The 57,671-nt window shown below is 70.2% G+C and carries 40 protein-coding genes (1 of these 40 running past the window's edge); 26 read left to right on the top strand and 14 right to left on the bottom strand.

Translation table 11 applies throughout. From position 1 onward, the window contains the following. The 8 genes from ACFXJL_RS33450 to ACFXJL_RS33415 form a co-directional block, all read left to right on the top strand. On the top strand, window positions 1–3,910 hold the 3' portion of the coding sequence (locus ACFXJL_RS33450; RefSeq protein WP_384698948.1) for an amino acid adenylation domain-containing protein. The gene continues 1,451 nt to the left of window position 1, outside the view; 3,910 of the gene's 5,361 nt are visible here — the last part of the coding sequence; its start codon lies beyond the left edge, outside the window; its stop codon occupies window positions 3,908–3,910. 20 nt (window positions 3,911–3,930) lie between these two features. Next, window positions 3,931–11,112 carry an amino acid adenylation domain-containing protein gene (locus tag ACFXJL_RS33445; RefSeq protein WP_384698953.1) on the top strand — a complete coding sequence of 2,394 codons (7,182 nt, stop codon included), beginning with the start codon at window positions 3,931–3,933 and terminating at the stop codon, window positions 11,110–11,112. Window positions 11,113–11,621: 509 nt separating this feature from the next. Further along, window positions 11,622–12,443: a 2,3-dihydro-2,3-dihydroxybenzoate dehydrogenase gene (locus tag ACFXJL_RS33440; RefSeq protein WP_384643624.1), complete on the top strand. Its 822-nt coding sequence runs from the start codon at window positions 11,622–11,624 to the stop codon at window positions 12,441–12,443. A 196-nt stretch (window positions 12,444–12,639) separates the two neighbouring features. Then, a complete protein-coding gene (locus tag ACFXJL_RS33435; protein ID WP_384698945.1) occupies window positions 12,640–13,845 on the top strand; it encodes an isochorismate synthase in 1,206 nt (401 codons plus the stop codon). A gap of 23 nt (window positions 13,846–13,868) precedes the next feature. Then, window positions 13,869–15,530: a (2,3-dihydroxybenzoyl)adenylate synthase gene (locus ACFXJL_RS33430; RefSeq protein WP_384698950.1), complete on the top strand. Its 1,662-nt coding sequence runs from the start codon at window positions 13,869–13,871 to the stop codon at window positions 15,528–15,530. Between the two features lie 149 nt (window positions 15,531–15,679). Continuing rightward, a complete protein-coding gene (locus ACFXJL_RS33425) occupies window positions 15,680–16,303 on the top strand; it encodes an isochorismatase family protein (protein ID WP_384698942.1) in 624 nt (207 codons plus the stop codon). A 169-nt stretch (window positions 16,304–16,472) separates the two neighbouring features. Continuing rightward, entirely contained in the window at window positions 16,473–19,736 is a 3,264-nt protein-coding gene (locus tag ACFXJL_RS33420; RefSeq protein WP_384698939.1) for an AAA family ATPase, read from the top strand. A 212-nt stretch (window positions 19,737–19,948) separates the two neighbouring features. After that, a complete protein-coding gene (locus ACFXJL_RS33415; RefSeq protein ID WP_384698935.1) occupies window positions 19,949–21,574 on the top strand; it encodes a carboxylesterase/lipase family protein in 1,626 nt (541 codons plus the stop codon). Window positions 21,575–21,619: 45 nt separating this feature from the next. On the opposite strand, the gene ACFXJL_RS33410 is transcribed toward ACFXJL_RS33415, so the two are convergent. After that, a complete protein-coding gene (locus tag ACFXJL_RS33410; protein WP_383542094.1) occupies window positions 21,620–22,285 on the bottom strand; it encodes a hypothetical protein in 666 nt (221 codons plus the stop codon). A 659-nt stretch (window positions 22,286–22,944) separates the two neighbouring features. Here ACFXJL_RS33410 and ACFXJL_RS33405 point away from each other — a divergent pair. Then, window positions 22,945–23,676 (top strand): class I SAM-dependent methyltransferase, encoded by a 732-nt coding sequence (locus ACFXJL_RS33405; protein ID WP_384698931.1) that lies wholly within the window; start codon window positions 22,945–22,947, stop codon window positions 23,674–23,676. An 81-nt stretch (window positions 23,677–23,757) separates the two neighbouring features. Here ACFXJL_RS33405 and ACFXJL_RS33400 read toward each other — a convergent pair whose 3' ends face one another. From ACFXJL_RS33400 to ACFXJL_RS33385, 4 genes are read right to left on the bottom strand one after another with little or no spacing between them, the layout of a single operon-like run. Then, window positions 23,758–24,954 (bottom strand): XdhC family protein, encoded by a 1,197-nt coding sequence (locus ACFXJL_RS33400; protein WP_384698928.1) that lies wholly within the window; start codon window positions 24,952–24,954, stop codon window positions 23,758–23,760. Between the two features lie 49 nt (window positions 24,955–25,003). Continuing rightward, window positions 25,004–27,397: a xanthine dehydrogenase subunit D gene (gene pucD, locus ACFXJL_RS33395; RefSeq protein WP_384698925.1), complete on the bottom strand. Its 2,394-nt coding sequence runs from the start codon at window positions 27,395–27,397 to the stop codon at window positions 25,004–25,006. Window positions 27,398–27,402: 5 nt separating this feature from the next. Next, complete coding sequence (locus ACFXJL_RS33390; RefSeq protein ID WP_384698922.1) at window positions 27,403–27,966, bottom strand: (2Fe-2S)-binding protein; 564 nt, start codon at window positions 27,964–27,966, stop codon at window positions 27,403–27,405. Beyond that, the gene (locus ACFXJL_RS33385) at window positions 27,957–28,844 is read right to left on the bottom strand and encodes an FAD binding domain-containing protein (RefSeq protein ID WP_384698919.1); all 888 of its coding nucleotides are present in this window, start codon (window positions 28,842–28,844) and stop codon (window positions 27,957–27,959) included. The genes ACFXJL_RS33390 and ACFXJL_RS33385 overlap by 10 nt, the downstream gene beginning before the upstream one ends. A gap of 359 nt (window positions 28,845–29,203) precedes the next feature. On the opposite strand from ACFXJL_RS33385, the gene ACFXJL_RS33380 reads away from it, so the two are divergent. Both ACFXJL_RS33380 and ACFXJL_RS33375 read left to right on the top strand, forming a co-directional pair. Further along, a complete protein-coding gene (locus ACFXJL_RS33380) occupies window positions 29,204–30,886 on the top strand; it encodes a PucR family transcriptional regulator (RefSeq protein ID WP_384698916.1) in 1,683 nt (560 codons plus the stop codon). Between the two features lie 914 nt (window positions 30,887–31,800). Further along, a complete protein-coding gene (locus ACFXJL_RS33375; protein ID WP_384698913.1) occupies window positions 31,801–32,733 on the top strand; it encodes a hypothetical protein in 933 nt (310 codons plus the stop codon). 40 nt (window positions 32,734–32,773) lie between these two features. On the opposite strand, the gene ACFXJL_RS33370 is transcribed toward ACFXJL_RS33375, so the two are convergent. Then, on the bottom strand, window positions 32,774–33,352 hold the full coding sequence (locus ACFXJL_RS33370) for a flavoprotein (RefSeq protein WP_384698910.1): 579 nt from the start codon (window positions 33,350–33,352) through the stop codon (window positions 32,774–32,776). A gap of 42 nt (window positions 33,353–33,394) precedes the next feature. Further along, window positions 33,395–34,342, bottom strand: a complete 948-nt coding sequence (locus ACFXJL_RS33365; protein ID WP_384698907.1) for a GntR family transcriptional regulator — start codon at window positions 34,340–34,342, stop codon at window positions 33,395–33,397. 150 nt (window positions 34,343–34,492) lie between these two features. Between ACFXJL_RS33365 and ACFXJL_RS33360 the strand changes: the two genes are divergently transcribed. Then, entirely contained in the window at window positions 34,493–35,338 is an 846-nt protein-coding gene (locus tag ACFXJL_RS33360; RefSeq protein WP_358878441.1) for a (2Fe-2S)-binding protein, read from the top strand. Window positions 35,339–35,582: 244 nt separating this feature from the next. Beyond that, window positions 35,583–36,659, top strand: a complete 1,077-nt coding sequence (locus ACFXJL_RS33355; protein ID WP_329024563.1) for a DUF2637 domain-containing protein — start codon at window positions 35,583–35,585, stop codon at window positions 36,657–36,659. A 54-nt stretch (window positions 36,660–36,713) separates the two neighbouring features. On the opposite strand, the gene ACFXJL_RS33350 is transcribed toward ACFXJL_RS33355, so the two are convergent. The 3 genes from ACFXJL_RS33350 to ACFXJL_RS33340 all read right to left on the bottom strand — a co-directional run bounded on the left by ACFXJL_RS33350 (window position 36,714) and on the right by ACFXJL_RS33340 (window position 40,751). Continuing rightward, a complete protein-coding gene (locus ACFXJL_RS33350) occupies window positions 36,714–37,340 on the bottom strand; it encodes an ATP-binding protein (protein WP_384643658.1) in 627 nt (208 codons plus the stop codon). 411 nt (window positions 37,341–37,751) lie between these two features. Further along, window positions 37,752–39,494 carry a pyruvate dehydrogenase gene (locus ACFXJL_RS33345; protein ID WP_384643661.1) on the bottom strand — a complete coding sequence of 581 codons (1,743 nt, stop codon included), beginning with the start codon at window positions 39,492–39,494 and terminating at the stop codon, window positions 37,752–37,754. 108 nt (window positions 39,495–39,602) lie between these two features. Further along, entirely contained in the window at window positions 39,603–40,751 is a 1,149-nt protein-coding gene (locus tag ACFXJL_RS33340; RefSeq protein ID WP_384698901.1) for a protein phosphatase 2C domain-containing protein, read from the bottom strand. 1,074 nt (window positions 40,752–41,825) lie between these two features. Between ACFXJL_RS33340 and ACFXJL_RS33335 the strand changes: the two genes are divergently transcribed. Further along, the gene (locus ACFXJL_RS33335; RefSeq protein WP_384698898.1) at window positions 41,826–43,052 is read left to right on the top strand and encodes a helix-turn-helix domain-containing protein; all 1,227 of its coding nucleotides are present in this window, start codon (window positions 41,826–41,828) and stop codon (window positions 43,050–43,052) included. Between the two features lie 113 nt (window positions 43,053–43,165). Continuing rightward, window positions 43,166–43,648, top strand: a complete 483-nt coding sequence (locus ACFXJL_RS33330; RefSeq protein WP_358878437.1) for a DUF456 domain-containing protein — start codon at window positions 43,166–43,168, stop codon at window positions 43,646–43,648. A 143-nt stretch (window positions 43,649–43,791) separates the two neighbouring features. Here ACFXJL_RS33330 and rsgA read toward each other — a convergent pair whose 3' ends face one another. Together rsgA and ACFXJL_RS33320 are read right to left on the bottom strand one after the other, a co-directional pair. Further along, on the bottom strand, window positions 43,792–44,895 hold the full coding sequence (gene rsgA, locus ACFXJL_RS33325; RefSeq protein ID WP_384698894.1) for a ribosome small subunit-dependent GTPase A: 1,104 nt from the start codon (window positions 44,893–44,895) through the stop codon (window positions 43,792–43,794). A gap of 377 nt (window positions 44,896–45,272) precedes the next feature. Next, window positions 45,273–45,560 carry a DUF6479 family protein gene (locus ACFXJL_RS33320; RefSeq protein ID WP_358878435.1) on the bottom strand — a complete coding sequence of 96 codons (288 nt, stop codon included), beginning with the start codon at window positions 45,558–45,560 and terminating at the stop codon, window positions 45,273–45,275. A 185-nt stretch (window positions 45,561–45,745) separates the two neighbouring features. Here ACFXJL_RS33320 and ACFXJL_RS33315 point away from each other — a divergent pair, with 185 nt between their 5' ends. After that, window positions 45,746–46,708, top strand: coding sequence for a D-2-hydroxyacid dehydrogenase family protein (locus ACFXJL_RS33315; RefSeq protein WP_384698890.1), 963 nt, complete (start codon window positions 45,746–45,748; stop codon window positions 46,706–46,708). Window positions 46,709–46,814: 106 nt separating this feature from the next. Here the strand turns inward: ACFXJL_RS33315 and ACFXJL_RS33310 are convergent, their stop codons facing one another. Beyond that, a complete protein-coding gene (locus ACFXJL_RS33310) occupies window positions 46,815–47,231 on the bottom strand; it encodes a hypothetical protein (RefSeq protein WP_358878433.1) in 417 nt (138 codons plus the stop codon). Between the two features lie 223 nt (window positions 47,232–47,454). Between ACFXJL_RS33310 and ACFXJL_RS33305 the strand changes: the two genes are divergently transcribed. Continuing rightward, complete coding sequence (locus ACFXJL_RS33305; protein ID WP_384643681.1) at window positions 47,455–47,934, top strand: Lrp/AsnC family transcriptional regulator; 480 nt, start codon at window positions 47,455–47,457, stop codon at window positions 47,932–47,934. Between the two features lie 115 nt (window positions 47,935–48,049). Here the strand turns inward: ACFXJL_RS33305 and ACFXJL_RS33300 are convergent, their stop codons facing one another. After that, entirely contained in the window at window positions 48,050–48,535 is a 486-nt protein-coding gene (locus tag ACFXJL_RS33300) for an Lrp/AsnC family transcriptional regulator (protein ID WP_358878431.1), read from the bottom strand. Window positions 48,536–48,805: 270 nt separating this feature from the next. Here ACFXJL_RS33300 and ACFXJL_RS33295 point away from each other — a divergent pair, with 270 nt between their 5' ends. The 9 genes from ACFXJL_RS33295 (at window position 48,806) to ACFXJL_RS33255 (ending at window position 57,587) form a co-directional block, all read left to right on the top strand. Beyond that, window positions 48,806–49,735, top strand: a complete 930-nt coding sequence (locus ACFXJL_RS33295) for an ABC transporter permease (protein ID WP_384698885.1) — start codon at window positions 48,806–48,808, stop codon at window positions 49,733–49,735. Beyond that, the gene (locus ACFXJL_RS33290; RefSeq protein WP_358932677.1) at window positions 49,732–50,529 is read left to right on the top strand and encodes an ABC transporter permease; all 798 of its coding nucleotides are present in this window, start codon (window positions 49,732–49,734) and stop codon (window positions 50,527–50,529) included. The genes ACFXJL_RS33295 and ACFXJL_RS33290 overlap by 4 nt, the downstream gene beginning before the upstream one ends. 56 nt (window positions 50,530–50,585) lie before the next feature. Next, window positions 50,586–51,662, top strand: coding sequence for a spermidine/putrescine ABC transporter substrate-binding protein (locus ACFXJL_RS33285; RefSeq protein WP_358878428.1), 1,077 nt, complete (start codon window positions 50,586–50,588; stop codon window positions 51,660–51,662). 1 nt (window position 51,663) lies between these two features. Then, on the top strand, window positions 51,664–52,779 hold the full coding sequence (locus tag ACFXJL_RS33280) for an ABC transporter ATP-binding protein (RefSeq protein ID WP_358878427.1): 1,116 nt from the start codon (window positions 51,664–51,666) through the stop codon (window positions 52,777–52,779). A 118-nt stretch (window positions 52,780–52,897) separates the two neighbouring features. Continuing rightward, window positions 52,898–53,689, top strand: a complete 792-nt coding sequence (locus ACFXJL_RS33275) for a carbon-nitrogen hydrolase family protein (RefSeq protein ID WP_358878426.1) — start codon at window positions 52,898–52,900, stop codon at window positions 53,687–53,689. A gap of 7 nt (window positions 53,690–53,696) precedes the next feature. Then, complete coding sequence (locus ACFXJL_RS33270) at window positions 53,697–54,380, top strand: RraA family protein (RefSeq protein ID WP_358878425.1); 684 nt, start codon at window positions 53,697–53,699, stop codon at window positions 54,378–54,380. 41 nt (window positions 54,381–54,421) lie between these two features. Beyond that, complete coding sequence (locus ACFXJL_RS33265; RefSeq protein ID WP_358878424.1) at window positions 54,422–55,144, top strand: 3-keto-5-aminohexanoate cleavage protein; 723 nt, start codon at window positions 54,422–54,424, stop codon at window positions 55,142–55,144. A gap of 365 nt (window positions 55,145–55,509) precedes the next feature. Next, window positions 55,510–56,535 carry a nitrous oxide reductase family maturation protein NosD gene (locus tag ACFXJL_RS33260; RefSeq protein ID WP_384643696.1) on the top strand — a complete coding sequence of 342 codons (1,026 nt, stop codon included), beginning with the start codon at window positions 55,510–55,512 and terminating at the stop codon, window positions 56,533–56,535. Beyond that, a complete protein-coding gene (locus ACFXJL_RS33255; RefSeq protein ID WP_358878422.1) occupies window positions 56,535–57,587 on the top strand; it encodes a methyltransferase in 1,053 nt (350 codons plus the stop codon). Before ACFXJL_RS33260 ends, ACFXJL_RS33255 begins: the two co-directional genes overlap by 1 nt. Window positions 57,588–57,671: the final 84 nt, after the last annotated feature.

Raw genomic sequence — 57,671 nt, 5'->3', positions numbered from 1 at the left:
CATCCCCCTCGGCAGCCCGGTAGCCGGCCGGAGCGACGAGTCGCTGGACGGGCTCATCGGCTTCTTCCTCAACACGCTGGTGGTACGGGCGGACGTATCGGGCGCACCCACCTTCACGGAACTGGTGGAACGGGTGAGGAACGCGGGCCTGAGCGCGTTCGCCCACGCGGATCTGCCGTTGGAAGCGGTGGTGGAGGCGGTGGACCCTGAGCGGTCACGGTCGCGCAATCCGCTGTTCCAGACCATGGTGACGTACTACGCCGCGGCATCCGACGTGGACGAGTTCCTCGGGTTGCCCGCGGAGGAAGTGCCACTGGAGATCGGTGGGTCGAAGGTGGACCTGGAGGTGGCGTTCGCCGCCAGCGACGGTGGCAGGGAGCTGTCGGGCGGTATCCGGTACGCGACCGACCTGTTCGACCGTTCCAGTGCCGAAGCCCTCGTCGGACGGCTGCTGCGCCTCCTGGATGCGGTGGCCGCTGACCCGACCGTGCGGGTCGGTGAGATCGAGGTGCTGGAGCCGGTGGAGCACCGGCGCGTGCTCTCGGAGTGGAACGACACCCGAAGGGTCCTGAGCGGGCCCGACACCCTGGCGGCGCTGGTGTCGGCCGGTGCCACCGCGGCCTCTTCCCGGCCCGCTCTGGTCCATGAGGGCGTCGAGCTCTCCCGTGGCGAGTTCGACGCCCGGGTGAACCGGCTCGCCCGCTTGTTGATCGGTCGGGGAGTCGGTCCGGAGTCGGTGGTCGGTGTCGCCCTGCCGCGGTCCTTCGAGCTGCTCGTGGCCGTGCATGCGGTGGTCCGTGCCGGTGGCGCCTACCTCCCGTTGGACCTGTCGCTGCCCGGCGACCGGTTGGAGTACATGGTGGACACCGCGGACCCGGTCTGCGTGATCACCGAACGCACCGCGCTCGCCGTGCTGCCTGCGGGTGTGGAGCCGATCGTCCTGGACGCGCCGGGAATCGGCGCGGAGCTCGCGTCCCTGCCGGGCGACGACCTGGACGCCAGGGAACGGGTCGCGCCGCTGCTGCCGCACCACCCCGCGTACGTGATCTTCACTTCGGGGTCCACCGGCCGCCCCAAGGGAGTCCTGGTGACCCAGGGCGCGATCGTGAACCGGCTGCGTTGGATGCAGGGCGCCTACGGGCTGACCGCCCATGACCGGGTGCTCCACAAGACACCGGCGAGCTTCGACGTGTCGGTGTGGGAGTTGTTCTGGCCGCTCGCCGAGGGCACCCCGCTGGTGATCGCGCGGCCCGACGGCCACAGGGACCCGGAGTACCTGGCCGCCCTGATCCGGGAGCAGCACATCAGTGTGCTGCACTTCGTACCGTCGATGTTGCAGGCGTTCCTCGGTGAGGTGGAGGTGTCGTCCTGCCCGTCGCTGCGGCTGGTGGTGTGCAGCGGCGAGGCGCTTCCGGGCGATCTGGTGGCCAGGTTCCACGCGTCGTCGGGCGGGGGTGCGCCGATCGCGTTGGAGAACCTCTATGGGCCGACGGAGGCGGCGGTGGACGTCACCGCGTTCTCCTGCTCTCCCGGCTCGTCGGTCGCGGAAGCTGCCTCGGTCCCGATCGGGGCACCCGTGTGGAACACCCGGGTGTACGTGCTCGATGCGGGTCTGCGACCGGTGCCGCCCGGTGTCGGGGGCGAGTTGTATCTGGCGGGCGAACAGCTCGCACGCGGCTACGTGGCACGGTCCGCGTTGACGGCGGAGCGGTTCGTCGCCGATCCGTTCGGTGTGCCGGGCGGTCGGATGTACCGCACGGGCGATCTGGCCCGCTGGCGGCACGACGGGCAGTTGGAGTACCTCGGCCGTGCGGACGATCAGGTGAAGCTGCGTGGCTTCCGGATCGAGTTGGGCGAGATCGAAGCCGTGCTGTCGGATGCGCCCGGGGTGGCGCACGCGGTGGTCGTGGTCCGGGAGGACGTGCCGGGGGTGCGTCAGCTCGTGGCGTACGCGGTGCCGGCCGCCGGCGCGCCTTGGGACGTCGACGCGCTGCGCAGGAGGGCGGCCGAGCGGTTGCCCGAGTACATGGTCCCGTCGGTGTTCCTGTCCCTCGACACCCTTCCGACCACGGTGAACGGCAAGTTGGACCGTCGTGCACTGCCGGCCCCGGCACCGGTGGCGCCCGCGTCGACCGCGCCGCCGCGGGAGGGGGAGGGCCCGTTGGGCGTCCTCACCCGGTTGATGGGAGAGGTGCTCGGCAGGGCGGCCGTCGGGCCGGACGACAACTTCTTCGAACTCGGCGGCGACAGCATCGTGTCGATCCGATGGGTGAGCCTGGCGCGCAAGGCCGGGGTGACGATCACGGCCCGGCAGGTCTTCCAGCATCCGACGCCCGCGCAGTTGGTCTCCGTCGCCAAGGTGGCGGACGGTGCGCCTCCTGCCGCCCGACCGGTGGACGACGGTGTGGGAGCACTGCCTTTGCCGCCGATCGCGCAGTGGTTCGCCTCGCGCGGTGGCCCGTTCGAGCGCTTCAGCCAGGCCCGGTTGCTGGTGCTGCCGGCCGGTGTGCGGGAGGAGCAGTTGGTGTCTGCGCTCCAAACCGTGCTGGACCATCACGACGGGCTGCGGCAGGTGCTGTCCGTGCCGCGGCCGGGTGTCTGGGCTGCGGAGGTACGCCCCCGTGGCTCGGTGGACGCCGGGGCCTGCCTCAGCACCGTGTCGGCGCTCGGAGCGGACGGGGTGCCCCTCACCGGGGAGGACCTGCGTCGGCTGATCGCCGATGCATCGGTGCGGGCCGGTGCCGATCTCGATCCCGTCGCCGGCCGGATGGTGCGGGCCGTCCGGTTCGACCGCGGCCCGGGCGAATCCGGCAGATTGCTCATGATCGCCCACCATCTGGTGATCGACGAGGTGTCGTGGCAGATCCTGCTGCCCGATCTGCGGGCCGCCCACGAGGCCGTGGCTGCCGGGCGGACTCCTGTCCTGGATCCGGTGGGCACATCGCTGCGCGCCTGGAACACCCATCTGCTGGCCGAGGCGCACCATCCGCGGCGCCTCGCCGAGGTGGAGCGCTGGTTGGACGCGGATGTGTGCGAACGGCTGTTGACGGATCGGCCGCTGAGCGGTGACCGGGACACCGTCGCCACTGCGCGCGAGTTGACGGTGGAGCTGTCGGCGGGGCGTACGGCGCCGCTGTTGGAGGCGGTGCCCTCCGCGTTCCACGGGACGGTCAATGACACCCTCCTGACCGCGTTGGCACTGGCCGTGGGCGACTGGGCGGCGCGGGCCGGACGCTCGACCGGTGGTAACGGGGTCGGCGTGGAGTTGGAGGGCCACGGCCGGGAGCAGGAGTTGCTGCCGGGTGCGGATCTGACCCGTACGGTCGGCTGGTTCACCAGTCTCTACCCCTTGCGGCTGGGTGCCGGTGCCTATGACCCGGTGGCGGTGCTCGCGGGGCAGGAGGATGCCGGGGCCGCTTTGAAGGAGGTCAAGGAGCTGTTGCGGGCCGTGCCCGACGGAGGTGTGGGGGCCGGGTTGCTGCGGTATGCCAACGCATCCACGGCACGACTCTTCGATGCGGGCGCGCGCCCCGAACTGTTGTGGAACTACCTCGGTCGGCAGACGGCCGAAACCGCCGCGTCCGCGTGGGGCCCGGCCGATGAGTCGGACGCCATCGCGGTGCGACCCGATCCCGAGACTCCGCTCTCCCATGCGCTGGAGATCAACGCGGAGATCGCCGCCGGCCCGGACGGGCCCCGGTTGACCGCTTCCTTCATCTGGGCGGGCGAGACCCTGCCGCAGACGACGGTCAGTGCGATCGCCGACGGTTGGCTGACCGCCCTGGACACCCTGGCCGCCTGGGCGGACGGGGACACCACCGGGGGACACACCCCGTCGGACCTCGACCTGGTCGACCTCGACCAGGACCAGATCACCATGCTCGAAGCAATGTGGAGGGACCAGCAGTGACGCAGGCTCGGATCGAGGACATGCTTCCGCTGTCCCCCTTGCAGCAGGGCATGTTGTTCCATTCGGTGTACGGCGGACCGGATGCGGACGGCGCCGATGTCTACACCGTCCAAGTGACGGTCGCACTGGCGGGGACGGTGGACGCCGAGCGGATGGATCGCGCGGCAGCGGCCCTGCTGCGGCGGCATCCCAATCTGCGCGCGGGCTTCTGGCACGAGGGTGTGCCCCAGCCGGTGCAGTTCATTCCGTCGGCGCTGAAGATATCCCTCACCAGGGCGGATCTGTCGGGTGGCGCGACGGACGCGGAGCCTGCGGCGGCGCTGCGGCGGCTGGAGCGGGAGGAGTTGGCGCAGCGTTTCGCGCTGCACCGTCCACCGCTGCTGCGGCTGGTGCTGGCCCGCACCGGCGCCGACGATCACCGGCTGATCATCACGGTGCACCACATCCTGGTCGACGGCTGGTCGATGCCCCTGCTGGTGGGCGATCTGCTGGCCCTGTACGAGAGCGACGGCGACACCTCGTCCCTCGCCGCGGTGCGTCCCTATCGCGACTACCTCCAGTGGTTGAAGCGGCAGGACCAGCCGGCCGCGGAGTCCGCCTGGCGTACGGCGTTGGAGTCCTTCGACGAGCCCGCGTTGGTCGCACCCGTCGACCCCTCACGGTCCTCGGTCCGCCCGGGCACGGTGGGAGTGGAGCTGACGCGGGACGCCACCGCGCGGCTGACGGCGGCGGCTCGGCGGCTCGGGACCACCCCGAGCACCCTGATCCAGGCCGCCTGGGGGCTGGTGCTCGGTGGGCTGACCGGCCGGGACGACGTGGTGTTCGGGCTGACGGTCTCCGGGCGGCCGGATGAGATTCCGGGTGTGGAATCGATGGTCGGCCTGTTCATCACCACGGTTCCGGTGCGGGTGTCGTTGCGGCCCGCCGAGAGCGTCGCGGGGCTGGTGCGGCGGTTCCGTGACGAGCAGAACGCCCTGCTCGCCCATCACCATCTGGGGCTGCGCCTGATCCAGAAGCATTCGGGCGTGTCGGAGTTGTTCGACACCTTGGTGGTCATCGAGAACTATCCGGTGGATCCGGATGCCCGTCCCGCGCTGTCGGACGGGTTGCGCGTCACCGATGTGCAGGCGCGCGACGCCACCCACTATCCGTTGACGTTGGCCGTGTCCCTGGAGGACCGGGCGCACCTCCAGTTGGAGTACCGGCCCGATCTCTTCGACGAGCGCCGGGCGACGGTGATCGCGGATCGGCTGGCCCGGGTGCTGGACCAGCTCGGTTCGGCTCCGGACACACCGGTGGGTGTGTTGGACCTGTTGACGGTCGCCGAGTCGGAGCAGTTGCGCGAGGGGTGGAGCGGACCGGTGCGGGCCGTGCCCACGGGCACGGTGGCGGACCGGTTCACCGAGCGGGCGGCTCTGGCGCCGGATGCGCTCGCGGTGGTCTCCGGCGCGACCGCCTGGACGTTCGCCGAGGTGGAGGAGCGCGTGGCGCGCCTGGCGGGGCTGCTCGCGGCGCGCGGGGTGGGACCGGAGTCGGTCGTGGCCCTCGCGGTGCCGCGTTCGGCGGATTCCGTGGTGGCGATCCTCGCAGTGTTGCGGGCGGGCGGTGCCTATCTACCGCTCGACCTGGACTATCCGGCGGACCGGTTGGCGTACATGATCGAGGACGCGGCGCCGGTGTGCGTGCTGACGACGACGGCGGCGCTCGGGCTGCTGCCCACCGACGTTGTGCCGGAGCGGATCGTTCTGGACAGTGCGTGGACGACGGCGGAGTTGGCCGCGATCGGCTCCGGCTTCACGCCTTCGCCGGTGGACCCGCAGAGTCCTGCGTACGTGATCTACACCTCGGGTTCCACCGGTCTCCCCAAGGGGGTGGTGCTCACGCACGGGGGACTGGCGAATCTCTATGCCAACCATGTGGATGCGGTGTTCGCTCCGGTGGTGGCGGCCGTCTCGGGGCGGAGGATGCGGGCCCTGCACACCGCGTCGTTCAGTTTCGACACCTCGTGGGAGCAGTTGTTCTGGCTGGTCGCCGGGCATGAGGTGCATGTGCTCGACGAGGTCGAGCGGCGTGATCCGGAGTTCGTGGTCCGCTATGTGCGCGAGCGGCGGATCGACGCCATGGACGTCACCCCGACCTATGCGCAGCAGTTGTTGGAGTGGGGATTGTTGGCGGCGGAGGCGCACCGGCCGGCGTTGCTGCTGCTGGGCGGGGAGGCGGTGCCGGACGGGCTGTGGTCGCAGGTGCGCGCGGCCAGCGGAGTGATGTCGGTGAATCTGTACGGGCCGACCGAGTACACCGTGGATGCGCTGGCGGCGGATCTCGCCGACGGTGTCTCCCCGGTGGTGGGCCGACCCATCGGGAACACATCGGCGTATGTGTTGGATGCGGCGCTGCGTCCCGCGCCGATGGGTACGGTCGGTGAGCTGTACTTGGCGGGTGCGGGGATGGCGCGCGGCTATCTCGGCCGGCACGCGCTCACGGCGGAGCGCTTCCTCGCCGACCCGTACGGCCCGGCCGGTGGCCGGATGTACCGTACCGGCGATCTCGTACGCCTGGGGGGCAACGGCGCGTTGGAGTTCCTGGGCCGCGCCGATGACCAGGTGAAGATCCGGGGGTTCCGGATCGAGCTCGGTGAGGTGGAGGCGGCACTCGCCGCCGTGGACGGGGTGCTGTCGGCCGCCGTGGTGGTGCGTGAGGACACACCCGGGGTGAAGCGGCTGGTGGGCTATGTGACCGGGGACCTCGATCCGTCGGCGGTGCGGGCGGTGTTGGCCGGCTCGCACCCGGAGTACATGGTGCCGGCGGCGGTCGTGGTGGTGGCGGAACTGCCGACGAATGTGAACGGCAAGCTGGACCGGGCCCGGTTGCCGGCCCCGGAGCTGACCGGTTCACAGGGCTCGCGGGCACCCGCGGATGAGCGTGAGGAGGTGCTGTGCCGGGTGTTCGCCGAGGTGCTGGGGCTGAAGTCGGCGGGCGTCGACGACGACTTCTTCGCACTGGGCGGTGACAGCATCGTCTCGATCCAGTTGGTCACCCGTCTGCGCAAGGAAGGGCTGGTGCTCACCCCGCGCGATGTGTTCGAGCGTCGTACGGTGGCGGGGCTGGCCCGGGTCGCGTCCACCTCGTCGCAGCCGGAGAGGGCTTCGGTCTCGGGCCCGCTGGTGGTCCTGGACGAGACGCAGCGCGCCGTGGTCGAGTCGGCCTTCACGGACGCCGAGGAGGTCCTGCCGCTCTCCCCCCTCCAGGAGGGGTTGTACTTCCACGCCGTCTACGACGACAAGGCGCTGGACGTCTATCTGATGCAGAACTTCGTGGAGTTGCTGCACACCGTGGACACGACCGCCCTTCGGTCGTCGTTCGACGCCCTACTGCGTCGACACCCCAATCTGCGGTCGGGCTTCTGGCACGACCGGTTGGACGGTCCGGTGCAGGTGGTGCCGGCCCGTTGGGAGGTGCCGTGGCGCGAGTTGGACTTCACCGGGCTGGACCGGGCCGCCCAGGACGAGGCTTTGCAGGAGTTCTCGTTGGCGGATGCGGCCACCCGGTTCGATCTGGCGGACCCGCCGCTGCTGCGGGTGACGTTGATCAAGTTCGCCGAGGACCGTTGGATGCTGTGTCTGACGCAACATCACATCCTGACGGACGGCTGGTCCGAGTCGTTGTTCTTCGAGGAGTTGTTCGCGCTGTACGCGCGGGGCGGCGACAGCGAAGGGCTGGCTCCCGTCACTCCGTACCGCGACTATCTGCGCTGGCTCGCCGGCACGGATGACGAGGCAGCGGCGACGGCATGGCGCGAGCACCTCGCGGGGCTGGACCAGGCGACGCTGGTGGCACCGGTCGATCCCACCCGGGAGCCGGTGACGGCCGATGTGGTGGAGGTCGTCCTGGACGAGGCGACCAGCGACCGGTTGCGGAGCTTCGCGCGCGGCAGCGGGGTCACCCTCAACACGGTGCTGTCCACGGCGTGGGCGCTGGCCCTGTCGGGGATGACGGGCCGCGACGACGTGGTGTTCGGTGCGACGGTCTCGGGGCGTCCGGCGGAGATCGCCGGAGTGGACCAGATGATCGGCATGTTCATGAACACGCTGCCGTTCCGGGTGTCGTTGCGCCCTGCCGAGTCGCTGCGCGATCTGCTGGTGCGCGTTCAGCAGGAGCACGCTGACCTGCTGCCGCACCACTATCTGGGGCTCGGTCGCATCCAGCAGCTCAGCGGCGTCGGCCAGCTCTTCGACACGCTGTACGTGTTCCGGAACACGCCGTTGGACGACGCGGCCCGGCTGGAGGCCGTGGAGCGCCACCAGATCGGTTGGACGCACAGTGTGGACGGCACCCACTACCCGCTCACGCTGGCGGTCACCCCGGAACGGGCGCTGGAGTTGAGCCTCGCCTACCGACCGGACCTCTACGAGCGGGCGGAAGCGGAGCGCCTCGCCGGTCGGCTGACGCTGCTGGTGGAGCAGTTGGCGGACGGCGGGGCCGCGCCGGTCGGGCGGTTGGCGACGTTGGTCGAGGATGAGCGGGAGTCCCTGCTCGCCCTGGGCAGTGATCTGGGGCATGAGGTCCCGGACATCTCGGTGGTGGACCTCTTCGGCGCTCAGGCCCTGGCCACTCCGCAGGCGACGGCCCTGGTGTTCGATGCGGAACGGCTCACCTACGCCGAGTTGGACGAGCGGGCGAACCGGCTGGCGCGGGCCCTGGTGGCCCGGGGCGCCGGGCCGGAGCGGGTGGTGGCCCTGGGGCTGCCGCGGTCGGCGGACTTCGTGGTGGCACTCTTCGCGGTGCTCAAGACGGGCGCCGCGTATCTGCCGCTGGATCTGGACCATCCCGTGGAGCGGCTGGCGGCCATGGTGGCGGACGCCCGTCCGCTGGTTCTGGTCACCAACGCGCGTGGCCCGGCCCTGTCCGACGTTCCCGTACTGGACCTGGACGGTGCGCCAACGGTGTCCGAGTTGGCGGCGCTGTCGGGAGCGCCGTTGGCACAGGCGGAGTTGACCGGGCCGCGCGACGGCGCCCATCCCGCCTATCTGATCTACACCTCGGGTTCCACCGGGCGGCCCAAGGGCGTGGTGGTGCCGTACTCGGGCCTGACGAACATGCTGCTCAACCATCGTGAGCGGATCTTCGCCCCGGCGATCGAGCGGGCCGGTGCACGGGGCGCCGATCGGCCGCTGCGGGTCGCCCACACCGTGTCCTTCGCCTTCGACATGTCGTGGGAGGAGTTCTTCTGGCTGATCGACGGGCATGAGGTGCACGTCATCGGCGAGGAACTCCGGCTCGACCCGACGGCCCTGACCGCCCACTACGACCGGGTCGGCATCGACGTGGTCAATGTGACCCCGTCGTACGGACAGCAGCTCATCGACGCGGGCCTGTTGGACAAGGACCGGCACCGGCCGCTGCTAGTGCTGCTGGGCGGCGAGGCCGTACCGGACGCGCTGTGGTCGCTGTTGGCGGACTCCGACGGCACGATGGGCTACAACCTGTACGGGCCCACCGAGTACACGATCAATGCGCTGGGCGCCGATGTGGCGGACAGCTCACGCTCGTGCGTGGGCCGGCCCATCTACAACACCCGGGCGTATGTGCTGGACAGTGCGCTGCGACCGGTGCCGTCGGGGGTGCCGGGTGAGTTGTACCTCGCGGGTGCCGGGCTGGCGCGCGGGTACTTCGAACGACCCGCGTTGACGTCCGAACGGTTCGTCGCCGACCCGTTCGGCGCGCCGGGCACGGTGATGTACCGCACGGGCGACCTGGTGCGGTGGCGGACCGACGGTGCGATCGACTACCTGGGGCGCACGGACCACCAGGTGAAGATCCGCGGCTATCGCATCGAACTGGGCGAGATCGAGTCCGCGGTGGCCGACGCACCGGGGGTGGCCGCGGCCGCCGTGGTGGTGCACACCAGCGCCGCGGGGGTCAAGCGGCTGGTCGCGTACACCGTGGCCGCGCACCAGGCCGATCCGCGCGACATCGAGCCGGCACGGCTGCGGGAGAGGCTCGCCGCGGCGCTGCCCGAGTACATGGTGCCCTCCGCGTTCGTCACCGTGGAGGCGATGCCGCTGACGGTCAACGGCAAGGTGAATCACGCCGCGCTGCCGCTACCGGACTTCGGTGACGGAGGAGGCGGCCGAGGAGCCAAGGACGCCCGGGAGGAGGTGCTGTGCCGGGTCTTCGCCGAGGTGTTGGGCCTGGAGCGGGTCGGGGTGGAGGACAACTTCTTCGAGTTGGGTGGTCATTCGCTCCTCGCGATGCGCCTGGTCGGCCGGATCAGGGCAGAACTGGGTGTGCCGGTGCAGGTCGCGACGGTGATGTCCGCGCCGACGGTCGCCGACATCGCGGTGCGGATCGGCTCCGACGCCCGGCGCGATGCCCTACGGGTGGTGATGCCCCTGCGGGAGCGCGGCGCACGGGAGCCGTTGTTCTGCTTCCATCCGGCGTCCGGATTCAGCTGGCAGTACACGGGGCTGCTGCGCCATCTCGACCCGGGCCGTCCGGTGTACGGGGTGCAGTCGCCGGGTCTCACCGGCGCCCTGCCCGACGTGGATGACGTCGCCGCTCTGGCCGAGCTCTATCTGAAGGAGATCCGGGCGGTGCAGCCCGAGGGCCCGTACCACTTCGTGGGGTACTCCTTCGGCGGGACGGTGGCGCACACCCTGGCGGCGCTGCTCCAGGAGCGCGGTGAGGAGGTGGCGTTCCTCGGGCTGCTGGACGCCTATCCGCCGGAGACGGAGGACTGGGCGTTCGTGGACGCCCCCGAGTGGCGTGAGCAGTTGGAGCAGGAGGAGAGCGGGTTCCTGTTGTCGGTGGCCGGACTGGGCACCGACGGGGCATCGGACGGCGAGCCCGCTGCCGGAGCGGTCAGCACCGAGGAGGCCATGGCCGCCATCCGGGACAGCCAGGGACTGCTGGCCGGGTTCGACGACGAACTGCTCGGCGCCATCGTGGACACCAATGTGCACTGTGTCCGGTTGCTCTCGCGCAGTTCGTCCCGCCACTACACGGGCGATGTGGTGTTCTTCACGGCCGCCCGTACAACGGAGGAGGAGGACGCGCCCCAGCGGGTGTGGCCGACATATCTGACCGGCACGCTCACGGAACACGTTCTGGACTGCTCGCACGACGAGTTGATGGACCCGGAGCAGTTGGCGGTGATCGGGCCGGTGTTGGACGCGGCGCTGACCGCCGTCCGGACGGGCTGAGGTCCGGTCCGTCCCGGGGCGCCTGTCCCGGGACGGACTCCGGTCCCACCGATCGGCAGCCACTCACCGCTATAGAGCGTTCCGGGCGGCCGGTGGGGACATCGACGCCAGAAGGCGCCCCACGGCCCTTACACAAGGGCGGTGGGCCCACCGGACGTACAGCGGGTCCGGCATCCCTCGGGGTCCGGACCCGCTGCCGTGCGATGCACGGGGCCTCCTCGCCCCCGCGGGGTGGCAACCGAGTGCGCGGGCCGCTTCGCACCTCCGCGCTCCTGCTCGGCCCGGCTTCCGAGCACTTGGGATCCGATCGGCCGACGAGCACCCGGGATGCGGCCGGCTGGCGAAATCTTCCCCCGTGCCCGGGGTGCGCCATTCCGTGCCGGAGGCGTGAAAGTCCTTGGGGGGCACGGCCAGTTGCCCGTCCGCATCCCGCTTCAGCCGTGACGGAGACCAGGGTGGGCCAATGGCTGAACTTAGGTTAGGCTCACCTAAGAACGAGGAGGATGCTCATGCCTGACCACAGAGCGTTCGGCGGAGAGTTCGCCGACCGTGTGGCACTCGTCACCGGTGCCGGACAGGGCATCGGCGCAGCCGTGACGTGTGCGCTGACCGCTCTCGGTGCAACGGTCGCCGCGACCGACCGGACCGCCGACACCGTCTTCGCCCTGGCCTCGACACTCACCGACGAGTTCAAGGACAACCCGTCGGCCGGCACCGTAACCCCCTTCCCGCTGGACGTCACCGACGTGCACGCGGTCGAGGACACGGTGGACCGGGTGGAGCGCGAACTCGGCGCGGTGGACATCCTGGTGAACGTCGCGGGCATCCTGCGCACCGCGCCGGCCATCGAGTTGACCGACACGGACTGGGCGGAGACCTTCGCCGTCAACACCACGGGAGTCTTCCATCTGTCACGGGCGGTGGTGCGCCGCATGGCCCCCCGTCGCCGCGGCTGCGTCGTGACCGTCGCGTCCAACGCGGCGGGCATCCCCCGCCCGCAGATGGCCGCCTACGCCGCGTCCAAAGCCGCTGCCGTCATGTTCACCAAGTGTCTGGGCCTGGAGATGGCCCGCACGGGCATCCGCTGCAACGTGGTGGCCCCCGGCTCCACGGACACCCCGATGCAACGCGCGCTGTGGACCGACGCATCGGGCCCCGCCACGGTCATCGACGGCGACCCACACCCCGACGCCTACCGCACCGGAATCCCCCTGGGCCGGATCGCGCTCCCCGAGGACATCGCGGACGCCGTGGTCTTCCTCGCCTCCGACCGGGCCCGGCAGATCACCATGCACGACCTCTACGTCGACGGTGGCGCCACCCTGCGCTGATCCCACCGTGCCGAACGGACCGTGGGACCGGCCCCGTGCCGAGCCGCGCACGAGCGGCCCGCGCCCCCGCTCCACCAGAACGCTTCGCTTCCAGAGCGCCACCAGCAACGCACCCTCCCCGCACGTCCCCGCCCCCATCACATCGAGTACGTCGCATACACCGAACACATCGAACACATCGAACAGAGGAGTCACCGTGTCGACGGCTGCCCACGAAGTCGCCACGCACAGAACGTCGGCCGCCCCGGCACACCCCTCCGTGGGAGCGGCCACCTCTCTTCTCGACGCCTACCGCCCGGGGGACCGGTTCCTCGCCACCCCCACCCGCACCCTGCTGGCACGAGGAGTGCACCAACGCGTCCCCGAAGGAAGCCAACCGCTCGCGCACCGGGTGGCGACCGCCCTGGATGACGCCCGCTCCTCACAGTCGGCTCCCCTCGTCATGGGCGCCATCCCGTTCGACCAGTCGGCACCCTCCGCCCTCGTCATCCCGAAGACCGTGCGCTCCGGGCCCGCACTGGCAGCCGACCCCCTCATCGCCCTCCCCGCCGAAAGCGCTCCCGCCGTCGACTGGGAGATACGCACCGAGCCCGAGCCCGAGGCGTACGCCAAGGGCGTGGCCGCAGCCGTGGACCGCATGTGGCGCGGCGAGTTCAGCAAGGTGGTCCTGGCCCGCACGCTCACCCTGTCCAGCGGGAACCCCCTCGATCTCCCGCCAATGGTGCAGCGCCTGGCTCGTCGCGACCCCTCGGGCTACACGTTCGCCCTGCCCACATCGCCCGGTCGCACCCTGCTCGGGGCCAGCCCTGAACTGCTCGTCTCCCGACGTGGTGAACTCCTCGTCGCCAATCCGCTCGCCGGCTCCGTGCCGCGCAGCCCCGATCTCGCCGAAGACGTACGGCGCGCCGCTGGACTCCTCCAGTCCGCGAAGGACCTCCATGAACACGCGGTCGTCGTCGACGCCGTCCACCAGGGCATGGGCCGGTTCTGTCACAGGATCGATGTGCCCGCGCGGCCCACTCTGATCAGGACCGCCACCATGTGGCACCTCTCGACCACCGTCACCGGCGTACTCGCCACGCCCGAGGCATCCGCCCTGGAGATCGCCTGTGCACTGCACCCCACCCCGGCGGTGTGCGGAACCCCCACCGCGCTCGCCCGTGAGGTGATCGGCGAGACGGAGACCTTCGACCGGGGCTTCTTCACCGGCATCGTCGGCTGGGGCACCCCGGAGGGCGACGGCGAATGGGTCGTCACCATCCGCTGCGCCGAGGCGACCGAACGCTCCATGCGGCTCTACGCCGGCGCCGGTGTGGTCGCCGCGTCCGAGCCCGAGGCCGAGACGGCGGAGACCGCCGCCAAGTTCCATACCTTCCTCAACGCAGTGGGAGCCCAGCTGTGACCGCCTATCCCGCAGAAGCCCTGCTGGCACCCGCCGAAGAGGTCCTCGGATACGAGACCCCCACCTGGCCGACGGAGTTCGCCGACCGCTACCGTGCCGCCGGCTGGTGGCGGGGCGAAACCTTCGGCAGGATGTTGCGCGAGCGGGCCGCTGAGCACCCGGAACGGATCGCCATCGTCGATCCGACGGGCGGCCCGGACGGCGGTCGACGCACCTGGACCTACGGCGAACTGGATCTGCGCGCCGACCGGCTGGCGGCGGGATTCATCGCCCGCGGCATCAGCAAGGGCGACCGGGTCGTCGTACAGCTCCCGAACGTGGCCGAGTTCTTCGAGGTCGTCTTCGCACTGTTCCGGATCGGCGCCCTGCCCGTCTTCGCGCTGCCGGCCCACCGCAAGAGCGAGATCGTCTACTTCTGCACCTTCACCGAGGCCGTCGCCTACGTCATTCCGTCCGAGCACGACGGCTTCGACTACCGGACGCTGGCCGCCGTCGCCTGCGCCGAGGCCCCCTCGCTCAAGCATGTGTTCGTCACCGGTGGTGACGCGGGCTACTTCGAGGACCTGGCGGACGTACCGGCCGCGCCGATCGGACTCGGCGGGCCCGCGCCCCACGAACTCGCCTTCCTCCAGCTGTCCGGGGGCAGCACCGGTGTACCCAAGTTGATCCCCCGGACCCACGACGACTACATCTACTCGCTGCGCGGCTCCAACGACATCTGTGCCGTCGACGAGGACAGCGTGTACCTCTGTGTGCTGCCCGCTGCACACAACTTCCCGCTCTCCTCGCCCGGTTCACTGGGCACGCTGTACGCCGGCGGTCGAGTGGTGCTGTGCCCCCAGCCGGTGCCCGATGTGGCCTTCCGGCTGATCGAGAGCGAGGGTGTCACCATCACCGGGCTGGTGCCGCCGCTGGCCATCGTGTGGACCGAGGCGGCCCCCCGCAGCGCCTACGACCTGAGCAGCCTCGACGTACTGCTCGTCGGCGGTGCCAAGTTCAGCGAGGAGGCCGCCCGCCGGGTGCGCCCGGCGCTGGGATGCACCCTGCAACAGGTGTTCGGCATGGCGGAGGGACTGGTCAACTACACCCGGCTCGACGACCCGCTGGAGACGGTCATCACCACCCAGGGCAGGCCGATCTCCCCCGACGACGAGATCCGGATCGTCGACGACGAGGACAACGACGTGCCGCCCGGTGCCACCGGCCATCTGCTGACCCGCGGCCCGTACACGATCCGCGGCTACTGGAACGCGCCGGAGCACAACGCCCGCTCCTTCACCGAGGACGGCTTCTACCGCACCGGCGACATCGTCCGGCAGACCGCGAGCGGCCACCTCGTGGTGGAGGGGCGCGCCAAGGACCAGATCAACCGCGGCGGGGAGAAGATCGCCGCCGAGGAGGTGGAGAACCACATCCTCGCCCACCCGGCCGTGCACGACGCCAATGTGGTGGCCGAACCCGACCCCTATCTCGGCGAGCGGACCTGCGCCTACGTCATCGTGCGCTCCGGCGCCGCACCACTGCGCGCCCTGGACGTCAAGAAGTTCGTGCGCGAACGGGGGCTGGCCGCCTACAAGGTGCCGGACCGGGTGGTGTTCGTCGACACCTTCCCCAAGACGGGTGTGGGCAAGGTGTCGAAGAAGGACCTCCGCGCGGTGACTCCGGCCCCCGACCCGGCCGGATAGCCCCTCAGCAGGCCATGGCCGTCCGACCCGTCAGGCCCCAGGGTCGGACGGCCGTGGTCCCCCCTTTCCTCCACCTCCCGGCCCATGCTCAACCGCCGGCTGTCCACTCAGCACTCGACCACCACCCGACACCGAAAAGGACCACTTCCATGGCACTGCCCGCCATCGCGCCCTATCCGATGCCCCCATCGGACGGGCTCCCCACCAATCGGGTGGAGTGGACGGTGGACCCGGATCGGGCAGTGCTGCTCGTCCACGACCTCCAGAACTACTTCCTCTCCGCGTACGACACCCGGGCCGAGCCGGTGACCACCCTGCTGCACCACGTGGCCCAGCTACGCAAGGACGCGTCCCGGCTCGGCGTCCCGGTCATCTACACCGCGCAACCGGGCGGCCAGACACCCGAGGAGCGCGGTCTCCAGCAGGACTTCTGGGGACCGGGCCTACCCGCGGACGCGAACGCAGCCGCCATCGCCGAAGCCGTCGCCCCCGCGGCCGGCGACACCGTGCTGACCAAGTGGAAGTACAGCGCTTTCGTCCGTACCGAACTGCGCGAACTGCTGCGCGAGCAGGGCCGCGACCAGCTGATCATCACCGGTGTCTACGCCCACATCGGAGTCCTGACGACGGCCTGCGACGCCTGGATGCAGGACATCCAGGCATTCCTGGTCGCCGACGCCGTGGCGGACTTCTCGGAGCGCGAGCACCGGATGGCCCTGGAATGGGCGGCGGGACGCTGTGCCCATGTGACCACCTCCGACCGGGTCTTCTGAAGGACTCCCCCGCCCCGAAGGCTCATCCCCCGCAGCGGTGAACGGCCCTCCGCCCGGGCCGCAGGGGGCCGAGCACGCGCTCACCCCAACAGGTGACCCGGGCGGACATCGCCCGCCTCCCGACCGCGTGACGGCTATGAAGGCAGTGGCCGCCGCCCGGGAGGATCCCATGCCACCGTCGCTCATCGAACGAGAGACCCCACTCGACCGGTTGCGGACCCTGGTGGAGCGGGCCACCGTGAGCCACGGGGGTCTCGTCCTGGTCACCGGAGACGCCGGGATCGGCAAGACGACCCTGGTACGCCGGGCCGCTGACGATGCCGTGTGCGCCGGTGCGCTGGTCCTGCGGGGCGCCTGTTGGGACGCGGACAGCTCACCGGGCTACTGGCCCTGGACCCAGACCGTGCGCAGTCTGCGACGCAGTGCGCGCGACGACGAGTGGTCACGTGCGAGCGAAGCCGCCGCAGGACTGCTGCCCGTCCTGCTGGGCGAGGCCACCACCGACGAGGACGTGGAACGGTTCCGGCTGTTCGACGCGGTGACCAGCCTGTTGATCGTCACCTCGCAGTCCCGTCCCGTCCTGATGGTCATCGAAGACCTGAACCGCGCGGACGCCGCTTCGCTGAGCCTGCTGGAATTCGCGGCCCAACACGCCTGGTACGAGCGGCTCCTCCTGATCGGCACCTATCGCGACACCGAGGTGGAGCGGCCCGACCACCCGTTGCGCCCCCTGCTCGGCCCGCTGACCGCGAAGGCCACGACGATCCAGCTCAGCGGGCTGACACCGCCCGGCGTGGCCGAGCTGATCACCCGTACCGCGGGGAGAAGGCCGACGCCTGAGCTCGTCGAAGCGGTGCACCGGCGCACCGGGGGCAACCCCTTCTTCGTCGAGGAGAGCGCCCGGCTGTGGTCCGCCGGGCAGCCCCTCACCGCCGTATCGCCCGGGGTGCACGACGCCCTGCGCCATCGACTCGACCTGATCAGCGAGCCGGTCGTCGAACTGCTCCGGGCAGCGGCCGTTCTCGGCGGGCGCTTCGATCCCGGTGTCCTCGCCACCATGACGGCGCTCACCCGCTCCCAGGTGGACGCGCTCCTCGCGGAGGCCGAGCGGACCCGGGTGGTCGTCCCGTCGGGGGAGGACCGGATCGACTTCGCCCACGACCTCGTCCGCGAGTGCCTCTACGGCTCGCTGGACGGACCGCGGCTGCGCAGGCTGCACGCCGCCGCGGCACGGGCGCTGCTCGCTCCGCGCCCCACCGGGCATCCGGTGGGCGGGGAGGTCTCCGTGCACACCACCGAGCTGGCCCGCCACGCCTACTTCGCCGGCGCGGAGTTGCCGCACACGACGGCCGTGGAGCTGCTGCTCTCGGCGGCCCGGCTCGCCGCGGGTCGACTGGCGAGCGAGGAGGCGGCGGGCCACTTCCGGCGTGCGCTCGATCGCCTCGACACCGGTATCGAGGCCCCGGATCCACAACGGATCCTGGTCGCCCTGGAACTCGGTCTGCAACTGCAACTCAGCGGAGAGTACGAGCAGTCCTGGCTGGTCTTCGCCGACGCCGCGGCGCTGGCCCGACAGCTGGGCGATGCCCCGCTGCTGGGCCGTGTCGCGCTCACCCTGTACGGAGCGGACGGCCAGGGCGACGAGCGGGGGCTACGGGCGCGGGCGCTGCGGTGGGCACGGGACCTGCTGGCTCCCCAAGGGACTCCCGTGGGTGACGGAGCGCGCGGGAGGGACGATCCGGCCGCCGTCGTGGCCCGTTCGGTGATCGCCGCCGCCCGCACCGCGCAGGACGACGAGGCCCTGCGGCTGGGACTGTGGGCCCGCCTCCACGCCGTGTGGGAGCCGAGCACCACGGCGGAGCGCGTTGCCATCGCCGGAGAGTTGACACAGGTGTCACGACGTCGTGGTGATCGGTGGATGGAACTCCTCGGTGCCTCCATGCGCTGGGTTGCCCTGTTGGAGCAGGGCGATCCACGGTTCCTCGACCAGTTCCACGCCCTCGTCGCCGCCTCCCGGTCGGGCGAGGCCCCGCACCGCAATCTGACGTCGATCATCGACCGCAGTGTGGTCCATGCCCTCATGGGCCGCTTCGACGAGGCCGCGGAACTGCTGGACGCGGCCGTCGAGCTCACCGGCCGACACCCCAACTACTACCGGTACTTCATCGGCCACCAGCGGTGGGTGCTGCCCGTGCTCCAGGGTCGGTTCGCGAGCCTGCCCGAGGTCCACTCGGCCCTGCGATCGGCGGAACATCCCACGTCCGAGCTGTTGCTTGCGCTGACCGCCCTGGAACGAGGGGAGCGCGTGAGCGCACCCGTTCCCCGGCCGGGCCAAGGGACGGGGGACCACGAGGTGCTCAACCGGAGCGTCCTGCCCCTATGGCTGCGCTACCAGGCCCAACAGGCCGCCGCGACCCGGGACCCCGAGCAGTGCGCGCGGGCCCGGGCCGACTTGCTGCCGTACGAGGGCCAGTGGCTGGTGTCGGCGTACGGCTGGGACATCAGCGGGCCCACGGCCCTGTGGGTGGGGCTGCTGGACGCGGCCCAGGAGCGCTGGGACGCCGCGGTCCTGCGGTTCACCGAGGCGCAACGCAGTGCCGAACGGCTCCATGCACGGCCCTGGTCGGCCCGGGCGGGCGGTGAACTCGCCGCCGCGCTGCTGGCTCGGGGCGGCGGCGGTGATCGGGAACGGGCGGCGAAGCTGGTGAACCAGGTCCTCTCGGAGGCGCAGGAGCTGGGCATGGTGCATATCGCCGCCCGCGCCAGGGAGCTGGCCACGGCCACCCACCGGCCCACACCCACACCCACACCCGGACCCGGACCCGGACCCGGATCAGCGTCGGTACCAGCACCAGCACCGGCACCGGTCACAACAAGTGCGGTTCCGGCGTACGAGTTCTCCCACCAGGGCGCCGTGTGGCGGCTGCGGTTCGACGGTCGGACCGTGCACATGCCGGACGCCAAGGGACTCAGGGACCTTCATGCACTGCTGGGCCAGCCGGGCCAACCGGTGCCGTCCGTGCGGTTGCTCAATCCACAGGGCGGCGAGGTCGTCGTGGCGGCGGCTGCCCTCGGCGGTGATCCGGTGTTGGACGAGGAGGCTAAGGCCCGATACCGCGCCAGGCTGGCGCGCCTCGACGAGGAGATCGACCGGGCGGACGCCCTCGGTGACGATCTGCGCGCCGCCGAGTACGACCAGGAGCGGCAGGCCCTGATCGACGAGCTGCGACGGGCCGTGGGGCTGGGCGGACGGACCCGCAGACTGGGCGACGAGGCCCAGCGCGCCCGCAAGAACGTCACCGGCCGCATCCGGGACGTCCTGCGCCGCCTCCACGAGCACCATCCCGAACTGGCGACGCATCTGGAGGCGACGGTCTCCACGGGCACCTCCTGCGTCTACGCACCTGAGGATGCCGTGCCCTGGCGACTGTGACGCGCCACCGGGGCACCCGGTGTACGCGGTCCGGGGTCCGCCCGCTCGGGTGGCGGCCAAGGGGCCCCGGGCCGGGCGCCGGGCGCGCCGCGTGCCGGAGGCCGCACCGAGGTGCCAGATTGCGTACGCCGACCGCCAGATCTGATCTGGCGCCCCAGTCGTAGAGCACCACGGTCACCATCGGCTCAGCAGCCAAGGAGCGCACACCCCCCATGAGCACCGCACGAAGGGCCTGGACCACGGCCCTGTTCACCGTGGCGGCGCTGACCGCCGTACTGGGCGTCACACCGCACCGGGCGCCCGTGGTCGAAGCGCCGGACGAACTCACCGTGAGGGTCGACACGGGCCAGCTGCGCGGGGTCCGCTCCGGCGCACACCGGGTCTTCTTCGGCATCCCCTACGCCGGGCCACCGACCGGGGTCCATCGCTGGGCCGCGCCGCGCCCGGCCGGGCACTGGTCGGGGGTCCGGGATGCGAGCCGGCCGGGCCCGCTGTGTCCGCAGGTGCCGTCCGCGTACGCCGACATCTCCAGTCTGGAGGAGGACTGCCTGGTCCTCAATGTGACCGCACCGCCGAAGGGCCGGGGCGGCCCACGGCCGGTCCTGGTGTGGATCCACGGTGACGGCTCGGTCGGCGGGGGCGAGTTCTTCGGCGCTCGGGGCTTGGCCGACCGGGGGGTCGTCGTGGTGACGATCAACTACCGGCTCGGGATCTTCGGAGGGTACGCACAGCAGGGACTGCTTGGCTCGGGGACGTTCGGGCTCCAGGACCAGCAAGCGGCGTTGCGTTGGGTGCAACGCAACGCCCCCTCTTTCGGTGGTGACCCCTCACGGGTGACGGTGGCCGGTTCGTCCTTCGGGGCGTCGGCCATCACGGGCCATCTGACCTCGCCCGGGGCCCGCGGCCTCTTCCACCGTGCCGTGCTCTCCAGCGGGGAGGGCATGATGGACATGCCGGCCGGAATGATGGGTCCCGAAGTGCCCGGGTATCCCTGGTACGTCTGGCGCCCGGCGCAGGAGATGCGCGAGATCAGTGCGGAGATGACGGCGTCACTGGGCTGCGCTTCGGCCGATCCGGCACGGACCTTGGAGTGTCTGCGGGGACTGCCGGTGAAGACGATCCTGAAGGTGCCCCACATCATGAACGCCTTCCAGGCGTTCGGCTACGGCAACGAGGTCCTGCCGCAACTACCGCCCGATGCTCTCAGCGCAGGGCGTTTCCATCGGGTGCCGGTGCTATCGGGTGCGACGTTGGACGAACACCGCACCTTCGTCGGGATGCAGTACGACGCCGTGGGCACGCCGTTCACCACCGATGACTACGACCGGGCACTGAGCACGGCCTTCGGGGCGGATGCCGCCGTGGTGGCCCGTGCGTACCCCGTGACCGACTTCCCCTCGCCTGCGTTGGCATGGGCCACGGTGGTCACCGACCGGATGTGGGCCCTGGGCACCGCGGCGCAGCACTCCGTGTTGTCACAGCGGGTTCCGTTGTACGCGTACGAGTTCGCCGATCGTGATGCCCCGATGTACCTTCCGCTGCCCGGTGACTTCGACTTCGGCGCCTTCCACGCGGGAGACACGCCCTATGTGTTCGACGATGCGGAGGCCCGCGCTCACTTCACGCCCGCACAGTGGCGGCTTTCGGACACGATGACGGACTACTGGGCGGCCTTCGCCCGTACCGGAGCACCGGCCGCGGCCCAGGGGGTGCCGCCCTGGCCTCGGTACGCACCGGGCGCGCCGGTGCCGTACACGCAGTCCCTGGCTCCCGATGCGATCGGTCCGGTCGACTATGCGCGCGGGCATCGACTGGAGTTCTGGCAGCGGCTGGGCTGAGCCCGCAGAGCCCCGCACCCCCGCGTCTGGTTGCCCCGGGGCGCCTCACACCGCGCGTCCCGACACCAGCCGTTCGGCGACGCCCAGTCGAGCGGCCCACTCCAGGGCGGTGGATATCCGGGGCTCCTGGGGGAGGGAACTGAACACGGAGGCGGAGTCCATCAGGTCCTGGAGTGCGGTGGCATTCACGGTCCCCCGTTCGACCCGGGAGATGAAACGCTCGGCGGCCCGCCGATCACGGTAACCGGCGTCAGCGAAGCTGTTGGCGAGGGACCGGTCGTCGAAGATCCCGGCGTATCCGTCACAGGAGGCGACGAGACCGTCGTCCGCGACGAAGTCGGGGTAGGGAGCACGGCTCCAGTGGCCCTCCTCCCACCAGTAGAGGTAACCGAGTTCATGGGCGTCGTTCATGTCCCGCAACTGGTGGTGCGGCAGCCAGTCGGGGGCGCCGGCGAGGAGGTCGACGGGGCCGGGCCCGCGGTGGATGGTGTCACTGCAGTCCACGTCCTGACCGTAGAAGAGCGCTCGACCGTCGGGCCTGAGGGCGAGTGTCCATCCGCCGTTGGAATGGGCGCAGGACAGCGCGCAGTCACTCAGGCGGAACACCGGCCTCGCGGTTCTGGTGGCGGCGATCAGTACGACGACGACGGCGCGTTCCCACATCCGTTCAGGTCGACCTAATTGCGCAGGAATCGCCAACACGTTGGTCATCTCTGTCCTTGTTGTCAACGCAAAGTGTTGCTGACCGAACATTCAGCGTTACCGAACCATAAGGCCGGACGAAGTGTCGACGCCAACGCAGCGTGGGCGAGGAGCACCGCAGGAGTTGCCGTCCATGGTCGAACGAGCCGGGTTGATCCCTTTCTGTGCCATCCGGGCTTGCAGGGACTCACTGTGATGGATCGGCATTCAACGCACCAAGGGAAGCTGGGGACATGAGGCTGAGCAGCAAAAACGCAGCGTCTCCGGTGGGCATCACCGGAGACGCGGGGGAGGGTCAGACGATCGTGCACACCAACCAGGGCGCACGGGCCACCGGACCTTCATCCAGGACCGTTCGATTGAGCGGGGGCAGCGCTGGGCACCCCGTGCTGAGGTGAGGGACCTCTTTCGCACTCATGGAGTGAACGTAGCCGCAGACGTCGACCTCGTGTTCGCATTTGCTTATCGTTTACCGAGTCCTCATCACAGACCGGGACGGACAACACCGAAGCCTTCAAACAACCGCATATGACTGCGCGAGGGCCTCGCCCGACGGCCGGGACGATGGTGCTCCGTTTGAGGAGCACGGTCCGGCACGGGGTGATATCGATGCCTGCCGGTACCACCCCTTCCGCGCACGATGGGCGAATGCCAGTACCGTGGCGGCGATGTTCTCCACTTCGGGCCCCACCCTCCGCGAACTCACCGTGCAGGCGCTCTCCTCGATCGAACGCGGCTACGACCTGCTCGCGCCCAAGTTCAACGCCACGCCCTTCCGCACCCCTGATCGCATCCTCGATCCGGTGACCGACGCGATCCGGACGCTCGGCCCCTTCCGCAGCGGCCTCGACCTCTGCTGTGGCACCGGGGCGGGCATGGGCGTCCTGCGGGAGGTGTGCACGGAACGGATCACGGGCGTGGACTTCAGCGCGGGGATGCTCGCCGAGGCGCGTTCGTCGCTGTCCACGCCAACGGACGGACCGCACACCGGCTGGGTGCGCGCCGACGCCCTGGCCCTCCCCTTCAACCACGCCTTCGACCTGGCCGTGAGCTTCGGTGCGTTCGGCCACTTCCTGCCCGCGGAACGCCCGCGGCTCTTCGCCGAGGTCCACCGGGCCCTCCGACCGGGCGGGGTGTTCGCCTTCCCCCTGCCCGCACCGCCCCGTGTCGGCTCCCCCGCGTATCTGACCCTCTGGGCCTTCGATGCGGCGATGCGGGTGCGCAATGCGCTGTGGCGGCCGTCCTTCGTGATGTACTACCGCACCTTCCGACTGCACGAGGTGCACAGGGAGCTGATCGACGCCGGATTCACGGTGGAGCTCAGTCCGTTGGAGCAGTTGGGTCGGCTGCCGGACGGCAGTCCCCGCTGCCGTCTGGTCGTGGCACGCCGCCCCGTCTAAAACCGTCCGTCCGCCCGCTTCCCGGCCCCCATCGGCCGCCCCCATGACCCGAGCCATACGCGGGCCGTACGACGCCGAGCCCTACGCCAACGCCCCGAAGTGGGCTTCCCCCGACGGCGGGTGGTGCGGTCCGGAGTGGTGGATGGGGCGCTGGCCGCCCCGCAGGGGTACACCGCTGCCGCCACGCCGTCCCGCGACGATCTCCGCCGCGATGGACAGCGCGGTCTCCTCCGGGGTGTGGGCACCGAGGTCCAACCCGATGGGACTGCGCAGCGCGGCCCGTTCCCGATCGGTCAGCCCGACCGCGCGCAGTCGGTCGTCCCGCTCCCGATGGGTGCGGCGGGATCCCATCGCACCGACGTAGGCCACGGGCAGCCGTAGGGCGCGTTCCAGGAGGGGGATGTCGAACTTGGCGTCATGGGTGAGGACGCACAACACCGTCCGGGCATCGGTGCGAGTGGCGTCGAGGTAGCGGTGCGGCCAGTCGACGACGATCTCGTCCGCTTCGGGAAAGCGCTCCCTGGTGGCGAAGACGGGTCGGGCGTCGCACACCGTGACGTGATAGCCGAGGAACTTCCCGATGCGCACCAGCGCCGATGCGAAGTCGACCGCTCCGAAGACGATCATGCGCGGCGCGGGCCCGGTCGTCTCCACCAGGATCCGCAGGGCGGTGGCGCACCGGCTGCCGTCCTCCCCGAGGTCGACGGTGGCCGTGCGGCCGGCCTCCCACAACACGGCGGCCTCGGCGGCCACCGCCCGATCCAGCTCCGGCCGACCGCCGAGCGTCCCCTCACAGGCGCCGCCGGGCCGCGCCAGCAGGGCGCGCCCCACCAGCGAGGAGGGCCCGTCGATGACGCGGGCGAGTGCGACGCTCTCACCGCGTGCGGCAGCGGCGAGCGCCGCGTGCACGACAGTCGAAGGATCGGCTGGCCCGGGCGCGCGGTGCGCCTGGGCCCGGCTGCCGGGCGGTCGGATCGGGGTGATCAGGACGTCGATCCGACCGCCACAGCTCAGCCCCACCGCGAAGGCGTCCTCGTCATCGTGGTCGAAGCGCTCCCGAACGGGCCGACCGTCCTCGTTGGCCTGCCGGCACAGTTCGTACACGGCCCCTTCCACGCATCCCCCCGAGACCGACCCGATCGCGTTCCCCTCGGCGTCGACCGCGAGCGCCGCGCCCAGTTGGCGGGGCGCGCTGCCGCTGATGCCGACCACTGTCGCCACGGCGAACGCACGGCCCTGCACGACCCACCGGTTCAGGTCGTCGGCGATGTCCAGCATGGCGGCCTCCTGGTGTCTTCGGCGGGTGGCGGACAGGGAGAGCCGTCCGTCACCCGCCGGTCGTACCGGTGAGGTGCTCGGGGCGCACCGGCACCCGGGTGAGCGCCAGACCGGTGGCGGCGCGGATGGCCGCGAGCACGGCCGGGGTCGAGGAGAGAGTGGGTGCTTCGCCGACACCGCGGAGCCCGTAGGGAGCGTTCTCGTCGGCGAGTTCCAGTACGTCCACGGGGATGGTGGGGGTGTCCAGAATGGTGGGGATCAGATAGTCGGTGAAGGAGGGGTTGCGCACCCGCGCGGTCACCGGGTCGACGACGATCTCCTCCATCACCGCGATCCCCAACCCCTGGGTGGTGCCGCCCTGGATCTGTCCGACGACGGAGAGCGGGTTGAGTGCCTTGCCGACGTCCTGGGCGCAGGCGAGTTCGACCACCTTCACCAACCCCAGTTCGACGTCGACCTCGACGACCGCGCGATGGGCGGCGAAGGAGTACTGGATGTGCCCGTGGCCCTGGCCGGTCACCCGGTCGAGCGCCTCCGTGCGGCGGGGACGCCACTCCACCTCGGTCTCGACCGGCTCGTCCCCCAGCACCTCCGCCAGATCGGCCAGCGCCTCGCCGGCGTCGGTGACCACCCTGCCGGCCTCAAGTCGCAGGTCCGCGTGGGCCCAGGCGGGATGGTACGAACCGTGGGTGCGCCGACCCCGTTCGAGGACGCGCTCGCGCACGATCTCGCAGGCGTGCTTGATCGCGCCTCCGGTGACGTAGGTCTGTCGGGATGCCGATGTGGAGCCTGCGGAGCCGACCCGGGTGTCCGCCGGTGCGATGGTGACCTGGGCGACGCCCAGTTCGGTGCGGGCGATCTGGGCGTGGACGGTCACCCCGCCCTGGCCGACCTCCGCCATCGCGGTGTGCACGGTCACCACCGGCTCACCCGCGATGTTCTCCAGCCGGACACGGGCGGTCGAGTAGTCGTCGAAGCCCTCGGAGAAGCCCACGTTCTTGATGCCCACCGCATAGCCGACGCCGCGCACCACGTCCTCGCCGTGGGTGGTGTTGGACAGGCCCCCCGGCAGTGCGCGCACATCGGCTGCCGCGCCCGCGGTCTCCCACTGGCGCTCGGGCGGCAACGGGCGGGCCTTGACGCGGCGCAGTAGTTCGGCCACGGGCGCGGGGGAGTCGACCCGCTGTCCCGTGGGCATGACCGTGCCCTGGGACATGGCGTTGCGCTGTCTGAACTCCACCGGATCGAGGCCCAGTTCGGCGGCGACGCGGTCCATCTGGGCCTCGTAGGCGAAGCACGCCTGGACCGCGCCGAATCCGCGCATCGCCCCGCAGGGCGGGTTGTTGGTGTAGAGGGCGATGGTCTCGATGTCGACGTCGTCCACCACATAGGGGCCGATGCCGAGGGATGCGGCGTTTCCCACGACGGCCGGGGACGAGGACGCATACGCCCCGCCGTCCAGCACGATCCTGCACTTCACATGGGTGAGCTTGCCGTCCTTGGTGGCGCCGTGCTCATAGGTGAGGGTGGCCGGGTGCCGATGCACATGACCGAAGAATGATTCGAACCGGTTGTAGACCATCTTCACCGGTTTGCCGGTGTGCAGGGCGAGCAGACAGGCATGGATCTGCATGGAGAGGTCTTCCCGACCGCCGAAGGCGCCGCCGACGCCGGAGAGCGTCATCCGCACCTTGCTCGGGGGCAGACCGAGGACGGGGGCGATCTGCTGGAGGTCCGCGTGCAACCACTGGGTGGCCACGTGCAGTTCCACTCCGCCGTCGTCGGCGGGGATGGCCATACCGGACTCGGGGCCGAGGAAAGCCTGGTCCTGCATGCCGAAGACGTACTCACCGGTGACGACCACATCGGCGCGTTCGGCGGCCCTGGCGGTGTCACCGCGGACGATCGGCTGGCGGTGCACGATGTTGGGGTGGGGTACGTAGGGGCTGTAGTGGTCGTCGCGGTCCTCGTGGATGAGCACCGCATCGGGCGCGGTGGCGGACCGCTCATCGGTGATCACCGGCAGTTCGACGTAGTCGACGCGGATCTTGGCGGCGGCGCGGCGGGCGGTCTCCGGGTGGTCGGCTGCCACGAGGGCGACCGGCTCGCCGTGGTGGCGGACCTTGCCGTCGGCGAGTACGGGGGCGTCCTGGATCTCCAGGCCGTAGTGCCGGACATCGGTGGGGAGGTCGGCGTGGGTGAGCACGGCGTGCACACCGGGGACGGCGAGGGCCTCGGAGATGTCGATGGACCTGATCTCGGCATGGGCGTGCGGGGAGCGCAGGGTGTGGCCCCACAGCATGTCCTCGTGCCAGAGGTCGGATGCGTACGCGAACTCTCCGGTGACCTTGAGGACGCCGTCCGGGCGGAGGGTGGACTCACCGATGCCGCCGCGGGTGCGGGCGCCCTGCGTGAGTCCGGTGGCCGTGCCGATCGTGGTCATGATCCTCACACCGTCCGTTCGGGTGCCGCTTGGCGGGCGGCGGCCAGTCGGACCGCGTCCAGGATCTTCTCGTAGCCGGTGCAGCGGCAGAGGTTGCCTGAGAGTGCTTCCCGGATGTCCGCGTCCGACGGCTCGGGCTGGTGCTCCAGCAACTCATCGGCGGCGACCAGCAGTCCGGGGGTGCAGAAACCGCACTGGACCGCGCCGGCGTCGACGAAAGCCCGCTGGATGGGTGCGAGCGGATCGATCGCATCGATCTGAGCGGCTTCCGTGACGCGGGGGGTGCCGGTGGCGGGCTGCGCCGCGGCGTCGTCGCGCTGCCGGGCGAGGTCGGCGAGCCCTTCCACGGTGACGACGTCCCGCCCCTCGGCCTGTCCTGCGGCCACCAGGCACGAACAGACCGGCACCCCGTCGAGCCGAACCGTGCAGGAGCCGCACTCGCCCTGTTCGCACGCGTTCTTGGAGCCGGGCAGCCCGAGCCGCTCCCGCAGTACGTACAGCAGGCTTTCGCCCTCCCACACGTCGTCGGCCTGCTGCGGGCGTCCGTTGACGGTGAAATTCACCCGCACGGGGTGCTCCTCTCTCCTCCGCGGTACGACTGCCAGGTCCAGCCCAGGGTGCGCCGGGCCAGCACCCCGACCGCGTGCCGGCGATAGCGCGCCGTGCCGCGGACGTCGTCGATGGGGTTGCAGGCGCCCGCCGCCAGTTCCGCGAACTGGCGGGCGATCGGGGGCGGAAGGGGCCGGCCGTTGTCCCAGAACCCCCCTTCGTCGAGAGCGGCGGCGAGGAATTCCTCCGCCGTCCTCGCCCGAACGGGTGTCGGCGCCGCCGATCCGATTCCGGTGCGGACCGTACGGGTGGCGGGGTGGAGCGCGAGCGAGAAGGCACAGACCGCGATCACCATGGCATTGCGGGTACCCACCTTGGCGAACTGCTGCGGGCCGTCGGCGCGGGGGATGTGGACGGCCCTGATGAGTTCATCGGCGGCGAGGGCGTTGCGCTTGACGCCCGTGTAGAAGTCGTCGATGGGGATGCGACGGGTGCCGCGCAGCGAGACCGCCTCGACTTCGGCACCCGCGGCGAGGAGCGCCGGATGGGCGTCACCGGCGGGCGACGCCGTACCGAGGTTGCCGCCGACACCGCCCCTGTTGCGGATCTGCGGCGAGGCCACGGTGTGCGCGGCGAGGGCGAGCGCGGGCAACTCGCCCCGCAGGTCCTCCATGATCCGGGTGTACGGGACGGATGCGCCGAGCCGGACCGTATCGTCGCCGACCTCCCATTCACCGAGTTCCCCGATACGGGTGAGGTCCATCAGCCGGGAGGGCCGACGGTGATCAAAGTTGATCTCGACCATGACATCGGTGCCACCCGCGATGGGTACGGCCGCGGGGTACTCGGCCTTGGCGGCGAGCGCATCCTCCCAGCTGGCGGGGCGGAGGAAGTCCATGAACGGCTCTCTTCCGATCGTCTGCCGCAGGTTGGGACATCGCCTGCGTTCGATCCGGTGCTGTCGTCAGCCGGCCGACGGGGGCGCGGCCGGCCGGCGGTCGACCGGCTCTCCCTCTGTGGTGTTCACCTGGTGTGGCCCCAGTACACAAGGGCGTCCGCCATGCGGTGCAGTCACCGAAACCATGAAGGAGTTGGCTGGTCGACCGGTGCATCTTGTAGATTCGAACGAAAGGCGAGCCCGGTGGTCACGGTCCCGTGGCACTCCCTGTTCCTCGTTCCTCCCCGGGGCATCCGGTGTGCGGCGTCGGGGGCGGGGGCCGTAGGCACGCGACAACGAGATGGATCGGCGGCGACGAGATGCGGCTGCGCGCACTGCTGGAGAACGATGCGCTGGGGCTGCGGTTGCTCGGCGGCGAGGACGAGCTGGACCGCGGCGTGCGCGGGGTGATGACCACCGATCTGCGCGACCCCAGCCGCTATCTCTCCGGTGGCGAGCTGGTGCTGACCGGACTCGCCTGGCGGCGGTCCGCGCAGGACACCGAGCCCTTCGTACGCATCCTGGCGGCGGCCCAGGTGGCTGCGCTGGCGGCCGGCGAGGCGGAGCTGGGCGACATCCCCGACGATCTGATCGCGGCATGTGCCCGGCATCGACTGCCCCTCTTCGCGGTGAACGAGTCCGTCGCCTTCGCCACGATCACCGAGTACGTCGTGCGCCAGGTGTCGGGCGAGCGTGCCGGCGACCTCGCAGCGGTGGTCGACCGGCACCGCAGACTGATGACGTCGGGCCCGGCCGGCGGCGGCCCCGAGGTCGTCCTCGACCTCCTCGGCACCGATCTGGACCTGCACGCCTGGGTGCTCTCCCCCACCGGGCGACGGATCGCGGGCGCAGAGCTGCCGGCCTCCGTGGGCGCCGCCCTGGCGGGTGAACAACTGGCCGCGCTGCGCGGCGGGCGACGCGGACCGCACCGGGTGAGAGTGCAGTCCCGGACGTACTCCCTCTTTCCGATCCGCAACACGGGCCGGGGCCAGCCCACGGACGGCGGCGACGTCCGCGAGAGCGTGCTGTCGGACTGGATGCTGGCGGTGGAGGCGGACGCCGCCGACTGGCCGGCGGCACGGCTCGATCTGCTCCAGGGCGTGACCCAGTTGATCGCGGTCGAACGAGACCGCCGCGAGGCCGCCCGTACGGTGCGCAGACGGCTTGCACAGGAAGTTCTGGAGCTGGTCCAGTCGGGCGCTGCTCCGGCCGAGGTCGCGGCCCGGCTGCGGGTTGCCGCCCCGGTGCTGCTGCCCGGTCTCGGCTCGGCACCGCACTGGCAAGTGGTCGTGGCACGGGTGGACTGGGGCCCGGACTCCGCAGCCGTCGAGGCCGGCCCGGTCGCGCAGTCGTTGTTGGAGGAGATCCTCGTCGATCCCTCGTCGTCGGGGCCCGACTCGTCGGACCGGATCGCCGTGGCCCACGTCGGTAGGGAAGCCATCGCCCTGGTGCCGCTGTCGCCCGTCTCTCCCCCGGGTGAGGCAGGTACCGAAGGGGTCGCACAGAGCGGGCTGCACGCCGAAACCCTGCTCAGCGCGGTTCAGCAGCCACTGTCAGCGGGGTTGGCGGACGACGGGCGGCTGACGCTGGGCGTCAGCGCCCCGGTGAGCTCGGCGGAAGGTCTCAGGGGAGCGCTGGAGGAGGCCCGGCACGCACGCCGGGTGGCCGCCGCCCGACCGGGGCGGGTGTCCGCGGCCGGCCATCATGAACTGGCCTCCCACGTACTGCTGTTGCCGTTCGTTCCGGACGATGTCCGCAGGGCGTTCACCGCCCGGCTGCTGGACCCGCTGCGTGAGTACGACCAACGGCATCGCGCGGAGTTGATCCCGACGCTGGAGGCGTTCTTGGAATCGGACGGCTCCTGGACTCGGTGCGCCACCCGACTGCATCTCCATGTAAACACCCTGCGCTACCGGGTGGGGCGGATCGAACAGCTGACGGGTCGGGATCTCTCCCGGCTGGAGGACAAGCTGGACTTCTTCCTGGCTCTGCGGATGAGCTGAACGGCACCCAGCACCTGGCGCCCGTTCCGTTCAGCCGACGTCTGTTCCGGGCTCCGGGCTCCAGGTGAGTCAGGGCGGGGCTTGCGGGGGCCATGCAGCGCGGCAGTGTCGACGGGGCAGCTCGGGCCGGCACGCCGTACGAGTAGGGAGGCACGTCGGCGCGGTCCGATGTCCACTCGGCGTCTCCCCGACACCCTCCTTCGGGGGAACTGAAAGGGAAACCGACGAGGAATGCACCTGAGGCGTAGGTAATAGTAATAACTCAGCAGAAATGCGCGGGAATGAGGAATTCGGCCTAAGCCTGAGGAAAACTCACACATCAGGGACTCACCGCACCCATGGGCATCGCCTGTCCATCCACCCCCAAGCGCTGACCGGAAACAGCGCTCGCCACGCACGCCCTTTCCGGCCGGCGTGGCCTGGTCTCCGGCCACTCACCCATCGGGTGCACCACGCCTCGTGCCCGCGAACACGCCATGCGACGACGACCCGTGAAGCCTCGGGAACGGCCGCCCCCTCGGGGCGCGTTCCAGGCGCCGCACGGGCTCGGGGGATCAGCACAGGGAGCCCGGAACAGGACTTCGGCGCGGCCCTCTGCCGGGCCCGGAAGCATCGCTCACGACCATGCTGCGGCGAAGCTCGACGAGCCGCACGGGCCCGACGGGCAGGCGGCCGGTTCACAACTCCCCTGCGTCCCGGCCCGATGGCGGGATTCCGATCACCGCCCGGGCATTCGGGGCCGACGACCCCTTCGATCTTGGCCACCTGTCGGGTCAGTCCAACCCCATCGGCGTGCCAGGGATTGTGAAACAATTCACCAGAACCCTTGGCCGGGCAACCCCATCCATGCTGAGATGCCATCTACTCAACAGCTCAATGGCGTGCTCGGGGAGGGCATAGTGGCGCATACCGCCATGTCTGGTTCCGGAACCACCGCAGGTGACGACCCTCTCCAGACCGCGGTGTGGCGGCTGCGCTCGCGCGGCTGTTGGACCGACGCGGCGGCACTGCTCGCACCTCACGCGAGCAACGCAGCGGCGGCTCTGGAGCGGGCAGGACTACTGGTCGAGCGCTGTCTGTTCACCGGCGAAGGGTGGGCGGACGCGGAGGACGCGCTCCGCACGGCCGAAGCCGTGGCTCAGGACGACGAGGAGCGCGGCGGCGCAGCGTGCGAGCGCGGCAGGCTGGCCTACGCGGCCACCGTGCTGCGCGTGCGCGACCGGGCCGACGAGGCCCGCTCGGCGCTCGGGAGGGCCGCCGCTCTCCTCGCGCCCACCTCACCGGGCAGGCCGCTGCTCGACTTCCGTCGGGGGCTGGTCGCCGAACACATCGCCAAGGCGCCCCAAGCCGCCCGGGCCGCCTACCGCCGCGCCCACGACGGGGCCAGCGCGCACGGCGATCTGCTGCTGCTCTCCTTCACCTGGCACCAGCAGGCCGGGCTCTCCCTGCGCGACGGTGAGTTGGCCGAGGCCCGGCTCGGGTTCTCCGAGTCCCTGCGGATCCGCGTGGAGTTGGGCTATCTCATCGGTACGGCGTCGGCGCTCGTCGGGCTGGCTGACTGCGAGACGGAACCGGAGGCGGGGCGGTTGCGCGCCGAGGCGCGCCGGCTCTTCCGACTCCTCGGCGGCGTCCCCGTACGGCTGTCGGGTCGGCTGAGCGCTTCCGCCGCTCCACAGGTCCCGGCCGCACCGGGCGGTTCACCCCAGGTAGCCGCCCCTCGCGCCGTGACCAAGGGAGGGCCGACGGGAACCGCACCGGGGGCGACACCCAAGGCCGCGGCGGCGAAGCCCCCCGTACAGAAGGCGGTCACTCCACCCTCTCCCACCCAACCGGAACCCGCCGCATAGGGGCGCGATTCGGCACTGCACCGGGGGCGGACCCTCAGCGTCAGCCCAGGTCGCGGAGTTCCCTCATCGCGCGGTCCGCTTCGGTGGGGAGCCGGCCCGGGGAAGGGCGTTCCAACAGGTCCAACGCCCGTGACCAGCCGAACGAGCCACCACCGGCGCCCCCGCGTGCGGCATCGTCGATCAGCACTCCCATGCCCCGCAGCCGCTCCAGGCTCTGCGCATAGGCGGGATGGGTCGCCTGGGCGGCGCTGAGACAGGGCAGGACGGCGATCGGGACACCGGAGCCCACCGATTCACAGAGGATGCCGAGCGCCAGGGTGTCCGAGATGCCGGTCGCCCATTTGTTGATCGTGTTGAAGGTCGCAGGTGCCACGATGACCGCGTCGGGCGGCGGAAGGGGGCGCGGCTCATCGGGGCGGCGCCAGGCAGATCTGATCGGAAGGCCCGTCCGCGCCTCGATGGCGGCCCGGTCGACGAAGCCGAGCGCCTGCGGGGTCACCACGACGCCCACCCGCCAGCGTCGCTCCTGCGCCGCGGCGATCAATTGATCGATCTGCGAGGCCACTTGGGCGGCACAGACCACGATGTAGAGGAAGGGTCCAGGAGTCCGGTCAGTCATGGGGCACCTTCCTGCGATCGACGGCTTCCGCCCGGTGCACGATCAGCCTTCGGAACCGGTGAAGTGCTCGCGCACCAGCGTGCGCACCACGGCGAGGTCCTGTGTGGCGAGCGCCTCCAGCAGGGCCATGTGCTCCGCCGCATCGGCCACCAGTTCCGCGCGGCGGGGGATCGCCACCCCGGTCAGGGGCCACTGCGAGCGCCGGTGGAGGTCTTCCGCGACGTTCACCAGTTGGTCGTTGCCGGCGAGGGAGAGCAGGGCCCGGTGGAAGGCGCGATCGACTTCCGCATAGCGTGCGCGGTCCCCCACCGCTGCGGCGGCCACGGTCGCCTCGGCCAGGGGGCGCAGCCCCACCCAGTGCGCGGAGGGGATCGTCCGGGCCAACCGGAGCATGACCGGGACCTCGATCAGTGCGCGTACTTCGGCGAGCTCGGCGAGTTCGCGGGGGGTACGGACCGTGATGCGGAATCCGCGGTTGGGGACGACCTCGACCGTGCCTTCGGCGGCCAGCCGCTGCATGGCCTCGCGTACCGGAGTGGCGGAGACTCCGAAGCGCTCGGCGAGCGCGGGGGCCGAGTAGACCTCTCCCGGGGTCAGCTCACCGTCGATGAGCGCGGTGCGCAGCGCGTGGAGGATCTGTCCGCGTACGGAGTGGCGCTGAACCGTGCGCGGAAGGTGCTCGGACGGTGGCGGACGGTCGGCCGGGTCGGTCTCGGCCGGCTCATTGCCGGGGCCGGCCGTGGAGGGCGTTGGTCCGTCTTCGGGTCCACGGGGGCGCGGGGGCCGGGCGGTTCTTCCGGGCGATCGGCCCGCGCTCCCGACGTGTGTGTGGGAGTCTTCTCCACGTGTCTGCTCGGGCAGGCTCGCCCAACTCCCGTCGCGGGCCACGAGCGGCACTTCGTCCCACTCGTTCGAGCTGGACGGGGACGCTTCCGCGGTGGTCGGGGAGCGCTCTGAGCGGGCGGTCGCGCGTGCTCGGGCCTGCTCCACTCGGGTCCTCCTCCGACCGGCGGGACGACCCGGCTGGCGGTTGCGGGGCCATGGGTGCACCATAGGCGGACTGGAGTCCAGTTCAAACACCGATCCGGTCGGGTAAGGTAAGGCTAACCTGCTAACGATCGCGATTCGGTGGTCCCCGGCATGATCCTTCCCGCCTTGACGCCCTCGCTGGCCTCACCCCTCGCAGACTCCTATGCACGTCTTGGCGAGGTATATCCGACTTTGCGGATACGGGAGCTCTCGCACGGCGAACCGACACCCTCGGGTACCGGTTGGGTCAGCGCCCATGAGCTCGCCGCCGGCGGCGCCGCGCTCGACGCCTTCCTGGCGTGGGACAACGCCCAGGTGCTCCGGGACTACGGCGAGCAGGCCCGTCCCGATGTGATCGCGAGTTTCGGGCTGCACCGCTACGCCTGGCCCGCCTGTCTGCTGTTCACCGTCCCCTGGTTCCTGCGCCGCAGGGTGCCCCGGGTGCCCGTGGAGAACGTCTGCCTCCAGCGCACCCTCGGGCAGATGACGGTACGGATGACCGGCTTCTCCTGTCTACCGGGAGATCCAGCGGCGGCCCTGCCCGGCGCCCGGGTGGTCCCGGACGAGGAAGCGCTGCGGGCGGAATTGCGGAACGCGGTCGCCGAGCACATCGAACCGCTGCTGAACGGCTTCGGCCCCCGGATGCGCCGCGGCAAGCGAGCGCTGTGGGGCATGGCGAGCGACGAGGTCGTCGAAGGACTCTGGTACATCGGCAACCGGCTGGGCGAAGAGCAGCGGGCCATGGCGGAGTTGGAACTGCTGCTGCCGGGCACCACCAAGCCCTATGTCGGCTCCCCCGGCTTCCGGGTGCTGAGCGGCCCGGCCGGCGAGGAACTCCCCACCCGGGATCGCGCGAGTTGCTGCCTCTTCTACACTCTGCGACCGGACGACACCTGCGTCACGTGCCCGCGTACATCCGACGCGGCGCGGGTCGCAAGGCTGCTTCCGGGCGACTGATCACACGTCAGTCACGGTGCGCCGAGGTGGTTACGCTATGGATGTCACGCCCCCCTTCCGGGTGATATAAATCGTACGCACCTCACTCTGACCGCGCGTCAGTTCGAGCGAAACACACCTATCCGTATGCCGTATGGCCCCATTGGCGTTCTCTTGCCACGAAACCCCCTGGGATCGCCAGGACTTCGGTCACTATGGCGGCCGAAATGCCCTACCGCGATGCAGATGCAAGGGACACCAACACATGAGAGACATATCGCTTACCTGGCTGCTTCCCGGCGGCGTGATGGTCGTGGGAGTCCTGGTGGCGGTCGTAGTGCTCGCACGCGGCAAGAAAGCCGCTGCCAAGCCCCAGGTCGAGGACTCCTGGGAGCGCAGTGAGGAGCGCCGAAGGCGCAAGGAAGCCATATACGGCACCGCTTCCTACGTTCTCCTCTTCTGCTGCGCGGCGGTTGCCGCAGCACTCTCCTTCCACGGCCTGGTCGGCTTCGGCCGACAGAATCTGAACCTCTCCGGGGGCTGGGAGTACCTGGTCCCCTTCGGTCTCGACGGCGCGGCCATGTTCTGTTCCGTACTCGCCGTCCGTGAGGCCAGCCACGGTGACGCCGCCCTCGGCTCCCGACTCCTGGTGTGGACGTTCGCCGGTGCCGCCGCCTGGTTCAACTGGGTCCACGCACCGCGCGGCCTGGGCCACGACGGCGCGCCCCAGTTCTTCGCCGGCATGTCGCTGTCCGCAGCCGTCCTCTTCGACCGCGCGCTGAAGCAGACCCGTCGGGCGGCACTGCGTGAGCAGGGCCTGGTGCCCCGCCCGCTGCCGCAGATCCGTGTCGTTCGCTGGCTGCGTGCGCCCCGTGAGACCTTCAACGCCTGGTCGCTGATGCTGCTTGAGGGTGTCCGAACCCTCGATGAGGCGGTCGAGGAAGTACGTGAGGACCGTCAGGCCAAGAAGGAGAGCCGCACCCGCAGCCGGGACCAGCAGAAGCTGGACCGGGCGCGGATAAAGGCCCTCAACCGGCAGCACCGCGCCTGGGGTCGGGGCCGCGTCCTTCAGGACCCCGACCTGCCGGCCCTCAACTCCGGTGCGGCGGGTGGTTCGGCACAAGCTTTGACGGGTGCGCCGGATTCGAAATCCGTCGCGGAGCCTGCCATAGGATCCGGACAGCTGCCTCTTCGTTCTCGGCACTCTCTCCAGTCCGCCAGTTCGACCCCCGGGTCTGAGCCCATCAGGGTCGACCTCACCGCCGAGGATGACACCCAGACACTTCCGCGTCTGGACTCCTTGGAACGCAAACTCAAAGACCTGGAGCAGCAGTTCGGCTAGCTGAACGCCGAACCGCACCACCCTCCCGAGGCAGTGTCAAAGGCCGGCCTGGCATCAGGCCGGCCTTTTGCGCAGCTCGAACCAGATGACCTTGCCCGCGCGCTGGGTCCGCACGCCCCAGGAGTCGGCGAGTTCACGCACAAGGAGCAGTCCCCTGCCGTGGGTGGAGAGGTCGTCGACGGACGGCGGCTCCACCGTGTCGCGGCCTTCGGGATGGAGCATGCGGGTACCGGGGTGCGGTGGATCGTGGAGGGGGAGCCCGGGCATGAAGTCGCGTACTTCCACGCGCAGCACGGAGGACACGACCGTCACGGTGACCACCGCACCGTGCTCGGTGTGGATCAGTGCATTGGTCACGAGTTCGCTGGCCAGTAGTTCCGCCGAGCCGACGGTGTCGGCGCGCTGTGCTGCCAACTGCCTCGGGTCGGGACGGGGTGAGCCGTCCCCGAGTCCATGAAGGTCCTCTATCTCCTGCCAGTCCCTGAGCAGTTCACGGATGAAGGCCCGTACCGCCGGCACCGATCGGATGTCCTTGCACCCCAGGCGTCTGCGCAGTACGCCCCGTATGGCCGCCGACGGCGCCTGCTGGGGTGCCGGGCTCCCCTGGTCGGTCCGCTCGCGCCGTGGTGCCGGGCCCTGCTGCGCCCGCTGCGGCGAAGGGTGGGACGGTGGCGGCGCCACTTCGGCTGGTCTGGCCTGATCCGTCCGTGCCCGATTTCCCCCGTACATCTCGCGCCCCCCGCATCCCCCGTGCACGTCATGTGCCGTGTGCGTGCCGTCGTCCCTTCGTCCGCCCTGCTCGGCGCCTCTATCTGCACCGGGCCCGGCCCCTCCCTGACTCCCTGTCATCATCCCCACCCGCACGTCGGACCATGTCGCGACTCGTTGCACCGAACGCTTCCACGAAGAGCATTGCCCTTCGGCGAGTGCACCACGCATGCCGAAGGGGCAACCGCTCGCGTCGGGCCAGTCATGTCATGCAACCGGCGGATCGCTTCTACGCCCATTGCCGGAGAGCGCTCACGGTGCACTCCCGCCGTTCGACGCGGTTGGTTCAGACGGGGAACCCTTGGTGGGAGCGGGGTCGGACACTCATGGACGGGGCACGTTGCGCAGATTGGAACGGGCCATCTGGACCATCCGCCCCACCCCGCCGTCCAGCACCATCTTGCTGGCGGACAGCGCGAACCCGGTGACCATCTCCGCACTGATCTTCGGTGGGATGGAGAGTGCGTTCGGATCGGTGACCACGTCCACCAGCGCGGGCCCCTTGTGCTTCAGGGCGGCCTTGAGCGCGCCCGCGAGTTGCTTGGGCTTCTCCACCCGCACGCCGTAGGCGCCCGCCGCCCGGGCGATCGCCGAGAAGTCGGGGTTGACGTTGGTCGTTCCGTACGAGGGAAGACCGGCCACCAACATCTCCAACTCGACCATGCCGAGGGAGGAGTTGTTGAACAGTACGACCTTCACCGGCAGGTCGTACTGGACGAGGGTGAGGAAGTCCCCCATCAGCATGGAGAATCCACCGTCTCCGGACATGGAGATGACCTGCCGGTCACGGTCGATGAACTGGGCGCCGATGGCCTGGGGCAGTGCGTTGGCCATCGAGCCATGGCTGAACGAGCCGATGATCCGCCGTCGGCCGTTGGGCGAGAGATAGCGGGCCGCCCACACGTTGCACATGCCGGTGTCGACGGTGAAGACGGCGTCCTCGTCCGCGAGGTCGTCCAGGACCGATGCCACATACTCCGGGTGGATCGGAACGTGCTTCTCCACCTTGCGTGTGTACGCCTTGATCACGCCCTCCAGCGCGTCGGCGTGCTTCTTCAGCATCTTGTCGAGGAACCTGCGGTCGGTCTTCACCCGCACCCGTGGGATGAGACAGCGCAGCGTCTCGCGGACGTCACCCCAGACGGCGAGGTCCAGTTTGGAGCGACGGCCGAGGTGCTCGGGCCGGACGTCGACCTGGACGATCTTCACATCGTCCGGCAGGAACGCCTGGTACGGAAAGTCCGTCCCCAGCAGGATCAGCAGATCGCACTCGTTCGTGGCCTCGTAGGCGGCGCCGTAACCCAGGAGACCGCTCATCCCCACGTCGTACGGATTGTCGTACTGGATCCACTCCTTGCCCCGGAGTGCGTGTCCTACGGGGGACTTGACGCGCTCGGCGAACTCCATCACCTCGGCATGGGCGCCCGCCGTGCCGCTGCCGCAGAACAGGGTCACCCGGTCGGCCTCGTCGACCATACGGACCAACTTGTCGATCTCGGTGTCCCCGGGCCTGACGGTGGGCCGCGAGGTCACCAGGGCGTGCTCCATGGTCTTCTCGGGAGCCGCCTGGGAGGCGATGTCGCCGGGCAGCGAGACCACGCTCACTCCGCTGCGTCCGATCGCGTGCTGGATCGCGGTCTGGAGCAGGCGCGGCATCTGCTTCGGGTTGGAGATCAGCTCGCTGTAGTGGGAGCACTCCCGGAACAGCTGATCGGGGTGGGTCTCCTGGAAGTAGCCGAGTCCGATCTCACTGGAGGGGATCTGCGAGGCGAGCGCGAGCACCGGAGCCATGGAGCGGTGGGCGTCGTACAGCCCGTTGATGAGGTGGAGGTTGCCGGGACCACAGGAGCCGGCGCAGGCGGCCAGCTTCCCGGTGATCTGCGCCTCCGCGCCTGCCGCGAAGGCAGCGGTCTCCTCGTGCCGGACCTGGACCCAGTCGATGGCGGAGTTACGACGGATGGCGTCGACGACGGGATTGAGGCTGTCGCCGACAACCCCGTACAGCCGTTGGACACCGGCGCGGACGAGGATGTCGACGAACTGTTCCGCCACGTTCTGCTTGGCCATGGGATGGGCACCCTTTCTACGGCTTGACGGCCTCAGGCTCCATCAACCCACGGCTGGCCCGGTTTCGCCTCTCAGTGCCGTCCGACGCCCAGCTGCCGGCCGTTGCCGTCAGGTCTCCCAGATGGCCGCGGCCGTACGGTCGTCCGCGTAGCCCGTCGCCCGCAGTTGGACGTCGGCGAGGAAGGCGGCGAGGCCGGGCGGTTCGGCAGTCGCGGTCCAGCGGTTCGCCAGTTCGTCGGTGAGTGCGGTCTCCGAGCGCAGCGGTTCGGCGAACCCCGGACTGCACAGCAACAGTGTGTCCCCGGGCTGCGCCACCGAGGCTCGGAACCGAAAGGGTTCGGCGGGCCCCGGTGTCGGGACCTCGACATAGGGCGAAGGAGGTGCCGGAATCCCCAGGTCCATCGTGAGTCGATCGCCCTCGGGGGCGGTGGGCTGCGGATCGGGCGATCGGCCCGGCCCGTCGTCCGGCCCGGACGGCTGCGGACGGGCCGATCCGTAGCCGAGCACCGGCTCGCCCACCGTGCTCTGCGGACTGGGCAGTGACGGTTCTATGTCCTGCCAGACACCGCCGCGCAGCCGCAGGAGACCACCGGCGCCGACCCCGAAGTACACCCGCGTTCGACATGCGGGATCGGCCGAGAGCAGCAGAGCGCGCAGACCGGCCCGGTACTCCTGCGGCTCGACTCCGGCTTCGACCGCGCTGGTACGCAGTTTGCCGAGGCTTCGATCGGTCAGCCGGTGCAGTCCGGATTTGAGGTCGCCGCGGCGACCTGCCCGGATGTCCTCGGAGAGCCGGGCGTGACTGCGGCCGACGGCTCCGCCGATCCAGTGACAGGCGTCCGCGGCGGCGCGGTGCGCCATCTCGGGACCTGCGGACCTGGCTCCGCTGGCGATCACCACCAGGACGAGGGCTGCCGTGCCGTTGCCGAAGCGCACGGTCAGCAGCGCATCGCGGCGGGGCTCTCCGCGGTAGCGGGCGGAGTCCCCCCGGACGGATGCCGCCCGCAGGATGAAGGAGCCGTAGCGGGCGCCGTCGAGGACGGTGTCCGATGGCGAGTGACCGAGTCCCTCGGGGGTGGCGGCGGGCAGGGCGGTGGGCTCGGGGTCGTAGGTGGGCGGGCGGTCGCCGACGTATCCGCCCCGGGGACGGTCCGGGCCGGTGGTCCGCGGACCGGGCGGCCGGGCGAAGGCAGGCGGCACGGTGGGCCGTTGGGGAACCTCGCCGGCCGGCCGACCGGGCGGGCGGGGTGGGGTCACGGGGGCTGGCGGAGGGACGGGCGGTGCCGCCGAGTCTTCCGGAACGGGGGGCTCCCAAGGGGCGCGGGGACGAGGGGTGATCGGCGCGGCGGGCCGTTGCGGTTGCGGTTGCGGTTGCGGTTGCGGGCGATGCACCGGGGCCCCTGCGGGGGTCTGCGCGGTGGCCGGGGGCGCAAGGGGACGCGCGGGTGGGTCGACCGCCTCGAAGCGGCCGGTACGAACGGGAGGGGCGGTAGGGGCGGGGCCGCGTGGAGTGTCGTTGTCGGTGAACGCGTCGATCGACACGACATCACGGGCGGATGCGGTCGAAGCCGGCGCTTGAGTGGCGGTCGGCGGACCGTCCGGAGGAGCGGCGGCGTTGGAGGGGGCGGCGTCCGCAGGGGGCTCGCCCGTCGGCCGCCCGGGGTGCGCTGCACTCCGTTCGCTGTCGGTTCCGCCGTCCACGGACCGGGGGGCGGTCGGTTGGGGTCGCACCTCACGTTCGCCTTGGGATTCCGTCCGGGATTCCGCACGGGATGGGGCGGCCACCTCTTGATTCATCGGCTGCGGCTCGCGTGGCTGTCGCTGCGGGGTCGACCCCGGCCCGGACAGGGGCACCGTCCTGGGGTCGGGTACGGACGGTGTCACCGCGTCCGAGGCTGAGTCGAACCGGGTGTCCAAGGTGTCGCCCGTACGTGTCGTCGGTCCCGTGTCCGGCGTGGACTCGTCGTACAGCCGGTTCCACCAGTCGTCTTCGGCCTGCTGACTCATGCCCTTATTGTCCACAGTGAGTGCCGCATGAGAATGGGGCTTTCCGAAAACCTATAAGCACCAACAGCTCTGACCTGCCTGCCTCTTGGCCACCCTTTCGGCCAAGACCGTCTTCACTCAACGGAGGCACTCCTCGACCGAATCACCCCGTATACGACGCAAGTGCACGATTCCATGGGGTTGGTGAGGTGACAGTGACTCCGCAGTGGCCCAGTGATGGATGGTGCATGGATGATGGGATTGGCGTGAACACGCCGTGGCCGTTTTCCGCCACGGATGCAGGGGAAGTGCAGGCCCGGTGGGGCTGGTGCTGGAGGGGGTCTGGTGCTCGGAGCGATAGGTCTCGATGAGGGACAGGAGTCCGCCTACCGTGCTCTCGTGGCGCTCGGCGCGGCCGAGGTGACCGACCTCGCACGCCGGCTCGCACTCTCGGAGACCGAGATGGAACGGGCACTGCGACGGCTGGAGCAGCGCGGACTTGCCGCCCGGTCTTCGGTACGTGCAGGGCGATGGGTGGCCGCACCCCCGGGGGTGGCTCTCGGCGCCCTGCTCACCGAGCAACGGCACCAATTGGACCAGGCGGAGTTGGCGGCGGCCGTACTGGCCCGACAGTTCCGCGCGGAGGCCACCGCATCCGCGGACCACGACCTGGTGGAGCTGGTGACGGGCCAGAGCGCCATGGCCCACCGCTTCGCCCAGTTGCGGCTCGGGGCGGTGAAGGAGGTCTGTGCGCTGGTCACCGACCTCGACCAACTCGGGTCCGCCGCTGACCACACCGGTGGAGCGGGCCCGGACCAGCCCGCAAACCACCCCGTGAACCACTCCAGCCACCGGCAGGACACCCCGATCACCGGCCCCGGTTTCGCCGAGCCCTGGCCCGGTGGAGCAGACGGATACCCGGGCCACGCCGCACCGCGAGGATCGTTCCACCGGGACGAGGACACAGACGAGACTCCCGGGGCGGCCGGGGCGGACCGGATCGACGGCCCCATGGACGTGGGATGGGTCGACGGGCTCCCGCCCTACGGTGGATTCAGCCATCGGACGGTGCTCTCCCGCGAGGCCCTGTCCGTCCCCGGTGCCGTACCGCAGCTCACCGCGGCCCTGGCACGCGGAGAACGTGTGCGCGTCGTCGACGAGGTGCCGACCCGGCTGGTCATCGCCGATCGGACCATGGCCATGGTCCCCCTCACCGGGCGGGACTCCGATGCAGCCGCGCTCGTCGTCCACGGCTGTGGCCTCCTGGACGCACTGACCTGCCTGTTCGATGCCGTCTGGCGGGAGGCGGTCCCCCTGCGCTTGGGGATGGGGGCCATGGCCGGCTGCCTTGCGGAGACCGCCGGGGGGCCCGATGCCACCGATCTGGAGATCCTGACCCTGCTCCTCGCCGGCATGACGGACGCCCGGGTCGCCAAACAGCTCGACCTGGGGTTGCGGACCGTGCAACGCAGGGTGAAGGGGTTGATGGAGCTGACCGGTGTGACGACACGGCTCCAGCTGGGCTGGCATGCGTACGCCAAGGGATGGGTGGCCCGCGACTCCTGCGGGTGAGACACGGCTGACCTGGGCCCTCGTGGCGGTCCACCGGCCGCAGGGACGGCCTCCCCACCCGATGGGAGCGGCTGCGACCTGCGGGAGCGGCCCCGATACCGCACCCTTGGCAGATGGGCGTGTGGCAGCTCGTGCTGGTCGGTCTGGTGATGGTGCTGGGCCTCGTCGGGGTCATGGTTCCCGGTGTGCCCGGGCGATGGCTCGTCTGGGCGGCGATGCTCTGGTGGTCACTGCACGAACAGTCGGGACTCGCCTGGGTGCTGCTCGTCGCCTCCACCGCGCTGTTCCTCGTCGACCAGGTGGTGGTGTGGCTGCTGCCCACGCGCAGACTGCGTGGAGTGGGCATCACCCGACGGATGGCGGTCTTCGCCGGTGCGGGCGCGGTGCTGGGATTCGTCCTCCTACCGGTGATCGGTGCGGTACCCGGGTTCATCGGCGGGATCTACGGCACCGAGCGACATCGGCTCGGAGGGCACGGCCAGGCGATGGCGGCCACCCGACAGGTGATGCGGGCAGCCGGAACGAGCGTGCTGGTGGAGTTGTTCGCCTGTCTGATGGTGGTGGGCGCCTGGCTGGGTGCCGTCTTCTGGGGTTGACCGCGCCGCCCGCGTCGGAAGGCTCCCTTTCGCGTCCCGACGCCCCGGCCGGTTGCCCCACCGTCCGGTGGGGCGGGTCACCCCCCACACACAGTGCGGCGGCCGACCGCACAACCGCCCGGCCGCCCGCCGCACCTACTGGGTCACCTCACCCGACCGCGCTTCGCCTCCACGGCCGCCCGGCCCTCGGCGTGCTTGCGCCGCCAGTCCCTGCGGATCTCCGCGCGCACCCGGGCATCGGTCTTCGCGACGATGTACTGGTTCTCGCGCAGCAACTTGCGGTAGCTCTCCAGTCGGCGCTCGCCCAGCGAACCGTCCGCGAGGGCGGCGAGCACCGCGCAACCCGGTTCCGACTCATGGGCGCAGTCGTGGAAGCGGCAGCCTTCGGCGAGTTCCTCGATCTCCGAGAAGACCTGGCCCACGCCGGTCCCGGCATCCCACAGCCCCACTCCCCGCAGTCCGGGAGTGTCGATGAGGACCCCGCCACCCGGCAGGGCGAGGAGGTTACGGGTGGTGGTGGTGTGACGCCCCTTGCCGTCGACGTCACGCGCCTCCTGCACCTCCATCACCTCTTCACCGGTGAGGGCGTTCGCCAGGGTGGACTTTCCCGCCCCGGAGACACCGAGCAGCACGGTCGTTCCGCTGGAGACGACAGCGGCGAGGACGTCCATTCCCAGCCCGGTGTGCGAACTGACGGGAAGGACCTGCACTCCGGGCGCAGTGTGCTGAACGTCGTCGACGAGATAGGAGAGCCCGGTCGCATCCGGTACCAGGTCGGCCTTGGTGAGGACGACGATCGGTTGGGCACCGCTCTCCCACGCCAGGGCGAGGAAGCGCTCGATCCGTCCGAGGTCGAGTTCCACAGCGAGGGAGACCGCGATGACGGCGTGGTCGACGTTGGCCGCGAGGATCTGGCCCTCGGAGCGCTTCGAGGAGGTGGAGCGGACGAACGCGGTGCGTCGGGGCAGATAGGTGCGGACGAACCGGGGGTCGCCGCCGGGGTCGACCGCTGCCCAGTCGCCCGTGCAGATCACCCGCAGCGGGTCATGAGGGGTGACGAACGCCGTATCGGCCCGGATCACACCGTCGGCGGTGATGACATCGCAGTGGCCGCGATCGACGCGCACCACCCGTCCGGGTACCAGGCCCTGTGCACGGTACGGGGTGAACTCCGCCGCCCAGTGCTCATCCCAGCCGAAGGCGGCGAGGGAGTGCGACGGGATGGAGTCGGAGGTGGAGAGTGACAAGGGAAACCCTTCGAAGGGTGGTCCCGGCCGCGCGCTGAACGCGCGGTTGGCTTCGGTGTGTCAGCCGTTTCAGCCGAGGACCACAGGGGTGGGGTGGATGAACTCCTGATTGCGGGCAGCGCCCGGCACCATGACCGTCATCAACGTCCTCACCTCCTGCTTCACCAAGCACTCGTCGTACGGGGCGGGGCACACGGCTCCGTCCCCGGGGGAACGGCAGAACCATAACCGTCGCGGGAAGCACGCGCCAGGCGTTTTCGCCCGTCGGTGCGAGCACCCACGTCGGACCCAGGGGCGGGGTGGGAACCGTGCCCGGTCCGGCGGTTCGGCCGGGGTGCTGCGGCGGAGCCGGTGGTGGCCCCGCCTCCCCACCGCGGTCAGCTGTTCGGGCCCTCCCTGTCAGCGGGCCGCCCGGTCGGTGTTGCGGAACCTCCCGTACCGGACGGTCCACCGCCGTGCCCGGGGTCCGTGGGCCTGCGGGGCTGCTCACTGGGGCGCGGAGGCCGGTCCCGACCGCGCCCGCTGCGCCAGAAGACCATGCCGATCAGCAGGGCCACCACGGCGATCCCGATGAGGAGCGGACCCAATCCGGAGATTCCGCCGGCCTCCGCCAACGGTTCGAGCCTCTGCTCGCCTGCGAGGAGGAATTCCTCTGTCGTGGTCATCCGGGCCGTCCCTTCGTCCGATGGAAACCGGTTCTTCACAGCGGGTGCCCCGAGAACACCCGAGATCACCTGTGGTGATCCGGATGATCGAGGCACCGGGGTCGCCCGGAGGCCGGCCGCCCGGTGCCCGGTACTGTCGCCGCACATCGACCCCGCACCGGGGGTCGCCATGCGGGAGGGTCGCCTTGACGAAGCTGCGCTGTGCGGTGTTGGACGACTACCAGGGCATCGCACGATCCCTGGCCGATTGGCCGAGGATCGGCCAGCAGGTGGAGACCGAGTTCCTGAGCGACCACCTCGGGTCCCAGGACGCGTTGGTGGCGGCGATCGGGCACTGCGAGATCGTCGTCATCATGCGCGAGCGGACACCCTTCCCCGCCGAACTCTTCGCCCGGTTGCCCAGGCTCCGACTGTTGATCACATCGGGGATGCGCAATGCGTCCATCGATGTGGCGGCGGCGGCCAGTCATGGGGTCACCGTGTGCGGTACGGCCAGCAACTCCGAGCCACCCACCGAGCTGACCTGGGCGTTGATCCTCGGTCTGGCCCGACAGGTGGTGCCCGAGAACACCGCGCTACGCACGGGCGGCCCCTGGCAGCACACCCTGGGCGCCGATCTCCACGGTCGCCGCCTCGGGCTGCTGGGCCTGGGCAAGATCGGCAGCAAGGTGGCAAGGATCGGGGCCGCGTTCGGCATGGAGGTGATGGCGTGGAGCCAGAACCTCACCGCCGAGCGGGCGGCCGAAGCCGGTGCGATCGCCGCCGGTTCCCTGGACGAACTGCTGACGAGCAGCGACTTCGTCTCGGTGCATCTGGTGCTCGGCGATCGCACCAAGGGGCTGATCGGTGAGAAGGAGTTGCGCCGGATGCGCAGCAGCGCCCATCTGGTCAACACCTCGCGGGCGGCGATCGTCGACCAGGCGGCGCTGCTGCGGGCACTGAACGAGGGATGGATCGCGGGGGCGGGAGCCGATGTCTTCGAGACGGAACCCCTGCCGCTGGACGATCCGCTGCGCACGGCACCGAACTTCCTCGCACTGCCTCACCTGGGTTACGTGACCCGGCGGAACTACGAGAGCTACTTCAGCCAAGCCGTCGAGGACATCGAGGCGTTCTTGGCAGGGAGCCCGGTGCGGGTCCTGAGCTGATCTCCCGCACCGGAGCCCGTGCGCGTCCGGGGACGATCTGCGGACGAGGTGGGGGCGGGCGGCAAGCCCGCCGCTGCCGCCGCGTCCCGCTTCTGGACCCGCCCTCTCAGGCGGTGAACTGGCCCGAGGAAACTCCCGTCTCGTCGTACCCGACCAGTACGGAGGTGTACCCGTTGTGGACGTCCCAACTGGGATAACTGGTGAGCTCCCAGGGTGCGTCGACCACCCCGGGTCCACACGGCAGGGTTCCCGAACCAGACGATATGCTCAAGGGCATGAACTGGGACGCGGTGAAGCTGACGGGCATGGTGCTTCCGGTCGGTCCGGTACAGGTGTAGGTGCCCCCGACGGTGAGGGTGCCGGAGCCGAAGGGGATCGGCGAGGGGGACGCGCTCGCCCACTGCACCACTAACGTCCTGGTCGACTGGGGCAGCGCGGTGGCACTGGGAGCGCTGACGCCCAGCGCGACCAGAGCGGTGGCGGCGAGAGAGGCGATCAGCCGGGGTCGAATGGTCAGGCTCATGACATGCTCCTCCAACGGGTGGGCCGGGGCGCCCACGGGGACGGAGCCATCAGATCTACCGGCGCACAGGCCGCGAGGACAGTCGCACACCCCGGCGCGCAGGAGCAGGGGCCTGACACGGTGGGCGGGCCCTCGTACGGCGACACCCCATGTGACCAGGGGTTCGACCCCTTATCAGGACACCGCCTTCGCCGCTTTTGACCGGCATGTCAAGGTTGGTGGTGTGATAGACGGTGTCGACCAGAAGATTATGCAGGCGCTCACCCGGGACGGCCGGACGCCCTACACCGTCCTGGCGCGCGAGGTGGGGGTCTCCGAAGCCACGGTGAGACAGCGGGTGGGACGCCTCCAGGAGAGCGGTGTGCTGCGCATCGTCGCCCTGTGCGATCCGCTGACCCTGGGGCACCAGTCGGTGCGGTTGATGATCCGGGTGCGCGACCTCACTCCCCGGGCCGTGGCCAAGACCCTCTCCGGAATGCCGATGATCAACCATGTGGCACTGGTCGCCGGGAGTCAGGACATCTTCTTGGAAGGGACCTGCCGCGACCAGGCGCAACTGGTCCAGCTCCTCGATGACATCCGGATGCTGCCGGGGGTCTCCCGGGTACAGGTGCTCCTGCTGCTCGAACTCTTCAAGGACTACTCGTGGAGCGGCCTGGCCAGCGCGGTCGGCCAGCGCGTCACCGAGGAGGAACCCGGCTAAGAACCCGGCTAGGAAACCCGAGCAGGTCGCGTCTGACGCAGGACGCCGTTCGGGCAGGAAGGGCGTCGCAGGGCGGACGGGATGCGTCAGGACACGCCCCAGCTCGGGACACGACCTAGCTCGGAATGATCCGCTCCCCCGGGCGCACCGGCACCTCACGGAAGCCGGCCCAGAGGTAGGAGTCCTTGAGCACCTCCAGCACGGTGAGCGCTTCCGCGTGTGCGACCCCGTTCACCCGACGGACCCGCTCGGTGAGCAGTTCCGCCAGGTGTTCGAGATCCCGACAGCGCACATCCACGATCAAGTCATAGGGCCCCACGCAGGAGGCCACGTAGCGCACTTCCGGCATCCGGGAGAGCTCTCGTGCCACCAGTGCGACCGGGATGTGGTGCACCCGTACGGCCAGGTGCACTTCCATCTCCCCCATACGGACCGCGTCGGTCATCCCCACCACCTGGAGGATGCCCTTGCGCTGAAGCCGCTGGTAGCGGGCGCGCACAGAGGCTTCCGAGAGTCCGACCGTACGACCGATCTCGGCGAAGGAACGGCGCCCGTCCACCCGCAACTGATCGATGATCTGTCGATCGAGGTCGTCGATCACCGGCACCTCCGAGCGGACGACCGCCGGGCGACCCCGGTGGTGAGTCGGGCCCGACAGAGATATGTGCTAGCTCCATCTATCATCGCCCACTCATGTCGTTTTACCTACCGACTACGAGATACGTGGAAATACACCCCGCTTTCCACGGTATTCGTCGCTGGTTCATCTATCCGGAGGGTCTCTGTCTACCGGACGCTGTGTCCACCCCAACCGCCCCGGACAAGGAGACCAGCGCATGCACACCACACCTCCCCCCGACCGGACGTCCCGGTGACGGTCACCACCGCGCAGCCGCCCGTTTCCCCGGCGACCGGGCCCCAGCAGCCCGCCGCTGCCGGAAAGGAGGCGCGGGCCCGCAAGGCAGTCGTGACAACGGCCCTCCTCGCGCCGGCCGGGCTCACGGTGGTGGGTCTGGTCCTCGTCCCCCTGCTGCTGGTGGTCCGCAACAGCTTCGCGTCGGCCGACTCCTACGGCGGCATCCAGGGCGGCTTCACCCTGGCGAACTACCAGGACCTGCTCGACCCGATCTACCTCAAGGTCTTCGGCTACAGCCTGGGCATGGCAGCGCTCAACACCATGGTCTGTCTGGTCCTCGGCTACGTGGTGTCGTACTACCTCGCGAGTCGACCGCCCCAGCGCCAGATGCTGCTGCTCCTGCTGATCATCCTGCCGTTCTGGACGGACTTCCTCGTCCGTACCTTCGCCTGGATCAATCTGCTCAGCCCCGGCGGCCCGGTGAACAGCCTCACGGACGCCATCGGCTTCACCAGCGGCCCCACCCAGTGGATCCCGAGCCAGGGCGCCTCCTTCATCGGTCTGGTGTACGCCTTCCTCCCCACCGCGATCTTCCCGATCTACGCCTCCCTGCGCGGGGTGGACAACTCGCTCGGCGAGGCCGCCCGCGACCTCGGCTGCGGTTGGTGGCGGGTGCACAGCCGGGTGCTGCTGCCCATCTCCCGACCGGGAATGCTCGCCGCGGCGCTGCTGACCTTCATCCCGACCCTCGGCGTCTTCGTCATCCCCGTACTGCTGGGCGGCGGACGCGACCAACTCGTCGGCAACCTCATCGTGACCCTGTACACCGAGTTCCGTAACCAGCCCATGGGTGCCGCGGCCTCCGTGGTCCTGCTGGTGCTGATGGTCGCCTCCATGGCGGTGTTCGGACTGGCCGCCCGACGCCTGAGGAGGAAGACGGCATGAAGCACGCCCTGGACACCGTCACCGCTTGGCTCGCCCGCGGTGTCATCGCCTTCCTCTACATCCCGATCATCGTCGTCGTCGTGCTCTCCTTCAACGACTCGGAGATCACCTACAAGTGGGCCGGTTTCTCCACCCGCTGGTACGGAAAGCTCGCCGACAACACCGAACTGCTGGCCGCCCTGAGGGTCAGTGCCGAGGTCGCACTGATCTCGGCGACGCTCGCCACCGCCTGCGGTCTGCTGGCCGCCATGGGCATGGCGCGACTGCGCGGCAAGGGCAAGGCGCTGTTCTCCGGCAGCCTCTTCCTGCCGCTGATCATTCCCGAGATCGTGCTCGGCGTGGCCCTGCTGTCGGTCTTCGGAGCGATGGGCGCCGACCTGGGCATGACGACCCTGGTCCTGGGCCACCTCGTGGTCACCCTGCCGTACGCGGCACTGATCGTCCTGGGCGCCTACAACGCCCTGGACTCCTCCCTCGCGGAAGCGGCCACCGATCTCGGCTGCAACGCCTGGCAGGCGTTCCGCCGGGTGACGCTGCCGCTGCTGCGTCAGCCCCTGCTGGCGGCCTGGCTGCTCTGCTTCACCATCTCCTTCGGCAACATCGTCATGTCGACGTTCACCAACGGCGTCGGCAGCACCACCCTCCCGCTGCGGGTGTACTCAATGCTCAAGGGCGGTCTGACGCCCGAGATCAACGCACTGGGCACGCTGCTCGTGCTGTTCACCCTGCTGATCATCCTCGGTGTCGGAATGCGTCAGATGCGCCGCGTCCTCATCGGCGGCGAACGCTCCTGACCCCTTGCACCACCACCCTCCCCCGGCTTGAGAATTCCAGTGAAAGGCACCCCGTCATGCGTGGAAGAACTCTTCGGCGAACCGTCCTGGCCGCCTCCATCGCCACCGTCACCGCCCTGGTCGCCACCGGCTGCGGCGGCTCGGACTCCGACTCCGCGGGCGGCGGGGGCAAGGAACTGAACATCTACGCCTGGGCCGGGGAGATCCCCGAGACCGTGGTCCAGAAGTTCGAGAAGGAGACCGGCATCAAGGTCACCCTCGACACCTTCGACAGCAACGAGACGATGACCGCCAAGCTCAGCTCGGGCTCGGCCGCGTACGACCTGATCGAGCCCAGCCAGTACAGCGTGCAGCAGCTCATCGGCCAGAAGCTGATCCAGCCGCTGGACCACGCGCGGATCCAGGGCCTGGACAACCTGGCGGAGAAGTTCCGGGACCCGTCCTACGACAAGGGCAACAAGTACAGCATCCCGTGGATCTGGGGCACCACGGGCTTCGCGTACAACGACAAGTGCATCCCGTCCGCGACCAGCTGGAAGACCCTGTTCGACAAGAAGTACAAGGGCAAGGTCTACATGTTGGACAACATGCTGGCCGCCTACATCGCGGGCCTCCAGGTGACCGGCTCCCGGGCGACCAGCACCGACGAGGGCGAGATCAAGAAGGCCACCGAGGCGCTCACCGAGCAGAAGAAGATGCTCGCCGGCTACAACTCGACCAACTACCCGCAGCTGCTCTCCACCGGCCAGGCGTGCGCCGCCGAGGCGTGGAGCGGTACGGCGATGGCGAAGGTCGTCGCGGCCAACCCGAACGTCCACTACGTCATCCCCGAGGAGGGCGGCTCCATCTGGACGGACGGGCTCTCCATACCCAAGGGCGCCAAGAACACCGATGCGGCGTACCAGTTCATCAACTACCTGCTGAAGCCCGAGATCGCCGCCATGGCCACCGACGACGGCGGCAGCGCGAGCACCAACGCCAAGGCCCGTGACTTCATCAAGGACAAGAAGACGCTGGACAACCCGGCGATCTACGCGTCCGACGAGTCCATCGCCAACGCGGACTTCCTGCTCGACCCGGGCCAGGCCATGAAGCACTTCCAGCAGGGCTGGACCAAGGTGAAGGCGTCCTGACATGACGGTATCGACACACGCGCCGCAGCAGGCGCCCCCGGAGACGGACACACCGGCGGTACGGCTCACCGGGGTCGGCAAGACGTTCGCCGGCACCCCCGCCGTCCAGGACGTGACCCTCGACATCCGGCGCAACGAGTTCTTCTCCATCCTGGGGCCCTCCGGCTGCGGCAAGACGACCCTGATGCGGATGATCACCGGCTTCGAGGTGCCCACCGAGGGCACGGTCGAACTCGGTGGCGTCCCCGCCACGGGCGTACCGCCGCACAAGCGGGACCTCAACATGCTCTTCCAGAGCTACGCCCTCTTCCCTCACCTCAATGTGCGCGACAACGTTGCCTTCGAACTGAAGGTGCGCCGCAGCCACCCCAAGGCCGACATCGCCCAGAAGGTGACCGAGGCACTCGCCCTGGTCCGGTTGGAGGGATACGGCGAGCGCTCCATCGCCCAGCTCTCCGGTGGACAGCGGCAGCGCGTCGCCATCGCACGGGCACTCATCGGCCGCCCCTCGCTGCTGCTGCTCGATGAGCCGCTCGGGGCGCTGGACCAGAAGCTGCGGGCCGAAATGCAGTTGGAGCTCAAGAAGATCCAGCGCGAGGTCGGGGTCACGTTCGTGACGGTCACCCACGACCAGGAGGAGGCGCTGACCATGTCCGATCGCATCGCGATCATGGACGGTGGTCGGGTCCTCCAGGTCGACAGCCCCGAAGCCATCTACGAGCGTCCCGCAACCCGGTTCGTCGCCGACTTCATCGGCACGTCCAACTTCCTCACCGGCACGCTCGGCGGCGGACGGCTCGGAGTGGACGAACTCGGCAACATCCCGGTGCCGGGCGGGCACGGCGTCGCCGATGGCACCGCGGTCCATCTGGCGATCCGCCCGGAGAACGTGCGGCTGGGGCGGGTCGAGAACGACCTGGCCGGAGAGCCGATCAGCCTCCCGGGCACGCTCCAGCAGATCGTCTACCTGGGCAACGCAACCCGCTACCACCTCACCCTCGCGGACGGCAGCGACTTCGTCGCCGAGGCCCGTGGCGCCGACCGCAGCTCCCTGGCCGTGGGCGATCCGGTGTGGGCCGGGTGGGACCCCGAGCGGTCCCGGGTGCTGGACCGGTGAACCGCCCACAGAGCCGTGGGGCACTCCCCCCGACGGCCTCCCCCGCACCGGTCCGCCCGACCGTCGAGCACCCGACGACGTCCCCCATCACCCCGCCCCTGACCAAGGAGGCACGACCGTGAAGGTCGCCGCAGCACAGTTCGCCCCGACCGCAGACGCGGCGGCCAACCTCGTCGTCATCGAGGAGATGACCCGGGAGGCGGCCGAGCAGGGTGCCGAACTCATCATCTTCCCCGAAGAGGCGATGATCCCGTCCGACGTCTGTGACACCCCCCTGCGGGAACTCGCGGAGGCCCACTGGCCCGGCTTCATCGAGGGCGTCAGCCGGATCGCGTCCGAGTTGGGCATCGCGATCATCGCGCCCGGCTACGAGGACAGCGGTACGGCACTGCCGTACAACACCATCGCCGCCGTCGACGCGAACGGTGAGGTGCTCGGCCTCTACCGCAAGATGCACCTCTACGACGCCTTCAACTACCAGGAGTCGCGGCGGGTCCAGCGCGGCGACACCGGGCCCGTCGTGGTCCGCATTGGGGACTTCAACGTCGGCCTGGTCAACTGCTACGACGTGCGCTTCCCCGAGTTCACCCGCTCGCTGATCGAGATGGGTGCGGATCTGCTCGCCGTGTCGGCGGCCTGGGTCCGCGGTCCGCTCAAGGAGGACCACTGGTCGACGCTGGTGCGCACCCGGGCGATCGAGAACACCTGCTGGGTGGTGGCGTCGTCCCTGACCACACCCGACTGCATCGGCATGAGCATGGCCGTCGACCCGCTCGGTGTGGTGCGGGCGGCGCTCGGCGAGGAGGAGCGCTCGCTGCTCGTCGTCAACGCCGACAAGGACCGCATCGACCGGGCCCGCACCGTACTGCCGGTGCTCCGCAACCGCCGCATCATCATCGGACCGAGGTAACCCCGCCATGCCACTCGACATCCGCGAACTGCCCGGCCCGCTCGACGCCGAGCAGACCGAACTCTTCGACAAGCTGCGCCAGGTGGACTTCCCCACCCTCGGCCACTATCTGGAGGAAGGTTTCTGCGAGCCTGCGCTCCAGCGGCAGGCCGGCACCGACAAACTGGTCGGCCGCGCGGTGACCGTCCGTACCACCGCCACCGACTCGACCCTGCTGCACCATGTCGCGGGGCTCGTCCGGCCCGGTGACGTGGTCATCATCGACTGCGGTGGCGATCGACGCCACGCCCCGCTCGGCGAGGTCGTCGTCAATGCACTGGCCGCCCGTGGTGCCGCAGGCGCCGTGGTGGACGGGCTGTGCACCGACATCGACGCCCTGCGCCGGGTGGGCCTGCCCGTGTACTCCTACGGCCGCACCCCCCTGACCACCAAGCTGCACGGCATCGCGGACGGCTCGATCGGCGCACCCGTTTCCATCGGCGGCGTACCCGTCCACACCGGCGACGTGGTGCTCGGCGACGCCAACGGCCTGATCATCGCGTCCGCCGCTCGCCTCGCCGCCGTCGTCGACGAGGCGATCACCGATGACGCCGAGGAGCCCGAGTTGATCGCACAGCTGTGGGAGGGCGAGCCGCTGGGCTCGCTCACCGGTGCCACCGAAACCGTGCGGCGCCTTCAGGCATCCGTCTGACCTGCTGAGAACCACCCAGAACCACAGTCGAAAGGCCCATCGTGTTCCTCAAAGCCGCCATCAACGGCGGGCGCTTGCAGTCCGAGCACCCCGCCGTCCCGGTCACCCCGGAGGAGATCGCCGCGGACACCCTCGCGGTGACCTCCGCCGGCGCGGACGTCGTCCACTTCCACGTCCGCGAGTCGGACGGCGGACAGACCATCCGACCGGACGCACTCGCCGAGGTGCTCGCCGCCATCCGCGCCGTCGCCCCGGATGCCGTCGTCGGCACCACCACCGGACTGTGGACCTGTGCGGGCCCCGAGGAGCGCTACGAGTTGGTCAAGTCCTGGACCGTCCTGCCCGACTTCGCGTCGGTCGCCTTCAGCGAGGAGGGCGCCACGGAGACGGCCGCCCTCGTCGTCGAGCGCGGCATGGTGCTGGAGAGCGCGGTGTGGACGATGGACGACGTGCCGGCACTGCTCGCCTCGCCCACGCTCCACGACAACGTGCGCATCCTGATCGAGCCGGTCGAGGAGGATCCCGCGGAGGCGGTCGCGGCGGCCCGTGCGATGGCCGCCCGGATCAAGGAGGCGGGGGTGACCTGCCCGATCCTGTACCACGGTGACGCCGCGACCGTATGGCCGCTGGTGGAGGCGGCGAAGGAGGACGGCTGCCAGGCGCGGATCGGCTTCGAGGACGGTACGGAACTGCCCGACGGCAGCCATGCCGCTGACAACGCGGAACTGGTCCGCGCGGTTCGCGCCCTGGCACCCCGGAGCTGACCGGTCGGGCACCCCGCGCGGGCCGCGGGCCGCGAGCGGTGCCCGACGGCGCGGGTGATCCCACCTCCCGCTGACAGCGACGCCGACCAGAACCCGTCCGCGCGGGTGGAGCCGCCTCGGGTGCACCGCACCGGGGCGGTCAGAGCCCACCCGCGCGGACGGAGCCATCAGCGGGGGCGTCACCCACCCGTACGGACGGTGCGTCACCCCGCGCGAGGGCGTCCGAGCCGGCCGTCCCACCCCTTCGGGCACCGAACCCATCCATCCGCCCCACCCCTGTGGCGAGTGGTCATGATGGCCCATAGCTTCGGCTCATGACGCAACAACATAAACGGCATAAGCGACAGATCGCATGTGTTGTGGGGATGACGGCGACACTCCTGACCGGCCTGGTCGCCGCCGCGCCCACCGCCGCCTCGGCCGCCCCGCACCTCGTGCGCGCGGGCGAGTCCATCCAGGCGGCCCTGGACGCGGCCTCCCCCGGCGACACCGTCCACGTCCTCCCCGGTACCTACCGCGAGAGCGTACGGATCACCACATCCGATGTGACCCTGCGCGGCTCGGGCGCGAGGACCGTGATCTCACCACCCGCTGGCGCCGAGGCCAGCGGTCCCTGTGCCGGCCACGGCATCTGTGTGGTGGGCACCGCCGACCAGGACCTCACGGACGTCTCCGTCCGGTCGTTGACCGTGACGGGCTTCGCGCAGCACGGTCTGTGGGCCTCGCGCACCGACGGCCTGAGCGTGCGCGAGGTGACCGCCCGGGACAACGGAGTCTGGGGACTGGCCCAACAACGCTCCACCCGGGCCGTCTTCCGAGACAACACCGCCACCGGAAACGGTGACGCCGGCATCTTCCTCGCCAACGCCATCGACGCGGAGGGCGGGGCCACCGACGTCGACGGAACCCTGATCGCGGACAACCACCTGTCCGACAACCGCATCGGAATCACCGTACGACGGGTCCGCAACCTCACCGTCCGGGCCAATGAGATCTCCGCCAACTGTGCCGGCCTGTTCATCGTCGGCGACGAGTCGAAGCCGGCCGCGGGAGCGATGTCCGTCATCGGCAACACGGTCGAGAAGAACAACAAGCTCTGCCCGGCGACCCCCAGACTGCCCGCGATCCAGGGCTCGGGAATCGTACTGACCGGCTCGGAAGCGAGCGTCATCCGCGGCAACAAGGTCCTGGACAACGTCGGCTCCCAGCCGATGTCCGGAGGCATCGTCCTGGTGCCGAGCATGGTGGGCGCCACCAACACCGACAACACCATCGAACACAACGACGTACGCGGCAACACCACCGCCGATCTGGTCCATCGCGGCGAAGGCAGCGGAAACACCTTCACCGGCAACGTCTGCCAGTCCTCCGAACCCGCAGGGATGTGCTGATGACCACGCTGAGCACCCGCCCCGACCAACCCGCCTCGGCCGAGACGACCCCGCCACCGGCCATGCGGCTGCGCGAACTCGTCTTCGGAGCGGCCGTCTCGGCAGCCGTGCGCGCCGCGGCCCGACTGAAGGTCGCCGACGCACTCGACGACGTACCGGCAGCGGCGGAGAAGCTCGCCGCTGCCCTCGACGTCGAGCCCGGCCCGCTGCGCAGACTGCTGCGCACACTGTCCTGCTACGGCGTCTTCGAAGAGCGCCCCGACGGCACGTTCGGCCACACCCCCATGTCGCGGATGCTGCGCGAGGACGACCCGCAGAGCCTGCGCGCGATCGCCCTGTGGTGCACCGAGCCCTGGACGTGGGCCGCCTGGCCGCGTCTCGACGACGCCGTGGCGAGTGGCGGCATCGTCTTCCAAGAGCTCTACGGCAAGGGCTTCTTCGAGTATCTGCACCAGGACGCCCATGAGTCCGCGCAGGTGTTCAACCAGGCGATGACCACCTCCAGCCGGCAGTCGGCCGACGACGTCGCGCAACTGCTCGACCTCACCGGCGTCACCTCGGTCGCGGACATCGGCGGCGGTCAGGGCCATGTGCTCGCCAGTCTGCTGGAGAAGCACCCCGAGGTCCGTGGCTACCTGCTCGACCTGCCCGATGTGGTGGCCAAGGCGGACCCCCGGCTGAGGCCGGGCGGAGCCCTGGCGGACCGGGTGACGGTGGTGCCGGGCGATGCGCGGCGCGAGATCCCGATCGACGCCGACCTCTACATCATCAAGAACATCCTGGAGTGGGACGACGAGTCCACGCGCAGCACCCTGCGCAATGTGGTGGAGGCCGCCCGCCCGGGCGCGCGGGTGGTGGTGATCGAGAACCTGGTCGATGACACTCCGTCGATGAAGTTCACCACCGCGATGGACCTGATGCTGCTGCTGAACGTGGGCGGGGCCAAGCACACCAGGGAGTCCCTGGTGCAGCGCATGACCCAGGCGGGTCTGGCTCCGCTCGTGGTGCGTCCGGTGAACGCCTACCTCCATGCGTTCGAGTCCACCGTGTGAGCGCCTCTGCGCCCCCCGCTCGACACAACGCCCGGTGCCCCGGCCCCTGTGACAGGGGCCGGGGCACCGGGCGTTGTGTACCGC

It is taken from the genome of Streptomyces sp. NPDC059256 (assembly GCF_042753785.1).
Taxonomy (GTDB): domain Bacteria; phylum Actinomycetota; class Actinomycetes; order Streptomycetales; family Streptomycetaceae; genus Streptomyces.
The sequence above is the reverse complement of the archived record's forward strand: the minus strand, read 5'-3'. Positions and strand labels throughout refer to the sequence as shown.

Coding starts and splice junctions, on each gene's coding strand:
- ACFXJL_RS33420 (WP_384698939.1), top strand. CDS start 16,473: ATGCCACCGTCGCTCATCGAACGAGAGACCCCACTCGACCGGTTGCGG.
- ACFXJL_RS33280 (WP_358878427.1), top strand. CDS start 51,664: ATGACGGTATCGACACACGCGCCGCAGCAGGCGCCCCCGGAGACGGAC.
- ACFXJL_RS33410 (WP_383542094.1), bottom strand. CDS start 22,285: ATGACCAACGTGTTGGCGATTCCTGCGCAATTAGGTCGACCTGAACGG.
- ACFXJL_RS33355 (WP_329024563.1), top strand. CDS start 35,583: ATGAGAGACATATCGCTTACCTGGCTGCTTCCCGGCGGCGTGATGGTC.
- ACFXJL_RS33290 (WP_358932677.1), top strand. CDS start 49,732: ATGAAGCACGCCCTGGACACCGTCACCGCTTGGCTCGCCCGCGGTGTC.
- ACFXJL_RS33345 (WP_384643661.1), bottom strand. CDS start 39,494: ATGGCCAAGCAGAACGTGGCGGAACAGTTCGTCGACATCCTCGTCCGC.
- ACFXJL_RS33360 (WP_358878441.1), top strand. CDS start 34,493: ATGATCCTTCCCGCCTTGACGCCCTCGCTGGCCTCACCCCTCGCAGAC.
- pucD (WP_384698925.1), bottom strand. CDS start 27,397: ATGACCACGATCGGCACGGCCACCGGACTCACGCAGGGCGCCCGCACC.
- ACFXJL_RS33310 (WP_358878433.1), bottom strand. CDS start 47,231: ATGAGCCTGACCATTCGACCCCGGCTGATCGCCTCTCTCGCCGCCACC.
- ACFXJL_RS33255 (WP_358878422.1), top strand. CDS start 56,535: ATGACCACGCTGAGCACCCGCCCCGACCAACCCGCCTCGGCCGAGACG.
- ACFXJL_RS33285 (WP_358878428.1), top strand. CDS start 50,586: ATGCGTGGAAGAACTCTTCGGCGAACCGTCCTGGCCGCCTCCATCGCC.
- ACFXJL_RS33400 (WP_384698928.1), bottom strand. CDS start 24,954: ATGCTGGACATCGCCGACGACCTGAACCGGTGGGTCGTGCAGGGCCGT.
- ACFXJL_RS33440 (WP_384643624.1), top strand. CDS start 11,622: ATGCCTGACCACAGAGCGTTCGGCGGAGAGTTCGCCGACCGTGTGGCA.
- ACFXJL_RS33445 (WP_384698953.1), top strand. CDS start 3,931: ATGCTTCCGCTGTCCCCCTTGCAGCAGGGCATGTTGTTCCATTCGGTG.
- ACFXJL_RS33270 (WP_358878425.1), top strand. CDS start 53,697: ATGCCACTCGACATCCGCGAACTGCCCGGCCCGCTCGACGCCGAGCAG.
- ACFXJL_RS33385 (WP_384698919.1), bottom strand. CDS start 28,844: ATGGACTTCCTCCGCCCCGCCAGCTGGGAGGATGCGCTCGCCGCCAAG.
- ACFXJL_RS33370 (WP_384698910.1), bottom strand. CDS start 33,352: ATGACTGACCGGACTCCTGGACCCTTCCTCTACATCGTGGTCTGTGCC.
- ACFXJL_RS33415 (WP_384698935.1), top strand. CDS start 19,949: ATGAGCACCGCACGAAGGGCCTGGACCACGGCCCTGTTCACCGTGGCG.
- ACFXJL_RS33405 (WP_384698931.1), top strand. CDS start 22,945: ATGTTCTCCACTTCGGGCCCCACCCTCCGCGAACTCACCGTGCAGGCG.
- ACFXJL_RS33380 (WP_384698916.1), top strand. CDS start 29,204: ATGCGGCTGCGCGCACTGCTGGAGAACGATGCGCTGGGGCTGCGGTTG.
- ACFXJL_RS33330 (WP_358878437.1), top strand. CDS start 43,166: ATGGGCGTGTGGCAGCTCGTGCTGGTCGGTCTGGTGATGGTGCTGGGC.
- ACFXJL_RS33320 (WP_358878435.1), bottom strand. CDS start 45,560: ATGACCACGACAGAGGAATTCCTCCTCGCAGGCGAGCAGAGGCTCGAA.
- ACFXJL_RS33260 (WP_384643696.1), top strand. CDS start 55,510: ATGACGGCGACACTCCTGACCGGCCTGGTCGCCGCCGCGCCCACCGCC.
- ACFXJL_RS33375 (WP_384698913.1), top strand. CDS start 31,801: ATGTCTGGTTCCGGAACCACCGCAGGTGACGACCCTCTCCAGACCGCG.
- ACFXJL_RS33425 (WP_384698942.1), top strand. CDS start 15,680: ATGGCACTGCCCGCCATCGCGCCCTATCCGATGCCCCCATCGGACGGG.